Raw genomic sequence first — 57671 nt, forward strand, 5'->3', positions numbered from 1 at the left:
CTCGTTGGGCACATACCTCCTTTCTGTTGTGGTTTCTCCTCTGGCGGGGGGATGGGGGGCGGGGGAGGCGACTGCCCCCTCGTGGGGGCCCCCCCCCCCCCCCCGCCCCCCCCCCCCCCCCGGCCGGATCAATCACCCTCGCGCCGGACCCGTCCGCTCCTGCGCCTCGACCGGCGCCCTCACGCCCACGGCTCGACGACCGTCACGCCCCGGCCCGGAGCCGATCCCATGGCGGCCAGGGCGGAGGGCGCCGCGTCCAGCCCGATGGTGGAGGTCACGAGGAGATCCGGGCGGAGCACTCCGGCGCGGACCAGCTCCAGCAGGGGCGGGTAGGCGTGGGCCGCCATCCCGTGGCTGCCGAGGAGTTCGAGTTCGAGGGCGATCACACGGGCCATCGGGACCGGTGTGAGACCGGTCGGGGTGGGCAGCAGGCCGACCTGGACGTGCCGGCCGCGGCGGCGCAGGCCGTTCACCGAGGCCGCGCACGTGCCCGGCGATCCGAGGGCGTCCAGCGAGACGTGCGCGCCCCCTCCGGTCAGCTCACGGACCGCCCCCGCCGGGTCCGTGACGACGGAGGCGTCCACGCACTCCGCCGCACCGAAGCTCCGTGCCAGAGCGAGCGCCTCGGGAGACACGTCGACGGCCACGACCCGTGCGCCGGAGGCCGCCGCGATCATCACCGCCGACAGGCCCACGCCCCCGCAGCCGTGCACCGCGACCCACTCCCCCGGAGCCGCCCTCCCCTGCGCGACCACCGCCCGGAACGCCGTGGCGAACCGGCAGCCCAGCGAGGCCGCCGTCGCGAAGGACAGCTCCTCCGGCAGCGGGATCAGGTTCACGTCGGCGTGGTCGAGCGCCACGTACTGGGCGAAGGAGCCCCAGTGCGTGAACCCCGGCTGGGTCTGCCGCTCGCACACCTGCTGGTCGCCCGCCGCGCAGGCGGCACAGCCACCGCAGGCGCAGACGAAGGGGACGGTGACCCGGTCGCCGGGGCGGTGACCGCTCACCCCGGCGCCCACCGCCTCGATGACACCGGCCAGTTCGTGGCCGGGCACGTGCGGCAGCGTGATGTCCGGGTCGTGGCCCATCCAGCCGTGCCAGTCGCTCCGGCACAGCCCCGTGGCCTCGACCCGCACCACCACCCCGTGCTCCGCGGGCACCGGGTCCGCCACCTCCCGGACCTCGGCCGGCTCCCCGTACCGCTCGAACACCACTGCCCGCATCGGCTCCCGCCCTCCACTCGGAGATCACTCCCGAGGAGACGCTAGCGGCGCGCCTCCGCCGTGTCCCGGGCGGACTCGGCGTCCGGCTCCTCCGCGGCGTCCGGCTCCTCCGCGGCGTCCGGCTCCGCCCCGGACACCTTGTCCAGGGTGGACCCCCCCGCCGGGGACCGGGTGCCTGAGGCGGACTCGGTGTCCGTGACCGGCTCGGTGTCCGGGGACGGGGCCGAGGCCGTCGGTGGTTCCGACTCGCTGAGGCCGAAGCGGTCGTGGAAGCGGCGCAGCGGGCCCGGTGCCCACCAGGTGGCCCTGCCCGTCAGCCGCATCACCGCCGGGACCAGCAGGCTGCGGACGACCATCGCGTCCATCAGGACGGCCAGCGCGACCCCGAGTCCGAGCATCTTGGTGTTGGCCACCCGGGAGGTGCCGATGGCGACCATCACCACCGCGAGGATGACCGCCGCCGCGGTGATCAGCCCACCGGTGCGCTGGAGTCCGAAACGGACCGCCTCCCGGTGGTCGCCGGTGTGGTCGTACTCCTCCTTGATGCGGGAGAGGAGGAAGACGCCGTAGTCCATGGAGAGGCCGAAGGCGACGCAGAACATCAGGACCGGGAGGGTCGTCTCGATCGAGCCGGAGCTGGTGAAGTCGAGGAGGCCGGAGAGATGGCCGTCCTGGAAGACCCAGACCACGGCGCCGAACATCGCGGTCAGACTGAGCGCGTTGAGCAGGACCGCCTGGAGCGGTATCAGCACGCTGCCCGTCAGCAGGAACACCAGGAACAGCGTGACGATCGCGATGAAGCCGGCCGCCCACGGGAGCCGGTCGCCTATCGCGTTCTTGGAGTCGACCAGGACGGCCGCCGTGCCGGTCACGGAGGTCTTGAACGGAGCGTCGGCCGATCGGAGTTCGCCCACCAGCCGCTGGGCCCCCTCGTCCACGGCCTCGCCCTTCGGCAGGACCGAGAAGTAGGCGGCGTCGCCCTTCACCAGCGGGCCGTCCACGCGCAGCACCCCGGGCAGGGCGGCGATCCGCTCGCGGTACCCGGCGTACTCCGTGTCCGTGGCGCCACCCTCGGCCAGGACCTCCAGAGCGCTGCCCGGGCTGCCGGGGAAGCCGTCGCGGATGTGCTGCTGCACGATGTGCGACTCCGCGCCCGAGGGGAGCTGCCGGTCGTCGGCCGTGCCGAACTTCACGCCCAGGAAGGGCAGTCCGAGAACGATGAGGCCGGCCGTGGTGGCCACCGCGAAGAGCGGCGCCCTGCGCATGACGAGCGAGGCCGTGCGTCCCCAGAGGGCCCCGCCGGCGGCCGGGTCCGGCGTGCCGCGCCGGAACAGCCGCCTCAGGTCGAGGGAGTTCACCCGGTCGCCGAGGAGCATCAGCGCCGCGGGGAGCAGGATCAGGGCGGCGGCCGCGGCGAGCAGCACGACGGCGATGCCCGCGTAGGCGAAGGAGCGCAGGAAGTACTGCGGGAAGACGAGCATCGCGGCCAGCGACACGGCGACCGTGAGGGAGGAGAAGAGCACCGTCCGGCCCGCGGTGCGCAGGGTGATCCCGATCGCGGTGCGCGGCGGCGCGCCGCCGGCCAGTTCCTCGCGGAACCTGCGGACGATGAACAGGGCGTAGTCGATGGCGAGTCCGAGGCCGAGGGCCGTCGTGAGGTTCATCGCGAAGACCGAGACGTCCGTGACCTCGGTGAGTCCGCGCAGCACGGCGTTGGTGCCGAGGATCGCGATGATCCCGACCCCGAGCGGGAGCAGGGCCGCGACGGCGCTCCCGAAGACCATGACCAGCAGCAGGAGGGTCACCGGAAGGGCGATCATCTCGGCCCGGGTGAGGTCCTCCTTGATGGTCGTCTGCATCTCGTGGCGCACGGCGACCGGTCCGCCGACCTCGACCTCGACGGGCCCGCTCTTCCCTCGGTAGGAGGGTGCGATGCGGTCCAGGGTACGGGCCGCGGCCGTCTCGTCGCCGGTGAGCCGGGCGGCGATCAGCGCTTCGTGGCCGTCGCGGGCCTTCAGCGTGGGCGAATGAGTCTGCCAGTACGAGCCGACGCCGGTGACGCCGTGCTCGGCGGCCAGACGTGCCGTGATCCGCCGGGCCTCCGCGGCCACCGCGGGGTCGTCGACCGAGGCCTTGCCCGTGTCGAGAAGGAGCAGCAGGTTGGGCTGCGAGGCGGGGAACTCCCGCTCCAGGGCCTTGGTCGCATACGTGGACTGCGCGGTGGGGTCCTCCCAGCCGCCGCTGCCCAGCCGGTCCGCGACGCCGCTGCCGGCGACCACGGCGAGCGCGGTCAGCAAGAGGGCGACGAGCAGGGAGAGCCGTGGGCGGGCGGTCACGAACCGGGTCCAGCCGCCGAGGCGCGCGCCCTCGTCCGCACCTCCGCCCGAGCCCGTACCCCCGCGCTCGGCCCCCTGCTCGGCCCGGCTGCCGCCGGGCCCCGTCGCGGGCCCGTCGTCCGCGCCGTCGACTTCGGACATGATGCGGTGTCCCCTTCACCGTGACCCGATGACCCGCATCCGTGCAGGCATCATGGATCGCCTATTGCCATAGACTGGCAAACACGAGACGTCGCTCGCGTTTTTCAAGAATGCGAGTGCCCGCTCGCGTTTGTCAATCGTGTCCCGAGAAGCTGGGGATGACCCGTGCCCGAGAAGCAGCAGACCGAGGAGCCCCCGGAGCACCCGCAGCCGGCCGAGGAGAGGCCGCGCCGCCGCCAGGCCCGCGGGGAGCGCCGTGTCGCCCAGCTCCTGGAAGCGGCGGCCTCGGTGTTCTGCCGGTCCGGCTACACCGCGGCGAGCACCAACGCCATCGCCCGCGAGGCCGGTGTCTCGCCCGGCACGCTCTACCAGTTCTTCCCGAACAAGGAGGCCATCGCCGTCGGCCTCAGCGACCAGCTCCTCGACCACTGGGCCCGCTCGCACGGACAGGCGCTCGCCCAGGAGAACCTCGACCTCCCGCTGGACCGGATGCTCGACGCGGTCCTCGACCCGCTGATCGAGTTCAACGTCGAGAACCCGGCCTTCGCCGTCCTGATGCACGGGGCCGACACCCCGGGCGTGATCGTCGAGGAGATCGGCACCCTGCACGGCACCCTCCTCGCCCGCGTCGAGGAGATGATCGCGGCCCGCCTGCCGGACCTGCCGTCCGACGAGCGCACCCGCGCGGCGAACATGACGGTCCATCTGTTCAAGGCCGGCCTCACCCTGGTCATGTCCCACGAGGGCGCCGAGCGGGACGGCTACATCGCGGAGCTGAAGACGGTCATGCACCGCTATCTGGAGCCGCTGCTCGCGAGCGGGTCGCCCGCCGGACTCTGAGCCGCGCCGGACGGGGCGGCACCAGCGCTCCCGCCTGCGACATCCGGGACATGTGTCATAAGGTTCGGACAAATCGATCAGCGATCCGCGGCATCGATGCGTCCGCGCACCCGTGCCACGCGCGCCGGGCCGCCCCGGCGCACCGGAACGCGGGTCCCCCGTCCGAACCCACGGGCCGCCCCCGGGGGACAGAGGGATGGCCGTGACCCAGAACCAGCCGCCGGGCACACCCCGGGCCCGCATTCCCGGACCGCAGCAGCCCCCTCCGCCGTACCCCCGGATCCCCGCCGGACTCTGGAAGCGCTGCCTGGTCACCGGGGCGGCCCTCTGGACGCTGACCGCGGTCGTCACGTACGCCACCAGGGACGTCACACCGCTGCCGACGCTGATCCTGCTGGGCGGTTTCCTCGTGCCGGTCGCCTTCGTGCTCTGGGCGTACGAGCGGCACGGCCGCGACCTGGGCACGAGCACGCTCCTCGGCTGCTTCCTGGCGGGCGGCGGCCTGGGCGCGGTGGGCGCCTCGGTGACGGTGTACCAGCTCACCCGCCCCTCGACGGGAATGTTCGTGTGGGCCGGACTCGCCGAGGAGGCCGTGAAGCTCGGCGCGCTGATGTTCCTGCTGCGCCGGCACCCCCGGATCCGCGGGCCACGGGCCGGCCTGGTGCTCGGCGCGACGCTCGGGTTCGGCTTCGCGGCCCTGGAGAGCGCGGGCCACGCCTTCGAGGCGGCCCTCTCCCTGCAAGGCGTCGGCCTGCGCACGCTCCTGGAGACCGAGACCCTGCGCGGGGCGCTCACCCCGTTCGGGCACGGCCTGTGGACCGCGGTCACGGGCGCCGCCCTGCTGGCGCGGCGCCGCCCCGACGGGCGCTTCCGCCCGGGCGTCCAGGTGGCCGGCGCCTGCCTCGGCGCCTCCCTGCTGCACGCCCTGTGGGACTCGACGCACGGGATCGCGCTGTGGCTGGTGGGCCGGCTCGGCCACGCCGGAACGCTGCCGGACCGCGGCGGACTGCCGAGACCCACCGGCGGACAGGACCACCTCCTCGCCCTGCTCTCCGTGGGCGGCCTGTTCCTCGTCGCGCTCGCCGGACTGGTCTGGGCGCGCTCCCTGGCGCACCGCGACACCGCTTGGAGAAATACCCCCTAGGGGTATAGTGTGGTGAGTGTCGAGGGGAACCCTGGGTTCCCAGGGATCCCTCCCGTGCACGCACACCCCAGAACGCCTCGATGAGGAGTAACGTCATGACCGCCCAGACCGGCACCCCGGGTTCCGTCACCACCGTGTACAAGGTGAGCGGCATGAGCTGCGGCCACTGTGAAGGCTCCGTCGGCGGCGAGATCTCCGCGATCCCCGGCGTGAGCTCCGTGAAGGCCGTCGCCTCCACCGGCGAGGTCACCGTCGTCTCCGATGCCGCGCTCGACGAGGGCGCCGTCCGCGCCGCCGTCGACGAGGCGGGCTTCGAGCTCGTCGGCCTGGCCTGAGCGAGCCCCGCAGCTCTCCTTCTCCGTACCGGGCCGTGCCGACCGGCTGATACCGGCTCCGCGCGGCCCGGCCCCTTCCTGGAGCCGCACCATGACCACCGCAGCACCCGAGACGCCGATAGGCACGCCCTCGGAGATCGAACTCTCCATCGGCGGGATGACCTGCGCCTCCTGCGCGGCCCGCGTCGAGAAGAAGCTCAACCGCATGGACGGCGTCACCGCCACGGTCAACTTCGCGACCGAGAAGGCCAAGGTGTCCTACCCCGAAGGGGTACGGGTCGCCGATCTGATCGCCACCGTGGTGAAGACGGGCTACACCGCCGAGGAGCCCCCGCCGCCCGCGCCGCCCTCACCGCCCGAGCGGGAGGCCCCCGCGGCCGTCGACGATCCCGAGACGGCCGCCCTGCGCGAGCGGCTGACCGTCTCCGCGGTGCTCGCCCTGCCCGTGGTCCTCATGTCGATGATCCCGGCCCTCCAGTTCGACAACTGGCAGTGGCTCTCCCTGACGCTCGCCGCGCCGGTCGTGGTCTGGGGCGGACTGCCCTTCCACCGGGCCGCCGCGACGAACGCGCGGCACGGCGCGGCCACCATGGACACCCTGGTCTCGGTCGGCACCCTCGCCGCGTTCGGCTGGTCCCTGTGGGCGCTGTTCTTCGGCGACGCGGGCATGCCGGGCATGCGGCACGGCTTCGAGTTCACCGTCTCCCGTACGGACGGCGCCTCCACGCTCTATCTGGAGGTCGCCGCGGGAGTCATCGCGTTCATCCTGCTCGGCCGCTTCCTGGAGGCCCGCTCCAAGCGGCGCGCGGGAGCGGCGCTGCGGGCACTGCTGGAACTCGGCGCCAAGGACGTCGCCGTCCTGCGGGACGGCCGTGAGGTCCGCCTCCCCGTGGCGCTGCTGGCCGTCGGCGACCGCTTCGTCGTGCGGCCCGGCGAGAAGATCGCCACCGACGGCACCGTCGTCGAGGGCACGTCGGCCGTGGACGCGTCCATGCTGACCGGCGAGTCGGTGCCGGTGGACGTGGGCGTCGGGGACGCCGTCACCGGTGCGACCGTGAACGCGGGGGGCCGGCTCGTCGTCGAGGCCACCCGGGTCGGCGCGGACACGCAGCTCGCGCGGATGGCCCGGCTCGTCGAGGACGCGCAGAACGGCAAGGCCGAGGTGCAGCGTCTGGCCGACCGGATCTCCGGGGTCTTCGTGCCCGTCGTCCTGCTCATCGCGCTCGGCACCTTCGCGGCCTGGATCGCGGTCACCGGCGACACGGTCGCGGCCTTCACCGCCGCCGTCGCGGTGCTGATCATCGCCTGCCCGTGCGCGCTCGGCCTGGCCACCCCGACCGCCCTCATGGTCGGCACCGGCCGCGGCGCCCAGCTCGGCATCCTGATCAAGGGACCCGAGGTCCTGGAGTCCACCCGCCGTGTCGACACCGTCCTCCTGGACAAGACCGGCACGGTGACGACGGGCCGCATGGGCCTGCACGAGGTCCACGTCGCCGAGGGACGGGCCGAGGAAGACGTCCTGCGGCTCGCGGGAGCCCTGGAACACGCCTCCGAGCATCCGGTTGCCCGAGCGATCGCGACAGGCGCTCAGGAGCGCGTCGGTGACCTTCCGGCGCCGGAGCACTTCGAGAACGTGCCCGGGCGGGGCGTGCGCGGGCGGGTGGCCGGCGTCGAGGTCACCGTCGGCCGGTTCCCCGGGACACTGCCGGGAACGCTTGCGGACGCGAAGAGCGCGGCCGAGGCGGCGGGCCGTACGGCCGTCGTGGTCGCGCTGGACGGCACGGCGGCGGGCGTGCTGGCCGTCGCCGACACGGTCAAGGAGACGAGCGCCGAGGCCGTGCGCGAACTGCGGGAGCTCGGGCTCACGCCGATGCTGCTGACCGGGGACAACCGGGCGGTCGCCGAGGCCGTGGCGCGGGAGGTCGGCATCGGCCCGGACGACGTGATCGCCGAGGTGCTGCCCGAGGACAAGGTCGCCGTGGTCGCCCGGCTCCAGGGCGAGGGCCGGACCGTCGCGATGGTCGGCGACGGGGTGAACGACGCGGCGGCGCTCGCCACCGCCGATCTGGGCCTCGCGATGGGCACGGGCACGGACGCGGCGATCGAGGCGAGCGACCTGACGCTCGTGCGCGGGGATCTGCGCGCGGCCGCGGACGCCATCCGGCTGGCGCGCGCCACCCTGTCGACGATCAAGGGAAATCTGGTCTGGGCCTTCGGATACAACGTGGCCGCGCTGCCGCTCGCGGCCGCCGGTCTGCTCAATCCGATGATCGCGGGGGCCGCGATGGCCTTTTCGTCCGTTTTCGTGGTCACGAACAGCCTTCGACTGAGAGCATTCGCGTGACGACAGAGCCTGAGTCCCCCTAGAGTCCAACGAGAGCCTCACATAAGCTCTTCACAAGGCTCGCGCATCTTCCTTACGATTGGTCCGCGATTCCCATATCGGGGCTCTTGCGTATCTTCAGGACATATGCAAGAGATCCAGATCACAGTGATGTGAACGTAACCACCGAAGGGGTTCGTCAGTCTAAGTTGGCGATGTCAGAAGCGTCTTGGGGGGCGTGACTGGCATCTGGGGATGTCTTGGGGGACGTTCCCGGAAATTGCGTCGCCGGGGCACGTACTGCGGGGAGCTTTGAGCGGCCCTCCCGATCCGTACGCGTCCCGGCAGATCGCACCGCACCACCGAAGTACGGCGAGTTCCGCTCGCCCGGCTCACCGTCGGCCCCGTGCCGGCACACAGCGATTCAGGCGCTGTCCACAGACGCCCGGCCGGATCCCGTGGGGGGAATCCGCACCGGGACAAGGAAAGCGCCCTGACTGCCGGCCCGTGGGGGGACCGGTAGCAGGGCGCTTTCCGTTTTTCGCCTGGTCACAGGTTCACCGGGCCCCGCCTACGGAGCCCGGTGGTCGTGTGCGAGCCTCAGCGGGCCTCGACCGGCACGAAGTCGCGCTCGACGATGCCCGTGTAGATCTGGCGCGGGCGGCCGATGCGGGAGCCGGGCTCCTTGATCATCTCGTGCCACTGGGCGATCCAGCCCGGCAGCCGGCCGAGGGCGAACAGGACCGTGAACATCTCGGTCGGGAAGCCCATGGCGCGGTAGATCAGGCCGGTGTAGAAGTCGACGTTCGGGTAGAGGTTGCGCGAGACGAAGTAGTCGTCGGAGAGCGCGTGCTCCTCCAGCTTCAGCGCGATGTCGAGCAGCTCGTCGGACTTGCCGAGAGCGGACAGGACGTCGTGCGCCGCGGCCTTGATGATCTTCGCGCGCGGGTCGAAGGACTTGTACACCCGGTGGCCGAAGCCCATCAGGCGGACGCCGTCCTCCTTGTTCTTCACCTTGCGGATGAAGGAGTCGACGTCGCCGCCGTTGGCCTGGATGCCCTCGAGCATCTCAAGGACCGACTGGTTGGCGCCGCCGTGCAGCGGGCCCCACAGCGCGGAGATGCCGGCGGAGATCGAGGCGAACATGTTCGCCTGCGAGGAGCCGACCAGACGCACGGTGGACGTCGAACAGTTCTGCTCGTGGTCCGCGTGCAGGATGAGCAGCTTGTCGAGCGCGGAGACGACGACCGGGTCGAGCTCGTACTCCTGGGCGGGGACCGAGAAGGTCATGCGCAGGAAGTTCTCGACGTACCCGAGGTCGTTCCGCGGGTAGACGAAGGGGTGGCCGATCGACTTCTTGTACGCGTAGGCCGCGATCGTCGGAAGCTTGGCGAGCAACCGGATGGTGGAGAGGTTGCGCTGCTTCTCGTCGAACGGGTTGTGGCTGTCCTGGTAGAAGGTCGACAGCGCCGAGACGACCGACGACAGCATCGCCATCGGGTGGGCGTCGCGCGGGAAGCCGCGGTAGAAGTTCTTGACGTCCTCGTGCAGCAGGGTGTGCTGCGTGATCTCGTTCTTGAAGGTGGAGAGCTCGTCGATGTTCGGGAGCTCGCCGTTGATCAGCAGGTAGGCCACCTCAAGGAAGGTGGACCGCTCGGCGAGCTGCTCGATCGGGTAGCCGCGGTAGCGGAGGATGCCCTGCTCACCGTCGAGATAGGTGATCGCGGATTTATACGCGGCGGTGTTGCCGTACCCGCTGTCCAGCGTCACCAGACCGGTCTGGGCGCGGAGCTTGCCGATGTCGAAGCCCTTGTCGCCGACGGTGCTGTCGATCACCGGGTAGGTGTACTCGCCATCGCCGAACCGCAGTACTACAGAGTTGTCGCTCACGTCATCCCTCACCGACGTTGTGCCTCTTCTTCGAGGTGCCCTGACTGTCTCTACCATCCCCCATTTGGCCCTGGAGAGTGCACTCGGGGTCGACCATTGGGCCTATCGGCGGCACTGAGTGCCGCCAACCTGCTCATCCTGCCGCGTCCACCCCGCAACCGGAAGTGCTCTGTGACCTTCATGACTCGTTTGATCGATCATTTTTTCCGACGGGCCCCGTCGCATGCCCGAAAGGCCCCGTTCGCCGCTCCCGCGGGGCCCGTTACGCCGTGTGGGGGCGGTGGTTCACGAGCGGGTCGTCCACGAGCGGTCGTTCACGAGCCGGAGAGCCGGAAGTCCAGGGCCGTGCACCGGCGTCCCGCGGACACCGTACGCACCGCCTGGCCTATCGCCTTGCGCGAACCGACGAGAACGACCAGCTTCTTGGCACGGGTGACCGCCGTGTAGAGCAGATTGCGCTGGAGCATCATCCAGGCGCCCGTGGTCACGGGGATCACCACCGCCGGATACTCGCTGCCCTGGGAGCGGTGGATGGTCACCGCGTAGGCGTGGGCCAGTTCGTCGAGCTCGTCGAATTCGTACGGCACCTCCTCGTCCTCGTCCGTGCGCACCGTCAGCCGCTGTTCGACGGGATCGAGGGAGGTGACGACACCCACGGTGCCGTTGAAGACGCCGTTCTCCCCTTTGTCGTAGTTGTTGCGGATCTGGGTGACCTTGTCGCCGACCCGGAAGACCCGGCCGCCGATCCGCTTCTCGGCGAGGTCCGGGCGGCCGGGGGTGATGGCCTGCTGGAGCAGTCCGTTCAGGAGACCCGCGCCGGCCGGGCCGCGGTGCATGGGGGCGAGGACCTGGATGTCTCGGCGGGGGTCGAGACCGAACTTGGCCGGAATCCGACGGGCCGCCACGTCCACGGTGAGCCGCCCCGCCTCCTCGGTGTCGTCCTCGACGAAGAGGAAGAAGTCCTTCATGCCGTCGGTGACCGGATGCTGCCCGGAGTTGATCCGGTGCGCGTTGGTCACCACCCCGGACTGCTGGGCCTGGCGGAAGACCTTGGTGAGACGCACCGCGGGGACCGGGCCCCGCTCGGCGAGCAGGTCGCGCAGCACCTCGCCGGCGCCGACGCTCGGGAGCTGGTCGACGTCACCGACGAAGAGCAGATGGGCTCCCGGGGGCACCGCCTTGACCAGCTTGTTGGCGAGCAGCAGGTCGAGCATGGAGGCCTCGTCCACGACGACCAGGTCGGCGTCCAGCGGGCGGTCCTTGTCGTAGGCCGCGTCACCGCCCGGCTTGAGCTCCAGAAGCCGGTGCACGGTGGAGGCCTCGGCCCCGGTCAGCTCGGCCAGACGTTTGGCGGCGCGGCCGGTGGGTGCCGCGAGCAGCACCTTCGCCTTCTTGGCACGGGCCAGCTCCACGATCGAGCGGACCGTGAACGACTTGCCGCAGCCCGGACCTCCGGTGAGCACGGCGACCTTCTCGGTGAGCGCGAGCCGGACCGCCGCCTCCTGCTCGGGGGCCAGGTCCGCGCCCGTACGCGCCTTGAGCCAGGCCAGTGCCTTGTCCCAGGCGACGTCACGGAAGCCGGGCATCCGGTCGCGGTCGCTGCGCAGCAGGCGCAGCACCTGTGCGGAGAGGGAGAGTTCGGCGCGGTGGAAGGGGACGAGGTAGACCGCCGTCACGGGCTCGCCGCCGTCCGGGCCCGGGACCTTCTCCCGTACGACACCGGGGTCCTCGCCGTCCTCGGCGGGCGCCGCCAGTTCGGCCAGGCACTCGATGACCAGGCCGGTGTCGACCTGGAGCAGCTTCACCGCGTCCGCGATCAGCCGCTCCTCGGGGAGGTAGCAGTGGCCCTGGTCGGTGGACTGCGACAGGGCGTACTGAAGGCCCGCCTTGACGCGCTCGGGGCTGTCGTGCGGGATGCCGACGGACTGGGCGATCTTGTCGGCGGTGAGGAAGCCGATGCCCCAGACGTCGGACGCCAGGCGGTAGGGCTGGTTCTTCACGACCGAGATCGAGGCGTCGCCGTACTTCTTGTAGATGCGGACCGCGATGGAGGTGGACACCTCGACGGTCTGGAGGAAGAGCATGACCTCCTTGATCGCCTTCTGCTCCTCCCAGGCGTCGGCGATCCGCCCCGTGCGTTTGGGCCCGAGGCCGGGGACCTCGATGAGCCGCTTGGGCTCCTCCTCGATGATCCGCAGGGTGTCCAGGCCGAAGTGCTCGGTGATGCGGTCGGCGAAGACCGGCCCGATGCCCTTGACCAGGCCGGATCCGAGGTAGCGGCGGATGCCCTGGACGGTGGCCGGGAGCACCGTCGTGTAGTTCTCCACGGTGAACTGCTTGCCGTACTGCGGGTGGGAGCCCCAGCGGCCCTCCATGCGCAGGGACTCGCCGACCTGGGCGCCGAGCAGGGATCCGACGACCGTGAGCAGATCGCCGGCGCCCCGGCCGGTGTCGACCCGGGCGACCGTGTAGCCGTTCTCCTCGTTGGCGTACGTGATGCGTTCGAGCACGCCTTCCAGCGTGGCCAGTCGTCGCTCGCCCTGCTGGGCGGCCCCCGCCTGATCGGTCATGATCCGACCGTACCGCCCGTCACCGACAGCGCTCCGGCGCTGTCGAGGACTCACCCGGTCGGGGCTCGCGTCCCGGTCGCGGCTCACGGAAGACTTCGAGGGGCCCGGTCCGTCGACCGGGCCCCTCGCTTTCCCCTCCTCATCAGAACCCCCGCGATCCCCCCGGATCCCCCTCCAAAGGTCCTGATGCCACGTACGACCCACGAGGTCGCGGAAGGGTTGCACGCGCTTCCGAAGATTTTTTCTCCGGGCGGGAGACGGGTCAGCCCGCGTGCTCGACGAACCGCGCCGCCGTCTCGGCCAGCACCTCGCGCCCGTCCCTGGCCCACAGCTCCTCGTTGAAGAGCTCGACCTCGATGGGCCCGGTGTAGCCCGCGGCCTCGACCAGGCCGCGCCACATCCGGAAGTCGACCGAGCCGTCGCCGAGCTGGCCGCGGCCGTCGAGGACGCCCGCGGGCAGCGGGGTGGTCCAGTCGGCGAGCTGGAAGCCGTGGATGCGTCCGCCCGCACCCGCTCGGGCGATCTGGGCGGGGGCCGTGTCGTCCCACCAGAGGTGGTAGGTGTCGACGGTGACGCCCACCTGGTCGGCGGGGAAGCGTTCCGCGAGGTCCAGGGCCTGGGCGAGGGTGGACACCACGCAGCGGTCGGCCGCGTACATGGGGTGGAGCGGTTCGACGGCCAGACGCACCCCCCGGGAGGCGGCGTACGGGCCGAGTTCGCCGAGCGCGTCGGCGATGCGCTCCCGGGCTCCGTGCAGGTCCTTGGAACCCAGCGGCAGGCCGCCGGAGACGAGCACGAGGGTGTCGGTGCCGAGGGCCGCCGCCTCGTCGACGGCGGCCCGGTTGTCGTCCAGGGCGCGCCGCCGCTCCCCCGGGTCGATCGCCGTGAGGAAGCCGCCCCGGCACAGGGTGGTGACGGCCAGACCCGCGTCGTGGACGAGTTTCGCGGTGGCGTCGAGGCCGTACGACCGCACGGGTTCGCGCCACAGGCCGACGCCCGGGACGCCCGTCTCCAGGCAGGCGGCGACCAGTTCGGGCATCGAGAGCTGTCTGACCGTCATCTGGTTGACGGAGAAGCGGGCGAGGCTGCTCATGAGGTCACTCCGTACAGGGCGAGCAGGGTCTTCATCCGGGCCTCGGCGAGCCCCGGGTCCGGGAACAGGCCCAGTGCGTCGGCGAGTTCGTAGGCGCGGGCGAGGTGCGGCAGGGAGCGGGCCGACTGGAGGCCGCCCACCATCGCGAAGTGGTCCTGGTGGCCGACGAGATGGGCCAGCAGGACGACGCCCGTCTTGTAGAAGCGGGTCGGGGGCTGGAAGAGGTGCCGGGCCAGCTCGACCGTCGGGTCGAGGAGTTCACGGAAGCCCTTGGTGTCGCCGGTGTCCAGGACGCGCACCGCGCGGGCGGCGAGAGGGGCGAGCGGGTCGAAGACGCCGAGCAGCGCGTGGCTGAAGCCGCGTTCGTCGCCCGCGATCAGCTCGGGATAGTTGAAGTCGTCGCCGGTGTAGCAGCGGACGCCGTCGGGGAGGCGGCGGCGCAGCGCGACCTCCCGTCCGGCGTCCAGCAGAGAGACCTTGACGCCGTCCACCTTGTCCGGGTGGGCGGCGATCACCTCCAGGAACACCTCCGTCGCCGGGTCCAGGCGGTCCGAGCCCCAGTAGCCCTCGAGGGCCGGGTCGAACATGGGGCCCAGCCAGTGCAGGATCACCGGTCCTGCCGCCTGGCGCAGGAGGTGGCCGTAGACGTCGAGGTAGTCCTCGGGTCCGGTGGCGGCCGCGGCGAGGGCGCGCGAGGCCATCAGGACCGGCCGTGCGCCCGACTCCTCGACGAGGGCGAGCTGTTCCTCGTAGGCGGCCCGCACCTCGGGGAGCGTGGCCGGGCCGGTGAGCTGGTCCGTGCCGACGCCGCAGACGATCGCGCCGCCGACGGCCCCGGCCTCGGCCGAGGACCTCCGGATCAGTTCTGCCGCGCCCGCCCAGTCCAGGCCCATGCCGCGCTGGGAGGTGTCCATCGCCTCGGCGACCCCGAGGCCGTGCGCCCACAGGTGGCGCCGGAAGGCGAGGGTGGCGTCCCAGTCGACGGCGGCGGGCGCGTCGGGCGAGACGTCCGCGTACGGGTCGGCGACGACGTGCGCGGCGGCGAAGACCGTACGGGAGACGAGAGGCTCACCCGCGGGGAGAACGGGAAGGGGGTCGGTGCGCGGCTCGTAGGTACGCAACCGGCCGCCGGAGCCGGGGAGTCGGATGCTCACAGGGTGATCTCCGGTACGTCGAGGCGGCGGCCCTCGGCCGAGGACTTCAGCCCCAGTTCGGCGAGCTGGACACCGCGGGCGCCGGCCAGGAGGTCCCAGCGGTAGGGGGCGTCGGCGTAGACGTGCCGCAGGAACAGCTCCCACTGGGCCTTGAAGCCGTTGTCGAACTCGGCGTTGTCGGGGACCTCCTGCCACTGGTCGCGGAAGGAGTAGGTGGCCGGGATGTCCGGGTTCCAGACCGGTTTGGGGGTCGAACCACGGTGCTGGACGCGGCAGTTGCGCAGTCCGGCGACGGCCGAGCCGTCGGTGCCGTCGACCTGGAACTCCACCAGCTCGTCGCGGTTGACGCGCACGGTCCAGGAGGAGTTGATCTGGGCGACCGCGCCGCCCTCCAGCTCGAAGATGCCGTAGGCCGCGTCGTCGGCCGTGGCGTCGTAGGGCTTGCCCCGCTCGTCCCAGCGCTGCGGGACGTGGGTGGCGGTGAGCGCTTGGACGGAGGTGACGCGGCCGAAGAGTTCGTGCAGGACGTACTCCCAGTGCGGGAACATGTCGACGACGATGCCGCCGCCGTCCTCGGCGCGGTAGTTCCAGGAGGGCCGCTGGGCGCTCTGCCAGTCGCCCTCGAAGACCCAGTAGCCGAACTCCCCGCGCACGGACAGGATCCGGCCGAAGAAGCCGCCGTCGACGAGCCGCTTCAGCTTGAGCAGTCCGGGCAGGAAGAGCTTGTCCTGGACGACGCCGTGCCGGACGCCCGCCGCGTGCGCGAGGCGGGCCAGTTCGAGGGCTCCGTCGAACCCGGTGGCGGTCGGCTTCTCCGTGTAGATGTGCTTGCCCGCCGCGACGGCCTTCCTGAGGGCCTCCTCGCGGGCGGACGTCACCTGGGCGTCGAAGTAGAGGTCGACGGACGGGTCGGCGAGCACCGCGTCCAGGTCCGTCGTCCAGTGGTCGAGGCCGTGCCGCGCGGCGAGCGCCTCGAGCGCGTCCTCCCGGCGGCCGACGAGGACGGGTTCGGGCCACAGCACGGTGCCGTCGCCGAGGTCGAGGCCGCCCTGCTCGCGCAGGGCGAGTATCGAGCGGACGAGGTGCTGCCGGTAGCCCATGCGTCCCGTCACGCCGTTCATGGCGATCCGCACCGTCTTGCGTGTCACGTCTTTCCCTCCGTACGCCTCGGCCGCCGCGCACGCTGACTGGTGAGCGTGCCAGCAAGCGCTTTCTATGCCTGGAGAAGCTAGCCTCTGTGCAGCGGTATGGACAAGACCACCGCGAAGACGAGTTGTTCGAGGGGGCGAACAACGGGGCCCGATGGCCGTATGGTCTGCACGGACCCTGCCCACGGGAAGCGGCGCGCCCGGCCTTCGACTCCGTGTTCGACGCCGTACGACGAGACATGACCAGGCACGACGACGTACGACATGTACGACCCCGTACGAAGTGGTACGACAAGGCGCGACCGGAGGACGACGAGATGACGGTGACCCTGGCGGACGTGGCGGCCCGCGCGCAGGTCTCTCCCGCGACGGTGTCGCGCGTGCTGAACGGGAACTACCCGGTGGCCTCCTCCACGCGCGAGCGGGTGCTGCGGGCGGTGGACGAGCTGGACTACGTGCTGAACGGGCCCGCGAGTTCGCTGGCCGCGGCGACCTCCGACCTCGTCGGCATCCTGGTCAACGACATCGCCGACCCCTTCTTCGGGATCATGGCGGCGGCCATCCAGTCGGAGATCGGCGGGCCCGGGGGGCGCGCGGGCGGGGAGCGGCTCGGGGTCGTCTGCAACACCGGCGGCTCCCCGGAGCGCGAACTCACCTACCTCACGCTCCTTCAGCGCCAGCGTGCCGCCGCGGTGGTGCTCACCGGCGGGGCGATAGAGGACACCGCGCACGCGGGCGCGGTCGCCGCCAAGCTGCGCAAGCTGACCGAGGCGGGGACCCGGGTCGTGCTGTGCGGGCGGCCGCCCGCGCCGGAGGCGCCCGAGGCGATCGCGCTCACCTTCGACAACCGCGGCGGCGGCAGGCAGCTCACCGAGCACCTGATCGGTCTCGGCCACCGGCGGCTCGGCTACATCGCGGGTCCCGAGGAGCGCACGACGACCCGGCACCGGCTGGAGGGGCACCGGGCCGCGCTCGACGCCCACGGCGTCGAGGACGATCCCCGGCGGACCGTGCACGGCCGCTACGACCGCCGGTCCGGGTACGAGGCGACGCTCGAACTCCTGCGGCGTGATCCTTCGTTGACGGCTGTCGTCGCCGCCAACGACACCGTGGCGCTGGGAGCCTGTGCCGCGTTGCGGGACTCCGGGCTGCGTATCCCGCACGACGTGTCCGTCGCGGGCTTCGACGATCTGCCGTTCAGCATCGATGCCGTGCCGGCTCTCACGACCGTGCGGTTGCCGTTGTCCGGGGCGGGGGCCCGGGCCGGGCGGATCGCCATGGGGCGGGAGGAGGCGCCGCCCGGAGGGATCGCCACGGTGCGGGGCGAACTGATGGTACGAGGGTCCACCGGGGCTCCCCGGGCCTGACCTCCCTTCCCGAACTCCCCCGGGCCCCGGGGTTTCCCGAGCCCCCGGGGCGGATTGGGGAAAAGCCCTTCTTCGCCCCCTCCGCCCCTACCCTCCCCCAAGGTCTCGGCTTCGCTCGACCAGGGGGGACCCCCATCGCACCTGGGGCTCCGCCCCAGACCCCGCTCCTCAAACGCCGGAGAGGCTGAAAATTTCGCCGGCCGGGGTTGGTATGTGGAATGTGGACCGCGCACCCGCAGTCGGGATCCGGCGGGAGGGGACGGGCCGGTACATCACATGCCCGTCGCTGCCCACGGTCACCACTCACCCAACGGCGACGGGCGGATGTACCGGCGCGGCCCGGGACCCGCCCACCGGCCGGACCCGCGGCCGGAGGGTAGGCCCGAGGGTCGGACCGGTTCTATGCTCGGGGTGGCGATATCTCTGACTGGGTCAGGTATCCAGGCGGAGCAGGCCGACACCGTGTTCAGCCGACCTCGGGGGCCGATCATGACCGTCCAGGACATCCGCTCCTTCAACCGCTTCTACACGAACGTCATCGGCGCGCTCGACTACGGCCGCCACCTGTACGCGCCGTACACGCTGACCGAGTCCCGCGTCCTGTACGAACTCGCGCACACCCCACAGGCGGACGCCGCCGACCTGCGGACCGAACTCGCCCTGGACTCCGGCTACCTGAGCCGGATCCTGAACAAGTTCGAGCAGGACGGACTGGTCGAACGCACCCCGTCCGACAAGGATCCGCGGCGCCGCCGAATCACGCTCACCGCACGCGGCCGGGAAGCCGCCGCGCTGCTGGACGAACGGGCCCGCCAGACCGTGGGCACCCTGCTGGCGACCGTGCCGCCCGCCGACCGCCCCCGCCTCACGGAGGCGATGCGCACGGTACGGACCCTCCTGGGGGACGGACGGGCCACCCCCGGCCCCGAGGACGTCCTCCTGCGCGAACCGGGCCCCGGCGACCTCGGCTGGATCGTCCAGCGCAACGCGGCGCTGTACGCGGCCGAGTACGGCTGGAACGCCGACTACGAGGGCCTGGTCGCGAGGATCGTCGCCGACTTCGCCGAGGACCACGACCCCCACCTGGAACGGGTGTGGATCGCCGAGCTCGACGGCCGGCCCGTCGGCTGTGTGATGTGCGTACGGGACGACGCCCCCGGCACCGCCCGCCTCCGGCTGCTGCTGGTCGAGCCGGAGACGCGGGGCCTCGGCATCGGCGACCGTCTAGTCGGCGCCGTCACCGACTTCGCCCGCGGGGTCGGCTACCACGAGCTCGTCCTGTGGACCAACGACGTCCTGACCGCCGCCCGGCGCGTCTACCAGCGCCACGGCTTCGCCCTGGTCGCCGAGAAGCCGCACCGGTCCTTCGGCGCGGACCTGACCGGCCAGGACTGGCGGCTCGACCTGCGCGCCGGCCGGGAATGAGCCGGACCACCACACCGCGCCCGGGGCCGCGCTGTCCGGAGTGCGGACAACCCGTCCGCCCGTTGAACGAAGCCGCATCGCAGAGTTAACTCAAACACCTACCGTACGGAACCGCTCACGCAACCTGGGTGCGGGACCGTACTCCCCCAAGTAACCCGTACCCAGGGGGAGTTGGCATATATGCAAGGCACCGTGGAGGGCTTCGAGTTCGGGGCGGTGACTCCGGCGGCCTCCTATCTCGTCGCCTGTCTGGGCAGCGCCCTGGGGCTGCGCTGCGTCGTCCGGTCCCTGAACAACCGGCAGTCGTGGAAGCCGGGTTGGCTGGCCCTCGGGGCGGCGACCATCGGCTGCGGCATCTGGACCATGCACTTCGTCGCGATGGTCGGCTTCAGGATCCAGGGGATCCCGATCGACTACGACCCCCGTCTCACCTCGCTCAGCCTCGTCGTGGCCATCGTGACGGTCGGCCTCGGCGTCTTCGCCGTGGGATACCGCGGCGCCACCCCCGTCACCCTCACCGCGGCCGGGATCCTCACCGGGCTCGCCGTGGTGGCCACGCACTACATCGGCATGGCCGCGATCGAGCTGAACGGCTCCCTGGACTACGACTCGTTCATGGTGTCGGCCTCCGTGCTGCTCGCGGTCACCGCCGCCACCGCCGCGCTGTGGACGGCCGCCTCCTACCGGGGTTTCACGGCCGCCCTCGGCGCCTGCCTCCTCATGGGCGTCGCCCTGACCGGCACGCACTACACCGCCATGTCCGCCCTCGGCGTGCATCTGCGCGGCGCGACGGACGCGTCCTACGTGTCCGGGCTGTACGGCAACAGCTCACCGGCCTCGATCCTGCTCCCCATGCTCATCGGACCGGTCGTCTTCCTGATCCTGGCCGGAGTGGTCGTGATGTTCGACCCGCAGCTCGTGCTCGGCGACGGGGACTGGAGCCGGTCCTCGCAGCGCCGGCGCCGGGGCACGGTCGTCGTCCCCGAGCGCCCGGCGCACCGCCCGCAGACCGCCTCCCTGTTCGATCCCCGCGACCAGCGGGCGGGCGCCCACGACCAGCGGCCGGGCGTCCCCGACGAGCAGGGAGGTGTCCGCGACCGGCACGTGGGCGTCCCCGGACAGCGGCAGGGCCCGCGCGGTCAGCGGGTCGGCCGGCACACTAGCCCGCGCGGGCGGTGAGCGGCGCCGTCCCGTCCAGACACCACTCCAGCACCGCGGGCCAGGGCCCGTACCCCGCGTCCATGCCGAGATGCCCGGCCCCGGGCAGGATCCGGGCCGGTACGCCCAGGGGGTCGCCGTAGACCGTGTCGGCGCCCTCGGGGCAGTACGGGTCGTCGTCGCCCGCGACCAGCAGGGTGGGACAGGGGAGGGTGAAGTCCTTCTCGGTCAGGGTGAATCCGGCGATCTCGGGCAGCCCGGCGAGGACGGAGGCGGACGGCGGGGCGACGAGCAGCACCCGGTCGACGCCCGCGACGCCGGGCAGCCCGCGGGCGGCGGCCCGCAGCCACAGCACGGCCCCCAGGCTGTGGGCGACGACCACGCGCTCGGAGCCGCCCCGGGCGTCCAAGTGGCGGGCCAGCTCGGCCAGCCACACCTCCGGATCCGGGTCGTCGGCGTCCGGGAGCTGCGGATAGACGACGTGCTGCCCCAGCTCTCGGAGCCGCCCGGCGAGCCAGTGCTGCCAGTGGCCCTCCGGGCGGTGGTTCTGCCAGCCGTGCAGGATCAGGAAGGACCGCGGTTCGGGCGCCGGGGCGCCGCCCGCGAGATCGTCGTACGTGCTCATGGGCAGATCGTTTCCGATTCCCGGCTCCCGGGTCCAGGGGCCCGGTGGATCAACCGCGCCTCCGTCGCCCCCACGCCACACCCGGCACACAGGGCCGGGACTCCCCGCGCCCCGGCGAGGGCCCCGCTACCGGGCCGTCGCCCCGCCCGCCGCGGACGACGCCCCCGCCACCCGCGCGGTCAGCCGGTCGCGGCACTCGGGCCACTCGGCCGCCGTCACGGAGAAGACCGCGGAGTCGCGCAGCAGGCCTTCCTCGCCGGGCGCCCAGGAGCGGGACCAGTTGCGCAGGACCCCCTCCAGGCGGGCGCCGGTGCTCGCGATCGCCGCGCGGGAGCGGGCGTTGCGGGCGTCGGTCTTCAGGTCGACGCGTGCCACACCCCACTCCTCGAAGGCGTGCCGGAAGAGGAGGAGCTTGGACTCGGCGTTCAGGCCGGTGCCCTGGGCGGAGGCGGCGAGCCAGGTGAAGCCGACCTCGACGGCGTCCAGCCGGTCGTCCGACCGCCAGCACCGCGGCTCCCAGTACGAGGTGGCGCCGACCGCCCGTCCAGAGGCGAGGGAGATCTGCGCGTAGGGCGCCAGCCTGCCCGTCGCGGCGCGGGCGAGCTGCGCGTCGACGTAGTCCCCGACCTCGTCGGCCCGGGGCACCCAGGTGAACGCGTACGAGTCCCGGCGTTCCTCGGCCGCCTCGGCGAGGTCGGCCGCGTGCCGGTGGCCGAGCGGCTCCAGCCGTACCAGCGTGCCTTCGAGGACCGGCCCCTCCAACTGGAAACCCAACGCCCCGCGTCCCTTCGCCGATCCGGTCGTGTCCGCTGCGATTCCTACGCGGTGCGGGCGGCCCGTGTCCAGCGGTTATACGGCCTCGACGGTGCCCGCGCGGCGGGCACGTTCGGCGGCCAGCACGGTGAGATGGCTGGTGAGGGACTCCCGGGGACCGGACTTCACGAGGCCGGGGTTCCCGGTGGCGACGGCGGCGACGAACGCGTCCATCAGGGCGGCGTCGCCCCCGCCGTGGCCGCCCGCCGCGTCCATGGCGCCCGGCGCGGCGAGGTCGACGGCCTCCTCGGTCCGGGTCAGGAAGTCGTAGACGCTCAGGCTCCCGCCGTCGCCGCGCAGTTCGCCGCGGGTCCCGAAGATCCGGGTCCGGCGGTCGGCCTGTTCGGTGAAGGCGGTCATGGTGAAGGTGGCGGTGGCCCCGGAGGCGAACTCCATCGAGACCACCTGGTGGTCGACCACGTCGTTGTCGCAGGCGTACACGCACCGCCCGTACGGGCCCTCGCGCAGGGCGGTCTCCAGGGCCTCGGGGGTGTAGTCGTCGAGGAGCACGCTCAGCGGCCAGTGGTGTTCGCCGCGGGCGAGCCGGTCGCCGTACTCGCGCCGGGCGGAGTAGGGGCAGGTCTGCTCCACCGCGCAGTCGAGGCAGCGGTCGGCCGCGCCCTCGGGCCTGTTCTCGGGCCGGAAGTGGGAGAGGCGTCCGAAACTGGAGACACGGACCGGGGGTTGGCCGAGGATGTACTGCAACCAGTCGATGTCGTGGCAGGACTTGGCCATCAGCATGGACGTGGCCCGGTCCGTGCGGCCCCAGTTGCCGCGGACGAAGGAGTGGGCCTGGTGCCAGAAGCCGACGGGCTCCAGGTGCTGGACGTTGATCACGTCCCCGAGCCGGCCGGAGTCCACGATCTCCTTCACGGCGCGGGTGTACCGGGTGTAGCGCAGGACGTGTCCGACCGCGAGGATCACACCGGCCTTCTCCACCGCGTCGACGATGCGCCGGCACTCGTCCTCGGTGAGGGCCATCGGCTTCTCCAGCAGGATGTGATAGCCGAGGGCGGCGAACTCCAGGACGGGTTCGAGGTGTTCGCGGTCGAGGGTGCAGACCAGTACCGCGTCCGCGATCCGGCCGCGGGCGGCGAGCACCCGCCAGTCGTCCACGGCGGCGTCCGGTTCGAGTCCGTGGGCGGCCGCGAACCGCTCGCGCCGGGTCCGGCGGGGTTCGGCGACGGCCACCACCTCGGCCCGCCCGGGGTGGTCCAGGGCCCAGCGCGCGTGACCGGTCCCCCGGTCCCCGGCGCCGACGACGGCGAGTGTGACAACGGAGGCACCGGAGGACATCTGTTCACCGCTTCCCGGTCGGGTCTCAGGCGCTGTCGGCGCCGTCCGTCGCGAAGCTAGCCGCCCCGGATCTTCCCGACAAGACGCGGGCGCCGGTCGCCGGTCCCGCTCAGCCGTCGGTCCCGGTGGCGGCCCAGGCCCCGAACACCTCGTGGAAGGCGGGGAAGGTCTTGCGGACGCAGCCGGGGTCGTCGAAGGTCATGCCGGGGGCGCGCAGCGACGTGACCGCGAAGGCCATGACGATGCGGTGGTCGCCGTACGTCCTGATCTCGGTGGCGGCGGGGACGCCCGGGTGGATCTCGATCCAGTCGGGGCCGGTCTCCACCCGGACGCCGAGTGCCCGGAGGTTCTCCGCGCAGGCCTCCAGGCGGTCGCACTCCTTGACCCGGGTGTTGGCGACGTCCTCGATGCGGACCGGTCCCGAGGCGAAGGGCGCGATCGCGGCGAGGGTCGGCATGGTGTCGGAGATGTCCCGCATGTTGACGGTGAGGCCGCGCAGTTCGCCGGTGCCGCGCACGGTCGTGCGGTCGGGGCCGGTCTCCACGTACGCGCCCATCCGGCGCAGGACGTCCACGAAGGCGAGGTCGCCCTGGAGCGCCTGCGCGCCGAGGCCGTGGACGGTGACCTCGCGGCCGGTCAGGGCGGCCGCGGCGAAGAAGTAGCTCGCGGTGGAGGCGTCGGGTTCGACGGGGTAGGTGGTGGCCCGGTAGCCGCCGGGCGCCACCTCGAAGACGTCGCCGTCCACCGTCACCTGCGCCCCGAACGCCCGCATCATCGCGAGGGTGATGCCGACGTAGGGGGCGGAGACCAGGTCGGTGACCTCGATGCGCAGGCCGGTGCGGGTCAGCGGGCCGAGCAGGAGCAGGGCGGTGAGGTACTGGGAGGACTGGCCCGCGTCGAGGGTGACCGTGCCGCCCTCCACCCCGGAGGCCGAGATGGTCAGCGGATGGTGACCGTCCGCCTCCTCGTGCCGCAGGTCCACGCCCAGGTCCCGCAACGCCTGGGACAGGGGGCCGAGGGGGCGGCGGCGCATCTGTGCGCTGGCGTCGAAGCGGTAGGTGCCGTGTCCGGCGGCGGCCAGGGTCGGCAGGAAGCGGGCCGTGGTGGCGCCGTCCCGGCAGTACACGTCGGCCCGTTCCGCCGCCGGACCCTGCGGGCGGCCGTCGATGTGCCAGCTCTCCGGGGTCCGGCCGACGCGGTAGCCGAGCCGGCTCAGGCCCTCCGCGAAGCCCTCGGTGTCGTCCGAGCGCAGCGGGCGGACGAGGCGGGTGACCCCGTCGGCCGCCGCTGCGAGGAAGAGCGCGCGGGCGGTGATGGACTTGGAACCGGGGATGTCGACGACGGCCATGGGGTCATGCTGGCGCCCCGGCCCGTTCCGGCGCCGGAGCGTCCGCCGACTGGACCGCGCGTGGCGTCCGTGAGGTGAGCGCCACCCCGCCGACCAGCAGGGCCGCCGCCGCCCACCGCAGCGGGCCGATCGACTCGTGCAGGAAGAGGGCGGCCGAGGACATGCCGAAGACCGGGACGAGCAGGGAGAAGGGCGCGACGGTGGACGCGGGGTGCCGGTGCAGCAGCCAGCCCCAGGCGCCGAAGCCGAAGACGGTCGTGATCCAGGCGACGTAGACGACGACTCCGATGCCCTGGACGTCCAGGGCGCCGAGCGCGTCGAGGTCGCGGGAGGGGCCCTCGGTGAACAGGGACAGGCCGAGCAGCGGCAGGACGGGGACCGTGCTCACCCACACCATGAAGTTCAGCGGGTCGGGCGGGGAGGCCTTGCGGGTGAGGACGTTGGACAGTCCCCAGCAGGCCGCCGCCGCGACGACCAGGGCGAAGGCGCCGAGGGGGCCGGCCGTGCCCTCGTCGACGGCGGCCAGGCCCACTCCGGCGAGGGCCACGGCCATGCCGGCGAGCCGGACGCGGGTGGGGCGTTCGCCGAGGAAGGCGGAGGCGAAGACGGCGGTGAGGACCGCCTGGATCTGCAGCACGAGGGAGGACAGTCCGGCGGGCATCCCGGCGTCCATGCCGATGAACAGCAGTCCGAACTTCGCCACGCCGAGGACGAGTCCCACCGCCACAATCCACTTCCACGCCACCTTGGGGCGGCCCACGAAGAACACGGCGGGCAGGGCCGCCACGAGGAAGCGCAGGGCCGAGAAGAGGAGCGGCGGGAAGTGGTCGAGTCCGACCTCGATGACGGTGAAGTTCACGCCCCAGACGGCGGCGACGAGGACGGCGAGGCTGATGTGTGCGGGTCGCATGCGTCGAGCATCGGACGCAACGACCGTGTAGCACCAGCGCGAATGTCTGCATGGATGGATGAAGCAACGCTTACGTAAACTGGCGGGGAGCGACATCGCGGACCGGGAGGCCTCCATGCTCGATCTCCAGCGCCTGCGGGCCCTGCACGCCGTCTCGGTGCACGGTACGGTCGGCGCCGCCGCGGCCGCGCTCGGCTACACGCCCTCGGCCGTGTCCCAGCAGATCGCGAAGCTGGAGCGGGAGACGAGGACCGTCCTGCTGGAGCGGCGCGGACGCGGTGTCCGGCTCACCGAGCAGGCCGAACAACTCGCTTCGACCGCGCAGGAGTTGCTGGCGATCGTGGAGCGCGCGGAGACCGAACTGGAGGAACGCCGGGGGCTGCCTGCGGGGCGTCTGACGGTGGCCGCGTTCGCCTCGGCGGCTCGCGGTCTGCTGCCCGCGGTGCTGGCCGACCTGGCCGCCCGGCATCCGGCCCTGGACACCCGGCTGACGGAGATCGACCCGCATCTGTCCGTCGACCTGGTCGCCCGGGGCGCGGTCGACCTGGCCGTCGCGCACGACTGGGACATCTCCCCGCTGCCCGCCCCGCCGGGGGTGGAGCAGGCGGTGATCGGCGACGACCTGTGCGATCTGCTCGTGCCCGCCGGGCATCCCTTCGCCGGGCGGGCCTCCGTGCGGCGCGAGGACCTGGCCGGCCAGCGGTGGATCTGCCAGCCGCCGGGGCGGGTCTGCCACGACTGGCTGGTGCGCACCCTGCGCGCGGCGGGCAGCGAGCCGGACATCGTCCACCAGGCCGAGGAGAACCCGACCCTCATCGCCCTCGTCGCCGCCGGTCTCGGTGTCGCCCTCATCCCGCGCCTCGGCCGCGGTCCCCTGCCCGAGGGGGTGGTGGAGGTGTCGCTCGACCCGCTGCCGGTCCGCCGGCTGTACGCGCTGTGGCGCGCGGGGGCGGCGCGCCGGCCGGCGATCGCCGAGACGGTCCGCACCCTCCAGGCGCACTGGCCCTCGGTGGCGGACCGCGGCTGAACGGCCCCCACGTCCCGCCCGGGCCACGCACCCGGCTCCGACGACCCGCCCGTACTGCGCACACCCTTGACTGGAAGAAACTTCCCGGATAATCGTGACCCCTCGGAAGTTTCCTTCACGAGGGAAGGAGCGCTTGTGCGCGACTCCAGCACGGGAAGCACCGCAAGACCGTCCGGGCCGGCCGGACCGGACAGACCGTCAAGGCCCTCCCGGCGCACGGTTCTCGCCGCCACGGCGGGCGTCACCGCCGCGCTGGCCGCCGGCACCCCCGCCGCCCACGCGGCACAGGCCCGCCCGGGCTCCGACAAGGCCCTGCGCGCCCTGATCTCCCGTATGACACTGGAGGAGAAGGTCGGCCAGCTCTTCGTCATGCGGGTGTACGGCCATTCGGCCACCGCGCCCGACCAGGCCGACATCGACGCCAACCTCAAGGAGATCGGCGTCCGCACGGCCGCCGAGCTGATCGCCAAGTACCGCGTCGGCGGCATCATCTACTTCGCCTGGGCGCACAACACCCGCGATCCGCACCAGATCGCCGCCCTGTCGAACGGGATCCAGCGCGCCTCACTGGAACTGCCGCGCGGGCTGCCGCTGTTGATCTCGACGGACCAGGAACACGGGATAGTGGCCCGGGTGGGCAAGCCCGCGACGCTGTTCCCGGGCGCCATGGCGCTGGGCGCGGGCGGTTCGCGGTCCGACGCGCGCACGGTGGGCCGGATCAGCGGTGCCGAGCTGCGCGCGATCGGCATCAACCAGGACTACTCCCCCGACGCCGACGTGAACGTCAACCCGGCCAACCCGGTGATCGGCGTGCGCTCCTTCGGCGCCGATCCGGACGCGGTCGCGGGCCTGGTGGCGGCCGAGGTGAAGGGATACCAGAGCTCGGGGGTCGCGGCGACGGCCAAGCACTTCCCCGGTCACGGCGACACCGCAGTGGACAGCCACTTCGGCTTCCCCGTCATCACCCACAGCCGCGAACTGTGGTCGGAGCTCGACGCGGTGCCCTTCCGGGCGGCGATCCGCGCCGGCATCGACTCGATCATGACCGCGCACATCATGGTCCCCGCGCTCGACCCGGCCGGCGACCCCGCCACCCTCTCCCACCCGATCCTCACCGGCATCCTGCGCGGCGAACTCGGCTACGACGGCGTCGTGGTGACGGACTCGCTGGGCATGGAGGGCGTGCGCACGAAGTACGGCGACGACCGCGTCCCCGTCCTCGCGCTCAAGGCCGGTGTCGACCAGCTCCTCAACCCGCCGGACCTGAACGTCGCGTGGAACGCGGTGCTGAACGCCGTGCGCGGCGGTGAGCTGACCGAGGCCCGGCTCGACGAATCGATCCTGCGCATCCTGCGGCTCAAGGCGAAGCACGGGGTGCTGAGCGACCCGTACGTCCGTGACGCGGCCGTGGACCGGGTGGTCGGCGTCCCGGAGCACCTCAGGGCGGCCGACCGGATCGCCGAGCGCACCACCACCCTGCTGGTCAACGAGGAGGGGCTGCTCCCGCTGTCCCGGCTGCGCACCCCGAGGGTGCTGGTGGTGGGCGCCGATCCGGCCTCGCCGTCGCTGTCCGACGGTCCGCCCACCACCGTCATGGCCGCCGCGCTGACGGGACTGGGCTTCACGGCGACGGCCCTGTCCACGGGCACGGCCCCGTCGGCGGCCACGATCGCCAAGGCCGTCACGGCGGCGGCCGACGCGGACGCGGTGGTCGCCCTGACGTACAACCTCACGGCGACCGGGGCCCAGAAGACCCTGGTCGACCGCCTGGTCGCCACGGGTGTGCCGGTGACGGCCGTCGCGATCCGCAACCCGTACGACATCGCCCAGATCCCGGGCGTCGACGCCTGCCTGGCCTCGTACTCCTGGACCGACGTCGAAGTGCGCGCCGCCGCCCGGGTGATCGCCGGCCGGGTGGAGCCGCGCGGCGCCCTGCCGGTGCCGGTGCAACGGGCGGACGACCCGGCGCAGGTGCTGTACCCGATCGGGTACGGGCTCAGGTACTAGCGCCGCGCGGCCGTGCCCGCCCCCGTGCGCAGGGGCGGGCGCGGCCGTGTTCCGGTCACGGGCGCAGGGTCATGTCCCGTTCGGTGTCGCGGCGGTCCAGCTTCGCGTCGAACCGCGCGAGCGGCCGGGCCGCCGAGGGGTCCGCCTGGACCGTCGCGGAGGCGACGCCCGCCCAGTCGAGGATGCGGGCGGTGGCCAGCGCCTTCTCGTCGGCGACGAGCCCGGCGACGTTGGCGCCGTGGTTCAGGCCCGGGGCCGTGAAGACGTACGCGTCGCGCGCCGTGGATCCGAGACGGAACCGCTCGGCGCCCCACGGGTCGTTCTGGCCGTAGACGAACAGCATGTGGTGCGCGTTCCTGCGGACCCAGCCGTCCACGTCACGCATCGCCGACGGCCGGAACTTCATCGGGATGGAGCGCGGCACGAAGGTGCGCGGGGCCTGGTAGCCGTAGCGGACGTACTTCTTCTCGATGTACGGGAAGTGGATGGTGGGCGCGCCCAGTTGGGTGCCCGCCTGGTAGTAGTACGGGGTGTACGGCTCCAGGCCCTGGTCGGTGTAGAACGAGAACCCGGAGATGGTGTCGACGGAGTTCCAGATGTCGTCGTCGCTCGCGTGCGCGGCGTCCGCGGGGATCGTGTCGCAGTCCTTGAGCAGGCTGTACTGCCAGAAGCCCCACACGTAGTCGAGCACGACCGCCTCGTACGCCTTGTCGAGGCTGCCGACCGTGGTGAAGGTGTAGCCGTTGTCGGCGGCGTACTGGGCGTACTTCTTCTCCAGCGGCTCGCGGCGCACCAGGGCCTCGCGCTGCACGGCGTTCAGCCGGTCGCGGCACTCCTTGGTGCCGACCTGCCGGAAGAAGCGGTCGTACGCCGAGTCCTCGTCGTTCACGACGTCGTTGGGCGCGACGTAGGCGACGACGCCGTCCATGTCGCGCGGGTAGAAGCGCTCGTAGTACGTGGCGGTCATGCCGCCCTTCGAGCCGCCGGTGGAGATCCACTTCTTGTCGTAGACCGGCTTCAGCGCCTCGAAGACGCGGTGCTGGTCGCTCGCCGCCTGCCAGATGTCGAGCTTGGACCAGTCGGCCGGTTCGGGCCGGGACGGCGTGAAGTAGCGGTACTCCATGGAGACCTGGTTGCCGTCCACGATCTGGGTCGGCTCGCGCCGGCTGGGCGTGGTCGAGACGTTGTAGCCGCCGGTGTAGAAGACCGTCGGGCGCGAGGTGTCCTTGTGCAGCACGGTGATCCGCTGCTGGAACGTGCCCTTGGACGGGTGCCGGTGGTCGATGGGCTGGGTGTAGTTCAGGACGAAGAACCGGTAGCCGGTGTACGGCTTCTCCTGGACGAGGCTCATGCCCGGGATCGCGAGCAGCCGGTCCAGGATGTCCTTGGCGTCGTCCGCCGTGCTGGTTGCCGCCGTGGTGCCGTGGGCCTCGGACCGGACGGCGGTGGCCGTCCCGGCCGTGCTCAGCGTGCCGATGAGCACCGTGAGCACGAGCAGCCCTCTGAGCGCCTTGCGCATGCACCCTCCCCTGGGAATACGCGGTTGTCCGCCGGAACCTAACGGAGCAACTCCCGTGACACCAGGGGGTCTTGGGTCATACGTGCATCAGCACAGGATCCAGCCGGAGCTCACCGAGCCCGAGCCGACCGAGCCCTTGATCCGGACGCAGCGGTGACCCGCGTACAGGGTCACCGGGCCCGCGTGATGCGCGAAGTGTCCGGAGTCCACCACCGGCCGGCCGCCGCGCGCCTGCACGCTGACGGACATCCGCTTGCGCGAGCCCCGCGCCTCGGGGAAGGTCACGGCGCACACGTAGCCGCTGCGCTTGTACACCTGCACGGAGCCGGTCGTGAACGGCAGGGTGCGGACCTTGCGGCCCGAGCAGGAGGAGGAGGCCGCCTGGGCGCTGCCCGCGCTCATGAAGGCGAGCAGTCCGCCCGCGGTCAGCACGGCCAGGCCGAGCGCCAGCCGTCGCCGTATCGCACCACTGTCCACTGTCGTCCCTCCCGCAGCAATCAGCGTACTGGTGTACGGACGCAGGACGTACGGCGGATGGTTGCGTACCGCTACGAACTCACCGGCCGCGCATGCCACCTTGCGAGGTTTTTGCCTTCTTTGGATACAACGGTGCCTGTTTCTCCCGAGTCCAACTCACGGGTCCGCTTCTCGGGCCCGACTCATGAGGAAACGAAGGCGGTTCACCATGTCCGGTACCAAGTCCTCCCTCACCACCGGCCGCGCGGTCGTCGCCGCGGCCCTGCTGATCGCCGTCGGCGCCTCGGTGCCGGCCGTCGCTAGTTCCACCGCGGCACCGCCCGCCCGCAGCGGGAGCAACGGTCCCGCCTACGACCGCGTGGCCGACTTCTACGGCGCCTACATCGACGCCGTGACCGACGGGGACTCCGGCACCCTGAGCACCCGGCTGCGGTCCTTCTACCTGACCCCGGCACTGCGCACCCAGCTCACCGGCTGGGAGCACCGGCAGCACGCGGACGGGGTGCTGCGCGCCCAGGACGTGCCGAGCGCCTGGAAGGTGACGGCGGGCGACAGCGGCGCCGGGCACACCTGGTCGACGGTCCGGCTCACCTGGGGCTCCGCCGCGCACCCGACGTACACCTATCTGACGGTGCAGTCGGACCTGGCGACGAAGAAGATCTCCGGCATCAAGCCGAGGAGCTGACCGGCTCCTCGGGCTCGGGAGCGCCCACGAAGGTCCGCCACAGCGCGGCGTAGCGGCCGTCCAGGCGGAGCAGTTCCTCGTGGGTGCCGTCCTCGGCGACCCGGCCGTGGTCCATCACGACGACCCGGTCGGCGCGGGCCGCCGTCGTCAGCCGGTGGGCGACCACCAGCGTCGTACGGCGGCCCGCCAGCCGGTCGGTCGCCTGGTTGACCAGGGCCTCGGTCGCCAGGTCGAGCGCCGCCGTGGCCTCGTCGAGCAGCAGCACGTCCGGGTCGACCAGCTCGGCGCGGGCCAGCGCGATGAGCTGGCGCTGGCCGGCGGAGAGGTTGCGGCCGCGCTCGGCGACCTCGTGGAGGTAGCCGCCGTCCAGGGTGGCGATCATGTCGTGCGCCCCGACCGCGCGGGCGGCGGCCTCCACCTCGGCGTCACCGGCGCCGGGACGGCCGTAGGCGATGGCGTCGCGGACGGTCCCCTGGAAGAGGTAGGCCTCCTGGGGCACGACGCCGAGCCGGTGCCGGTAGGCGGTGATGTCCAGATCGCGCACGTCCATGCCGTCGACCGTCACCCGCCCGGACGTCGGGTCGTAGAACCGGGCGACCAGTTTCACGAGCGTCGACTTGCCCGCGCCGGTCTCGCCGACGAAGGCGACGGTCTGCCCGGCGGGGATGCGCAGGGACACCGCGCTGAGCGCCTCCTCGGCGTCGTCCGCGCCGCCGTAGGCGAAGCCGACGTCCTCGAAGGCGATCTCGCCGCGCAGCGAGGGCACGTCCAGCGGCGCGTCGGCGGACTTGGTCGAGGTCGGCTCCCGGAGCAGCTCCTGGATGCGGCCCAGCGACACGGTGGCCTGCTGGTAGCCGTCGAACACCTGCGAGAGCTGCTGCACGGGCGCGAAGAACAGGTCGATGTACAGGAGGTAGGCGACCAGCGCGCCGGTGGTGAGCGTTCCGGAGTCGATCCGGTGGGCGCCCACGATCAGCACGGCCGCCGCCGCCCCCGAGGCCAGGAGCTGGACGAAGGGGAAGTACACGGAGATCAGCCACTGGCCGCGGATGCGCGCCCTGCGGTAGCTGTCGCTGCCCTCCGCGAAGCGCCGCCCGCTCGCGCCCTCGCGCCGGAACGCCTGGAGGATCCGCAGCCCGGACACCGACTCCTGGAGATCGGCGTTCACGAGGGACACCCGCTCGCGGGCCAGTTCGTACGCCTTCACGCTCGCCCGGCGGAAGAAGAACGTGCCGACGACCAGCGGCGGCAGCGTCACGAAGACGACCAGCGCGAGCTGTACGTCGATCACGAGCAGGGCGGCCATGATGCCGAAGAAGGTGACGACGGAGACGAACGCGGTGACCAGCCCGGTCTGCAGGAACGTGGACAGGGCGTCGACGTCGGTCGTCATCCGGGTCATGATCCGGCCGGTGAGCTCGCGCTCGTAGTAGTCGAGTCCGAGGCGCTGGAGCTGCGCGAAGATCTTCAGACGCAGGCTGTACAGGACCCGCTCGCCGGTGCGGCCGGTCTTGCGGGTCTCGCCGATCTGCGCGGCCCACTGGACGAGCACGGTGATCAGCGCGAGCGCGGCGGCGGCCCAGACCGCGCCGAGCGCGAGCCGGGTGACGCCCTGGTCGATGCCGTGCCGGATCAGGATGGGCAGCAGCAGCGTCATGACCGCGTCGACGGCGACCAGGGCGAGGCTGACGAGCAGCGGGGCGCCGAAGCCGCGCAGCAGCCGGCGCAGTCCGTAGGAGTCCTCGGGCGTGACCGCGCGGACCTCGTCGACGTCCGGCACGTCGGTGGCCGGGGGCAGCGCCTCGACCTGGGCGAGCAGTCCGGGGGTGGCGGGCATGCCTTCGAGCGCGTTGTCGCGGGGCTCGCGGTCGCCGGTCCACAGGTGCGGTGTGACGCCGCGCTCGGCGTCGAACTCGGCGTCCAGCTCCTCGCGTACGGAGCTGTCCTCCCGCGGCGCGGCCGGCAGGGCGTGGCCCGGGGAGACCCCGCCCAGCTCGTCCGGGTCGGTGAGCAGCCGCCGGTAGAGCGCCGAGCGCGCCTGGAGCTCGTCGTGGGTGCCGATGTCGGCGAGCCGGCCGCCGTCCAGGACGGCGATGCGGTCGGCGAGGTTGAGGGTGGAGCGGCGGTGGGCGATCAGCAGGGTCGTGCGGCCCCGCATGACCTGGCCGAGCGCCTCGTGGATCTCGTGCTCGACCTGGGCGTCCACGGCGGAGGTGGCGTCGTCGAGGACGAGCAGCCGCGGGTCGGTGAGGATGGCGCGGGCGAGCGCGACGCGCTGGCGCTGGCCGCCGGAGAGGGTGAGGCCGTGCTCGCCGACCTTGGTGTCGTAGCCGGCGGGCAGCTCGGCGATGAAGCGGTGCGCCTGGGCGGCGCGGGCGGCGGTCTCTATCTCGTCCTGGGTGGCGTCGGGGCGGCCGTAGGCGATGTTGGCGCGCACGGTGTCGGAGAAGAGGAAGGAGTCCTCGGGGACGAGCCCGATCGCGGCGCGCAGGGACTCGGTGGTGAGCTCGCGAACGTCGTGCCCGCCGATGAGGACGGCGCCGTGCGTCACGTCGTAGAAGCGGGGCAGCAGCAGCGAGACGGTCGACTTGCCGGAGCCGGAGGAGCCGACGACGGCGAGGGTCTCGCCGGGCCGGATCTCGAAGCTCAGCCCGTCCAGGACGGGCCGGTCCGGGGTGTAGCCGAAGGACACGTCGTCGAACTCGACGGTGGCGGGCGCGTCCGCGGGCAGGGTCTTGGTGCCGTCCTTGATCGACGGCCGGGTGTCGATGAGCTCCAGCACGCGCTCGGCGCCGGCGCGGGCCTGCTGTCCGACGGTCAGCACGACGGCCAGCATCCGCACCGGTCCGACGAGCTGCGCGAGGTAGGTGGAGAACGCCACGAACGTGCCGAGCGTGATCTCGCCGCGCACGGCGAGCCAGCCGCCGAGCGCGAGCATCGCGACCTGGCCGAGGGCGGGCACGGCCTGGAGGGCCGGGGTGTACTTGGCGTTGAGGCGGATGGTCCGCAGCCGGCCCGCGAAGAGCCGCCGGCCGACCTCGCGCAGTTTGCCGGTCTCCTGATCCTCCTGGCCGAAGCCCTTCACCACGCGGACGCCGCTGACGGCGCCGTCCACGACACCGGCCACGGCGGCGGCCTGCGCCTGCGCGTACCAGGTGGCGGGGTGCAGCCGGGAGCGGCTGCGCTTGGCGACGAACCACAGGGCCGGGGCGACGGCCAGCGCGACCAGGGTGAGCGGCAGGGACAGCGCGGCCATGATCCCGAGGGAGATCAGGAAGAGCAGGACGTTCCCGATGGTCATCGGGAGCATGAACAGCAGGCCCTGGATGAGCTGGAGGTCGCTGGTCGCGCGGCCCACGACCTGTCCGGTGGACAGCTCGTCCTGACGCCGCCCGTCCAGCCGGGTGATCGTCTCGTACATGTCGGTCCGCAGGTCGTGCTGGACGTCGAGCGCGAGCCGGCCGCCGTAGTAGCGGCGGACGAAGGTGAGGGCGTAGACGAGGACGGCGGCGCCGAGCAGCGCGCCCGCCCAGGGGGCCATGCCCCGGCTGTGGTCGCCGATGACGTCGTCGATGATCACCTTGGTGATCAGCGGGACCACCGCCATCAGGGCCATGCCGCCCAGGGAGGACCCGAGTGCGAGCACCACGTCCTTCGGGTACCGCCAGGCGTACCCGGCGAGCCGCCGCGCCCATCCCCGTTCCGTCGCCACTCCGGCACCTTCCGTAGATCTCACTCCGCCGGAAGGGACCAACACCGAGCGAAGCGGATTTCATCCCTCCGCAACAATCGTCCGCCCGCCGGGCCGGTGGCCGGGCGGGCGGACGACGGAGTTCGAAAGGCAGTACGAAAGGGCGTGAGAGGTGCCGACGCGGGCTCCCCGGCCCCGGTCAGCCCGCCGGGACGGCCGGGAAGGCCTCCGTCGGCTGCGAGGTCGGCGTGAACCGCTGGGGGGCGACGCTGGTCGGCACGAGGTCCTTGTGGATGACCTTGGCGACGGCCTGGATGGTGGCGACGCCGTAGTCCATGGTGCTGCTGCCGACGGTGAGCACCGACATCATGTAGTCACGGCCGCCGCCGTTGAACGTGCCGAGGCTGTGCACCCGCCAGGCGTTCGAGGAGCGCGAGAGCCAGCCGTTCTTGACGTGCACGGCGACCGTCGAGGGCGCCCCGGCCGGCGTCCCCCAGCGCTGCGAGGAGACGACCTGACCCATGAGCTTCAGGATGTACGCGCGCGAGTTGTCGCTCAGCACCGTGTTCTTGGCGGTGACGAGCTTGAGCAGCTTCTGCTCGTCGGTGACGTTGATCTGGGTCAGACCCCAGTAGCCGCCGGTGCCGGGCGTGGTCTTCGTCATCCCGGCCGCGGTCAGGAAGCCCTTGATCTTCGTCAGACCGAGCTGGTTCCACAGCTTGGTCGTCGAGGCGTTGTCCGACTGGGTGATCATCTTGGTGGCGAGCGAGGTCTCGGTGCTCGTCAGATAGCGGTTGTGCTTCTTCGCGTCCCACAGCAGCGTGGCGAGGACGGTGACCTTCACCGTGCTGGCCGAGTCGAACGAGGTGGTGGCGCGGAGCGTGCAGGTGGTGTTGGTGGAGCGGTCGTACAGTCCGACCGCGACGGTGCCCCTGCGGTTCGCGAGCGCCGCGGTGATGTCCGTCTGCAGCTTGGCGGCCAGGCCGGCCTTGCTCGACGTACAGCTGACCGTCGGCGCCGGCGCGGCACCGGCCGGGGCCGCGGCGATCGCGATCGGCACGATCACCGCGGCACCGAGGCTCGTTGCGAGCACACGGGCAGCCCGGGATATCCGGTGAGTCATGGAGGCTTCCCATCCCCTTGAAGCGATACGGAGCGCGCCAAGGGCGCGCTCGCATCGAAGACTCACGGGGGCACCCGATAGTTGTACAGATGTTCCGGGCACGGGAGTTCGGGACCGGGGCTGAACATCTCGGATATCTCGGATAGTTCAGGGCGAAAGGTGCCTCGGGCCCGGCAGGCACTGCGGGCCCCGCAGGCACCGCACACGCCGGGGGGCACGCGCCGCAGGCGCCACCGACACCACGAGGGGCAGGCGCGGCCGAAACCGCGGGCACCCGGGCGACGCACGGCAGCCGTCCCTCCGAAGCGGCCGGGCCGGCGGGGCGTCCTGGCGTGACGGCCCGGCAACCCCCGACCGATTCGGCCGGAGGCCACCCGTTCCGTCATGTCCCGCGAAGAACAACCGAGTTGTTGAATCCCGACACAGAACCAACACGCCCCCTTAACCTCCTGAACCTCATGTCCATGTCACCCTCCCGGTTATCCGCTCCATTCAACCCGCGTAGAACGGACACCCCACGATGCCCGCCACGCAGATACGCCGCTGGAAGACCCTGGCGGTGACCACCTCCGCCGTCCTCGTCGGGATCACCCTTCCGACGATGACCGCGACCCCCGCGAGCGCCACCACGACCGCGTACGACAGCACGTACTACAAGAACGCGATCGGAAAGTCCGGCACGAGCCTGAAGTCCTCGCTGCACACCATCATCAGCAGCCAGACCAAGATCTCGTACTCCGCGGTCTGGAACGCGCTGATGGCCACCGACCAGGACCCGAACAACAGCAACAACGTGATCCTGCTGTACAGCGGTGTGTCCCGGGCCAAGTCCCTCAACGGCGGCGACGTCGGCGACTGGAACCGCGAGCACACCTGGGCCAAGTCGCACGGCGACTTCGGCGAGGTGACCGGTCCGGGCACCGACCTGCATCATCTGCGTCCGGCGGACGTCCAGGTCAACAGCATCCGCGGCAACCTGGACTTCGACAACGGCGGCAGCGCGGTCACCAACGGCGGCGGCAGCAAGGTGGACTCCGACTCCTTCGAGCCGCGCGACGCGGACAAGGGTGATGTGGCCCGCATGATCCTCTACATGGCGGTCCGCTACGAGGGCGACGACGGCTTCGCGAACCTGGAGCCCGACGAGAAGGTCAACAACGGCAGCGCCCCGTACATCGGCAAGCTCTCCGTGCTCAAGGCGTGGAACGAGGCGGACCCGCCCAGCGCCTTCGAGGAGAAGCGCAACCAGGTCATCTACGACTCCTACCAGCACAACCGCAACCCGTTCATCGACCACCCGGAGTGGGTCGAGGCGATCTGGTAGACGGGCGGTCCCGCGAGGCCCCCGGGACCCCTTCCGCGCGGAAGGGGTCCCGGGTGGCGCTCGTCCCCGGCGAGGCCGGCCCTCAGTCCAGGTGGGTCGGCGCGAACATGCGCAGCAGGGCCGGCAGGACGACCACCGAGGGGCCCGGCGTGGCCAGCGCCTTGGCCAGGTCCTCCTCCAGCGTCCCGGGAGTCGTCAGGACGCCCGGGACGCCGAAGGACTCGGCGAGGGCCACGTAGTCCGGGCGGGACAGCTCCGTCGCCGTGGCCTGGCCGAAGGCGTCGGTCATGTACTCGCGCAGGATGCCGTAGCCGCCGTCGTCGACGATCAGCCAGGTGACGTCCAGGCCGTACTGCCGGGCCGCGGCGAGTTCGGCGATCGAGTAGAGCGCACCGCCGTCGCCGGACACCGCGAGGACCGGGCGGGAGGGATCGGCCGCCGCCGCGCCGAGGGCGGCGGGGAAGCCGTAGCCGAGGCCGCCCGCGCCCTGCGCGGAGTGCATGGTGTTGCTCCCGCGCGGGTCGAAGGCCGACCACGCCCAGTACGCCAGGATCGTCATGTCCCAGAAGGACGGCGAGCCGGCCGGCAGGGCCCGGCGGACGGCCGCCAGCACGTCCTGTTCCAGGGTGAGTTCCTGGGCGGCGATGCGTTCCGCCACCCGGGCGAGGACCGTGCGCACGCGCTCGGCCGCCGACGGGTCGGGGCGCTCCTCCACCGTCTCCAGGAGCGCGGACAGCGCGAGGCGCGCGTCCGCGTGGATGCCGATCGCCGGGTGGTTGGACTCCAGCTTGCCGAGGTCGGCCTCGATCTGGATCACCCGGCCGCGGGGCTTGAACGTGTGGTAGTTCGAGGACAGTTCACCGAGACCGGACCCGACGACCAGCAGGACGTCCGCGTCCTCCAGGAAGTCGGTGGTGTGCCGGTCCTCCAGCCAGGACTGGAGCGAGAGCGGGTGGGTCCAGGGGAAGGCGCCCTTGCCGCCGAAGGTGGTGACGACCGGCGCGTCCAGCTTCTCCGCGAGCGCCCTCAGCTTGCCGGACGCGTCGGACCGGACGACACCGCCGCCCGCGATGATCGCGGGGCGGGCCGCCGAGGACAGCAAGTGGGCCGCGAGCGCGGTCAGTTCGGGGCGCGGGACGACGTCCTCGGGGGTCGCGTCCATCGCCGTGACCTGCGGCAGGTGGGTCTCCGCGAGCAGGACGTCCTGCGGGATCTCCACCCACACCGGCCCGTGCGGGGCGGTCAGCGCCGACTCCCAGGCCGCCGCGATGGCGGAGGGGATCTGCGACTGCGTACGGACCGTGTGGACGGACTTGACGACACCCCTGAACGACGCCTGCTGGTCGGGGAGTTCGTGGAGGTAGCCGTGCCGGCCGCCGCCGAGTCCCGCGGTCGGGATCTGGCTGCTGATGGCGAGGACGGGGGCCGAGGCGGCCCTGGCCTCCTGGAGCGCGGCGAGCGAGGTCAGCGCCCCGGGGCCGGTGGAGAGCAGCAGCGGGGCCGCCTCACCGGTGATCCGGCCGTAGGCGTCCGCCGCGAATCCGGCGTTGTTCTCGACGCGCAGACCGATGTAGCGGAGCGAGGAGCGGCGCAGCGCGTCGAACATGCCGAGCGCGTGCTGGCCCGGCAGTCCGAAGACGGTCGTCGCGCCGAGACCGGAGAGGGTCTCCACGACCAGGTCTCCGCCGTTGCGGCCGGGGGGCGGGTTGAGCGCGGCCTCCGTCTGCGCCGCCGTCGGACGGAGAACCAGGTCGTGGTCGTGGGTCACTTGCTCCGGGCCTCCGCGATCTGGCGGGACATGATGGTGGTCAGTTCGTACGCGGTGTGGGACGCGGCCACCGCGGTGATCTCGGCGTGGTCGTAGGCCGGGGCGACCTCGACGACGTCGGCCGAGACCAGGTTGCAGGACGACAGTCCGCGCAGGATCTCCAGGAGCTCGCGGGAGGTCATGCCGCCCGCCTCCGGGGTGCCGGTGCCGGGCGCGTGCGCCGGGTCGAGGCAGTCGATGTCGATGGAGATGTAGAGCGGGCGGTTCCCGATGCGCTGGCGGAGCTGGTCGGCGACCTCGTCGGCGCCGCGGCGGTAGATGTCCGCCGAGGTGACGATGCCGAAGCCCATCTTCTCGTCGTCGGTGAGGTCCTGCTTGCCGTACAGCGGGCCGCGGGTGCCGACGTGGGAGAGGGCCGAGGTGTCGAGGATGCCCTCCTCGACGGCGCGGCGGAACGGGGTGCCGTGGGTGTACTCGGCGCCGAAGTAGGTGTCCCAGGTGTCGAGGTGCGCGTCGAAGTGGAGCAGGGCGACCGGGCCGTGCTTCTTGGCGACCGAGCGCAGCAGGGGCAGCGCGATGGTGTGGTCGCCGCCGAGGGTCATCAGGCGGGCGCCGGTGCCGAGCAGTTCGTCGGCGGCGGCCTCCACCGTCTCCACGGCCTCGTTGATGTTGAACGGGTTCGCCGCGATGTCACCGGCGTCCGCGACCTGCGCGAGGGCGAACGGGGAGGCGTCCTGCGCCGGGTTGTAGGGCCGCAGCAGCCGGGACGCCTCGCGGATCGCGTTGCCGCCGAAGCGGGCGCCCGGCCGGTACGAGACGCCGGAGTCGAACGGCACACCGACGACGGCGACGTCGGCGGTGCCGACCTCGTCGAGGCGCGGCAGCCGGGCGAAGGTCGCGGGACCGGCGTACCGCGGGACGCGGGAGGAATCGACGGGACCGCGGGGCGTCTCGTTGCTGCTCATGGGGTTTTGCCTTCTTTCCTACGCTTCGTCGCGTATGTACAACTAAGTACAAGTAACACGACTCTACTGGTGAACCGGGACCGGCTCGGACAGGGGTTCGGCGTCACGGCCGGCGAGCCGCTCCCGCCAAGTGGCCAGTACCGCGGCGTCGGTCGCCGGGGTGGCCAGCGAGACGATCACGTAGGCGGCCAGGGAGAGGAGCAGTCCGTAGTAGACGGGCTCGTTCGCGAGGATGCCGTACGTGGCCATCAGGCCGATGACCGCGACGCCGCCGACGACGACGGAGGCGAGCGCTCCGTGGACCGTGCCGCGCTTCCACAGCAGTCCGCCGAGGATCGGGACGAGCAGACCGCCGACGAGCAGGTTGTAGGCGACGGTCAGCGCCTCGACGACGTTGTTGAGCGCGATCGCCGTGCAGATCACGGCGATGCCCATGACCAGGATGAAGGCGCGGTTGCCCTTGACCTCGTCGTGCTCCTCGCCCGCGTCGCGCTTCACGGCGCCGCGCAGCCGGGACCAGATGTCGTTGTTGGCGACGGTGGCGCAGGCGATCAGGGCGCCGGAGGAGGTGGACATCACGGCGGCGAGGGCCGCGGCGAGGACCAGTCCGCGCACGCCGACCGGGAGTTCGTCCTTGACGATGGTCGCGAAGGCGGTGTCGGCGCTGGGCAGCTTCGGGTACATGACCTTGGCGGCGGTGCCGATGACGGCGCCGGCGAGGGCGTAGACCAGGCAGTAGGTGCCGGCGACGGTGCCGCCCCACTTGGCGGTGCGGTCGTTGCGCGCGGTGAAGACGCGCTGCCAGATGTCCTGCCCGATCAGCATGCCGAACGTGTAGATCAGCACGTAGGTGAAGATCGTCTCGCCGCCGATGCCCAGCGGGTCGAAGTACTCGGTGGGCAGCTTGGCCTTCATCGCGGAGAAGCCGCCCGCCTTGACCACCGCGATGGGCAGCAGCAGGAGCAGCACGCCGATCGTCTTGACGACGAACTGCACCATGTCGGTGAGCGTGATCGACCACATGCCGCCGAGCGTCGAGTACGCGACGACGATCGAGCCGCCCAGGATGATCGCGAGCGTCCGGTTCATGTCGAAGAGGACGTCGAAGATCGTGGCGTACGCGATGGTCGAGGTGACCGCGAGCATCAGGGTGTACGCCCACATGACGACACCGGATATGAGGCCGGCCCGGCCGCCGTAGCGCAGGTCGAGCATCTCGGAGACGGTGTACACCTTGAGGCGCGCGATGCGGGCGGAGAAGAAGACGGACAGGGCCAGCAGGCCGAGGCCGATGGTGAAGACCATCCAGGCGCCCGAGAGGCCGTACTGGTAGCCGAGGCCGACGCCGCCGATGGTGGACGCGCCGCCCAGGACGATCGCGGCCATGGTGCCGGAGTACATGACGGGCCCGAGCCGTCGTCCGGCGACGAGGAAGTCGCTCTTGGACTTGGCGCGGCGCATGCCCCACCAGCCCATGGCCAGCATGCCGGCCAGATAGACGACGATCACTGTGTAGTCGACGGCCATGGGTCTCCTCCAGGTGCTCGGTGGCGTGTCGTGCGGGGGTGTGGGGGACGAGCCGGCGACTGATCACGGGGACATACGCCCGTACCCGTGACTGCCGGTCGGGACCGACCTTAGGTGGCCGGAATGCGGCTGCGAAGTGTACGTTTCATCCATTCGAACCGAACGGGATGGAGGAATCGTCCATCCCGACCCGCCGGGACGGCGCGACCGTCCGTCCCGGTCCGAACGGGATGGAGGAACCGTCCTCGTGCCGGACCCGTCGACGCCGTCCGTCCCCGCCGTGTCCGCCCCGGCCGTGCCGCCCACCCCTCCCGTACCGCTGTCGGCGCTCCTGGCCCGCGAGGACCTGGGCCTGCGCCTGATCGCCGGGCCCGCGGAGCCCGACACGGTGATCCACTGGGCGCACACCTCGGAGATGGCCGACCCCTACCCGTACCTGCTGGGCGGCGAGCTGCTGCTGACGGCGGGGGTCCACGTGCCCTCGGCGGCCGCTCCCGGCGAAGGCCCTTCCGGCGCGGACGCTCCCGGCCCGGTCGAGTACTTCGACGGCTATGTCTCCCGGATCGTCGCGGCGGGCGGCGCGGCCCTCGGGTTCGGTCTCGCGCCGGTCCACGACACGGTCCCGCCCGCCCTCGTCGCGGCCTGCGACACCCACGGGCTCCCCCTGCTGGAGGTCCCGCCCCGGACGACGTTCTCCGGGGTCGCCCGCGCGGTGTGGCAGCTCATGGCCCAGGCCCGGCTGGCCGAGCTGCGCCGGGTGACCGAGGCCCAGCAGAGCCTGGCGGCCGCCGCGGCCCGCCCCGATCCGGTCCCGGCGGTCCTGCGCCAGCTCGCCCGGCGGGTGAACGGCTGGGCGGCGCTGTACGGCCCGGAGGGCACGGAACTGGCCCACGCCGGAACCGTCCCGCCGCCCGGCCCGGTCCCGCCGCCCGGCCCTCCGAAGGCGCCCCGCCCCGGCCCGGCGGCTCCCGCCCCCTCGGGCGGCGGGGTGTCCCCCGAGGACGTGCTCGGCGAGCTCGCCGGTGTCGTGCGGCCCCGTGAGGCCCAGGGGCCCGCCCCGTCCTCGGCCACCGACACCGTGGGCGGGGTCCACCTCACGGCCTACGCCCTCGGCAGCGGCCAGGGCTTCGTCCTGGGCGTCGCCGCACCGCGCCGCGACCCCGGCGACCACACGATCGCCTCCGTCGCGTCCGTCCTGCTCTCCCTGCTCACCGGGGAGCACCAGAGCGCGAGCGCCGCCGGGCGGTCGGCGGCCCTGGTGCGGCTGCTGCTCGGGGCGGCGCCCGAGGCCGTGGCACCGCTGCTCGGCGGGGAGCGGTGGGTGGTCGTGCACGCCCGCCCCGCCGGGGACGGCCCCGCCCCGGACACCGTCGCGGCGTCCGCGCTCGCGGCCGCGCTGGGCTCCGCCCTGGTGGACGTGGACGGCGACGTCGTCCGTGTCCTGGTCCCCGGCGACCGCGCGCCCGCCGCGCAGCCGGGCTGGGTCTGCGGGGTCAGCGCTCCGGCGGGCCCGCACGGATGGGCGGGCGCCGACACCCAGGCGGCCCGCGCGCTGGCCCGCGCCCGCGCCACCCGGGCGGACCTGGTCCGGCACGGCGACCGTCCCGCGCTCGCCGACCTCGTCCCCCCGGCGGACGCCGAGGCCCACGCCCAGGCCCTCCTGGCTCCCGTCGCCGGGACTCCCGCCCTGACCGAGACCCTGCGCACCTGGCTCTCCCTGCACGGCAGTTGGGACCGCACGGCCATCGCCCTGTCCGTCCACCGCAACACTGTCCGCCAACGCATCGCCCGCTGCGCCGCGTTGCTGGACACGGACCTCGACGACCCGGACGTACGCATGGAGTTGTGGTTCGCGCTGCGGGAGGAGGGGACCCGGGGCGGCGGGAGCGGCGCGGCGGCCCGTACACACGAGTGACGCACGTCCCAGCGACCGGGACGGCCGCGCCCCGTGGCCGGGCGCACCGGCACAATGGTGCTATGCCGATACCCGGGACGCCCAGCCGCGCCGAACTCGTCGACCACCTCGTGAAGACCCGTATCGCGGGCGATGTCGCCACGCCCCGCGAGAACAACCTCTCCCACTACCGCAAGCTGGCGAACGGCGAGCGCAACTGGTGGCTCGGTCTGGAACTCGGCGACCGCTGGAGCGACGAGCAGGACGTGCTCGCGGTGATGGCGGAGCGGGTCGGCGTCAACGACGACCCCGAGCACCGCTACGGCCAGGACACCATCGACCCCGAGCTGACCGTGGACGCGCTGGAGCGTCTCGCCGGGCGGCTGCGCAAGGCGGCCGAGGACCGGCAGCGGGTGCTGTTCGCGACCGGTCACCCGGGCGGTCTGCTGGACGTGCACCGGGCCACGGCCGCCGCCCTGCGCGCGGCCGGCTGCGAGATCGTGGTGATCCCGGACGGTCTGCGGACGGACGAGGGGTACGTCATGCAGTTCGCGGACGTGGCGGTGCTGGAGCACGGCGCCACGCTGTGGCACACGCACTCGGGCGAGCCGATGCGCGCGATCCTCACCGCGCTGGAGCGGGAGGGCCGCCCCCTGCCCGACCTGGTCGTGGCCGACCACGGCTGGGCCGGCTACGCGGGTCAGCACGGCGTGGACTCCGTGGGCTACGCCGACTGCAACGACCCGGCGCTCTTCTGCGCCGAGTCGGAGGGCACGCTCCAGGTCGTGGTGCCGCTCGACGACCACGTCCTCAGCCCGCGCCACTACGACCCGATGACGGCGTACCTGCTGAACGAGGCCGGACTGGCCTGAGTCGCGGCCCCGGATCCCGCGGCGGGCGCCCCCGTTCACGGCCAGGGGTTGAGCCCCTCGGACCGGCGCTGGGCGTAGCCGGGGGTCGGGTCCAGGTACACCCTGCTCACGGCGGGGAACGCCGACCGGATCCGGTCCTCGGCCCGTTCGCAGGCCCACTCGATCTGGGCCGCGGTCGACGCGTCCCGGAAGTCGACCTTGGCGGCGACGAGCGCCTCGCGCGGCCCCTGCACGAGCGTGATGAGCTCCAGTACGGCCTCCACGTGCTCCACCCCCAGCAGCTCCGCCCTGATCCGCTCCCGCGCGGACTTCGGCAGCGGCCGTCCGATCAGCAGCTCCGCGTTGGAACGGCCCAGCACCCAGGCGACGTAGAGCAGCAGGAGACCGATGAGCAGCGAGGCGATGCCGTCCCAGACGCCCGATCCGGTGAGCTGGCCGCCGAGCAGCCCGCCCGCGGCGAAGACCAGGCCGACGAGTGCGGCCGAGTCCTCCATGACGACGGCCTTCACGGCGGTGTCCGGGGTGCGCCGGAAGTAGGTCTTGAAGGGGGCGTCGAGCCGGGCGGCCTCGCCGCGCGCCTGCCGCAGTCCCGTCCGCAGGGAGAAGCCCTCCAGGACGAAGGCGACGGCCAGCACGATGTACGAGACGAGCGGGTCGCCGAGTTCCTCACCCGCGACCAGGGTGTGGACACCGTCGTAGATGGAGAAGACGGCGCCGCCCACGAAGGTGGCGACGGCGGCGAGCAGGGCCCAGATGTAGCGCTCGGGGCCGTAGCCGAGCGGATGGTCCTCGTCCGCGGGCTTCTCACTGCGTTTGAGGGCGGTGAGCAGCAGCAGTTCCGTGACGGTGTCGGCGACGGAGTGTGCGGCCTCCGACAGCATCGCGCTGGAGCCGCTGATGACCCCCGCGACCGCCTTGGCGAGGGCGATCCCGAGGTTGGCGACCGCGGCGACGATCACCGTGAAGACGCTCTCGCCGCTGCCGGTGTCCTGCGGTGTGTCGGTCATGCCTCCACTTCTACCCGCGAAGGCCTACCGGGGGACGCGGACCACGCCCTCCTGGATCACCGAGATGGCCAGCCGGCCGTCCTGGGTGTAGATCCGGGCCTGGCCCAGGCCCCGGCCGCCCGACGCGGACGGCGACTCCTGGTCGTACAGGAGCCACTCGTCGGCCCGGAACGGGCGGTGGAACCACATGGCGTGGTCGAGCGAGGCGCCGACGACGTCGCCGGTCACCCAGCCGCCGCGCCCGTGGGCGAGCAGGATGGAGTCGAGGAGCGTCATGTCCGAGACGTACGTCGCGAGGACGACGTGCAGCAGCGGGTCGTCCGCGAGCTTGCCGTTGGTGCGGAACCACACCTGGGAGCGCGGTTCGCGGGGCTCGCCGACGGTGCCGTAGGGCGGCGCGTCGACGTAGCGCAGGTCGACGGACTCCCGGGCCTCCAGGATGCGCTCCACGACGTCGGCGTCGGTGAAGACGTCGGCGTAGAGCGGGAGCAGTTCGGCGGCCGTGGGCAGCGTCTCGGGGTCCGGGGCGGGCGGCATCGGGGCCTGGTGCTCCATGCCCTCCTCGTACGTCTGGAAGGACGCGGAGAGGTGGAAGATCGGCTGTCCGTGCTGGACGGCGACCACCCTGCGGGTGGTGAAGGAGCGGCCGTCGCGGATGCGGTCCACCGAGTACACGATGGGTGCGCCGGGGTCGCCGATCCGCAGGAAGTACGCGTGCAGGGAGTGGGCGAGCCGGTCCTCGGGGACCGTGCGCCCCGCGGCCACGAGGGCCTGCGCCGCGACCTGTCCGCCGAAGACCCTGGGGACCACGGCGGACCGGGAACGGCCGCGGAAGATGTTCTCCTCGATCCGCTCGAGATCGAGCAGATCGAGGAGATCCTGAAGTGCCTCGCTCATAAGGCAGTTGTACCGCGCAGTCTTTTCTCGGACCTTACAGGCCCATGTCCTTGGCGATGATCGTCTTCATGATCTCGCTGGTGCCGCCGTAGATGCGGTTGACGCGGTTGTCCGCGTACAGGCGGGCGATCGGGTACTCGTTCATGAAGCCGTAGCCGCCGTGGAGCTGGAGGCAGCGGTCGATGACGCGGTGCGCGACCTCGGTGCAGAACAGCTTGGCGCTGGCGGCCTCGGCCGGGGTCAGCTCCCCGGCGTCGAGGGCCTCCAGGGCGCGGTCGACGACGGCCTCGGCCGCGTCCACCTCGGACTGGCAGGCGGCCAGCTCGAACTTGGTGTTCTGGAAGTGGGCGACCGGCTTGCCGAAGACGGTGCGCTCCTGGACGTACTCCTTGGCGAACCGGACCGCGGCCTTGGCCTGCGCGTAGGCGCCGAAGGCGATGCCCCAGCGCTCGGAGGCGAGGTTGTGGCCGAGGTAGTAGAAGCCCTTGTTCTCCTCGCCGAGCAGGTCCTCGACGGGCACCTTCACGTCGACGAACGCCAGCTCGGCGGTGTCGGAGGTCTTCAGGCCGAGCTTGTCGAGCTTGCGGCCGATGGAGTAGCCCTCGGACTTGGTGTCCACGGCGAACAGCGAGATGCCGTGGCGGCGGTCCTCGGCGGTGGGCGCGGAGGTGCGGGCGCAGACGATCACGCGGTCGGCGTGAACGCCGCCGGTGATGAAGGTCTTGGCACCGTTGAGGACGTAGTGCGTGCCGTCCTCGGAGAGCTTGGCGGTGGTCTTCATGCCCGCGAGGTCGGAGCCGGTGCCCGGCTCGGTCATCGCGAGGGCCCACATCTCCTCGCCGGAGACGAACTTCGGCAGGAACCGCTTCTTCTGCTCGTCGCTGGCGAGCATCTTGATGTAGGGCAGGCCGAGCAGCACGTGCACGCCGGAGCCGCCGAAGGTGATGCCCGCGCGGGCGGTCTCCTCGTACACGATGGCTTCGAACTTGTACGAGTCGATGCCGGCGCCGTCGTACTCCTCGTCGACACGGATACCGAAGACGCCGAGCTCGGCGAGCTTGTAGTAGAAGTCGCGCGGCGCCTGACCGGCGGCGAGCCACTCGTCGTAGACCGGGACGACCTCGGCCTCGATGAAGGCGCGCAGGGTCTCCCGGAACGCCTCGTGGTCCTCGTTGAACACAGTACGGCGCACCGCCGCCACCTCCGCCTGGATACCTGGTGTTATGTCTAAGCGCTTGCTCAGATATGAGGTTACCCGCCGGTCACGAGCGCCGTCCAGGGGTCACCCCCCGAGACGCTCGTCACGCACCGGGGGCCACAGCGGCCGCTCCGAACGCCCCCCGTGCCATCCGGTGCAGCAGCTCCGCCGTGCCCGCGCGCCCGGGCAGCGCGCCGGGCCGCCCCAGGTGCGGGGTCGAGTTCAGGAGACCGAAGACCGAGTGGACCGCGGAGCGGGCGGCGGGCTCGGCCAGATCCGGGTACACCTCGCGCACCACCTCCACCCACAGCTCGACGTACTGGCGCTGGAGCTGGCGCACCATCTTGCGGTCGCTGTCCCGCAGGCGGTCCAGCTCGCGGTCGTGCAGGGTGATCAGAGGACGGTCGTCGAGCGCGAAGTCGATGTGTCCCTCGATGAGCGAGTCGAGGAGGCACTCGGCGCCGCCCTCGGCCTCGGCCACCCTGCGCCGGCCGCCCGTGAGCAGTTGCCCGCTGATCCCCACCAGCAGCTCGGCGAGCATCGCGTCCTTGCCGGCGAAGTGCCGGTAGAGACCGGGGCCGCTGATTCCGACCGCCGCTCCTATCTCGTCCACTCCCACGCCATGGAAGCCACGCTCGGCGAACAGCCGCGCGGCCTCCCTCAGGATCTGCTCACGCCGCGTGGGGGCGTCGGTTCTGGTGGCCATGAAAACAATTCTAGACATCACGGTTAGCGGTCGTTAACCTGAAGGAGTTGCGTTAACGCTCATTAACTGGTCGACCACTGGTGAGGGGACCGCAGGATGCAAGAGGCACCGGAGCTGACGAGCGCGGCCGATCCCGCGTCGGAGGCCTGGAGGGCCAACGAGGCGGCACACCGCGCGCTGGGCGAGGAGCTGCGCCGCAAGCTGGCCGCGGTGCGGCTCGGCGGCGGTGAGAAGGCACGGGCGCGGCACACCGCGCGCGGCAAGCTGCTCCCCCGCGACCGCGTGGACGCCCTGCTCGACCCCGGCTCCCCGTTCCTGGAGCTGGCGCCGCTCGCCGCCGACGGGATGTACGACGGCGCGGCCCCGGCCGCCGGTGTCATCGCCGGGATCGGCCGGGTGAGCGGGCGCGAGTGCGTGATCGTCGCCAACGACGCCACCGTCAAGGGCGGCACGTACTACCCGATGACGGTGAAGAAGCACCTGCGCGCCCAGGAGGTCGCGCTGGAGAACCGTCTGCCCTGTGTGTACCTCGTGGACTCCGGGGGCGCCTTCCTGCCCATGCAGGACGAGGTGTTCCCCGACCGCGAGCACTTCGGGCGGATCTTCTACAACCAGGCGCGGATGTCCGGCGCCGGGATCCCGCAGATCGCGGCCGTCCTCGGCTCCTGCACGGCCGGCGGCGCGTACGTGCCGGCGATGAGCGACGAGGCCGTGATCGTCCGCAACCAGGGGACGATCTTCCTGGGCGGGCCCCCGCTGGTGAAGGCGGCCACCGGTGAGGTGGTCACCGCCGAGGAGCTGGGCGGCGGCGAGGTCCACTCCCGGACCTCCGGCGTCACCGACCACCTCGCCGAGGACGACGCGCACGCGCTGCGGATCGTGCGCACCATCGTCTCCACCCTCCCCGCGCGCGGGAAGCTGCCCTGGGAGGTCACCGCGGCGGCCGAGCCCAAGGTCGACCCGTACGGGCTGTACGGCGCGGTGCCGGTCGACTCCCGCACCCCCTACGACGTACGCGAGGTCATCGCGCGCGTGGTCGACGGTTCCCGCTTCGCGGAGTTCAAGGCCGAGTTCGGGCAGACCCTGGTCACCGGCTTCGCCCGGATCCACGGCCACCCGGTGGGCATCGTCGCCAACAACGGCATCCTGTTCTCGGAGTCGGCCCAGAAGGGCGCCCACTTCATCGAGCTGTGCGACCAGCGCGGCATCCCGCTGGTGTTCCTGCAGAACATCTCCGGCTTCATGGTGGGCCGCCAGTACGAGGCGGGCGGCATCGCCAAGCACGGCGCGAAGATGGTGACGGCCGTCGCCTGCACCCGCGTGCCGAAGCTGACCGTCGTGATCGGCGGTTCGTACGGCGCGGGCAACTACTCGATGTGCGGCCGGGCCTATTCGCCGCGCTTCCTGTGGATGTGGCCGGGCGCCAAGATCTCGGTGATGGGCGGCGAGCAGGCCGCCTCGGTCCTCGCGACCGTCAAGCGCGACCAGATCGAGGCCCGCGGCGAGTCCTGGCCGGCCGCGGACGAGGAGGACTTCAAGGACCCGATCCGCCGCCAGTACGAGCAGCAGGGCAGCGCCTACTACGCGAGCGCCCGGCTCTGGGACGACGGCGTGATCGACCCGATGGAGACCCGGCAGGTCCTCGGACTCGCCTTGACCGCCTGCGCCAACGCGCCCCTGGGTGACCCCCAGTTCGGCGTCTTCCGGATGTGAGGGGACCCATGTTCGACACAGTGCTTGTGGCCAACCGGGGTGAGATCGCCGTACGCGTCATCCGCACCCTGCGCGCGCTCGGCGTGCGCTCGGTGGCCGTCTTCTCGGACGCGGACGCCGACGCCCGGCACGTCCGGGAGGCCGACACGGCGGTACGGATCGGACCGGCGCCCGCGTCGGAGAGCTATCTGTCGGTGGAGCGGCTACTGGAGGCGGCGGCCCGCACCGGCGCCCAGGCGGTGCACCCGGGGTACGGCTTCCTCGCCGAGAACGCCGCCTTCGCGCGGGCCTGCGCGGAGGCCGGACTGGTCTTCATCGGCCCGTCCGCCGAGGCGATCTCCCTGATGGGCGACAAGATCCGGGCCAAGGAGACGGTGAAGGCGGCCGGCGTCCCGGTCGTCCCCGGCTCCTCGGGCAGCGGTCTGACGGACGCGGAGCTGATCGCGGCCGCCCGCGAGATCGGCGTCCCGGTGCTGCTGAAGCCGAGCGCGGGCGGCGGCGGCAAGGGCATGCGCCTGGTCCGCGACACCGCCGTCCTGGCCGACGAGATCGCCGCCGCCCGGCGCGAGGCGCGCGCCTCCTTCGGCGACGACACGCTGCTCGTGGAGCGCTGGGTCGACCGGCCCCGGCACATCGAGATCCAGGTCCTGGCGGACGGGCACGGCAACGTCGTGCACCTGGGCGAGCGCGAGTGCTCCCTCCAGCGCCGCCACCAGAAGATCATCGAGGAGGCGCCCAGCGTGCTCCTCGACGAGGCCACGCGCGCCGCGATGGGCGAGGCGGCCGTCCAGGCGGCCCGCTCCTGCGGCTACCGGGGCGCGGGCACGGTGGAGTTCATCGTCCCCGGCGGCGACCCGTCCTCGTACTACTTCATGGAGATGAACACCCGCCTCCAGGTGGAGCACCCGGTCACCGAGCTGGTGACCGGCCTCGACCTCGTCGAGTGGCAGCTCCGGGTCGCCGCCGGCGAGCACCTGCCGTACGCGCAGGAGGACATCACCCTCACCGGACACGCGGTGGAGGCCCGGATCTGCGCCGAGGACCCGGCACGCGGGTTCCTCCCCTCCGGGGGCACCGTGCTCGCCCTGCGCGAGCCGCAGGGCGACGGGGTGCGCACCGACTCGGGCCTCACCGAGGGCACCGAGGTCGGCAGCCTCTACGACCCGATGCTCTCCAAGGTCATCGCGTACGGGCCCGACCGGCCCACGGCGCTGCGCAGGCTCCGGGCCGCCCTCGCCGAGACGGTCACGCTCGGGGTCCAGACCAACGCGGGCTTCCTGCGCCGGCTGCTGGCCCACCCGGACGTGGTGGCCGGCGACCTGGACACCGGTCTGGTCGAGCGGGAGGCCGACGGCCTGGTCCCGGACGGGGTGCCCGAGGAGGTGTACGAGGCGGCCGCGGCCGTCCGGCTCGCCGCCCTGGCCCCGTCGGGCGAGGGCTGGACCGACCCGTTCTCGGAGCCGAGCGGCTGGCGGCTCGGCGGCACCCCGAAGCCGGTCGGCTTCGCCCTGCGGGTCCTCGACCCGGTGGAGTACACCCCGCGCGGCACGCACACGGTCAGCGCCGACCGGGTCGCGGTGACGCTCGACGGCGTGCGGCACACCTTCCACCGGGCCGCCGACTGGATCGGCCGCGACGGAGACGCCTGGCACGTGCGCGACCACGACCCGGTGGCCGCGTCGCTCACCGGCGCCGCGCACGCCGGGGCCGACTCGCTGACCGCGCCCATGCCCGGCACGGTGACCGTCGTGAAGGTCGCCGTCGGCGACGAGGTGGCGGCCGGACAGAGCCTGCTCGTGGTCGAGGCGATGAAGATGGAGCACGTCATCTCCGCGCCGCACGCCGGGACGGTCAGCGAACTGGACGTCACCCCGGGCACGACGGTCGCCATGGACCAGGTCCTCGCGGTCATCACCCCCGCCGAGGAGGAGACGGCGTGAACACCTCCGAACTCGGCCTGCCGATGGCCATGCCCACCCAGGACCTGCCCGCCCGGGTACGGATCTACGAGGTCGGCGCGCGCGACGGGCTGCAGAACGAGAAGGCGACCGTGCCGACCGAGGTGAAGGCGGAGTTCATCCGGCGCCTCGCGGACGCGGGTCTGACCACGATCGAGGCGACCAGCTTCGTCCACCCGAAGTGGGTGCCCCAACTGGCCGACGCGGAACAGCTCTTCCCGCAGGTCGCCGACCTTCCGGTGGCGCTCCCGGTGCTGGTGCCGAACGAGCGCGGGCTGGAGCGGGCGCTCGCGCTCGGCGCCCGGCACGTGGCCGTCTTCGCCAGCGCGACGGAGTCCTTCGCGAAGGCCAACCTGAACCGGACGGTCGACGAGTCGCTCGCCATGTTCGAGCCGGTGGTGAACCGCGCCAAGGAGGCCAGGCTCTCCGTCCGCGGCTATGTCTCGATGTGCTTCGGCGACCCGTGGGAGGGACCCGTCCCGGTCCATCAGGTCGTCCGCGTCTGCAAGGCGCTGCGGGACATGGGCTGTGACGAGCTGAGCCTCGGCGACACGATCGGCGTGGCGACACCGGGCCATGTGCAGGCCCTGCTCGCCGAGCTGAACGAGGAGGGCGTGCCCACCAGCTCGCTCGGCGTGCACTTCCACGACACCTACGGCCAGGCGCTCTCCAACACCCTGGCCGCCCTCCAGCACGGCGTCGCGACGGTCGACGCCTCCGCGGGTGGCCTCGGCGGCTGCCCGTACGCGAAGTCGGCGACGGGCAACCTCGCCACGGAAGACCTCGTGTGGATGCTCCAGGGCCTCGGTATCGACACCGGGGTCGACCTCGGCCGCCTCACCGCCACCAGCGTGTGGATGGCCGGACAACTGGGCCGACCCAGCCCGTCCCGCACCGTAAAAGCCCTCTCCCACCAGGAGTGAACAGCATGTCCCTGGACCACCGTCTCTCCCCCGAGCTCGAAGAACTCCGCCGCACGGTGGAGGAGTTCGCGCACGACGTCGTGGCGCCGAAGATCGGCGACTTCTACGAGCGGCACGAGTTCCCGTACGAGATCGTGCGGGAGATGGGCCGCATGGGCCTGTTCGGGCTGCCGTTCCCCGAGGAGTACGGCGGCATGGGCGGCGACTACCTCGCCCTCGGCATCGCCCTGGAGGAGCTGGCCCGCGTCGACTCCTCCGTGGCCATCACCCTGGAGGCGGGCGTCTCGCTGGGCGCCATGCCCATCCACCTCTTCGGCACCGAGGAGCAGAAGCGGGAGTGGCTTCCGCGGCTGTGCTCCGGCGAGATCCTGGGCGCCTTCGGCCTGACCGAGCCGGACGGCGGCTCGGACGCGGGCGCGACCCGCACGACCGCCCGCCTCGACCCCGAGACGGACGAATGGGTCATCAACGGCAGCAAGTGCTTCATCACCAACTCGGGCACGGACATCACGGGCCTGGTGACGGTCACCGCGGTCACCGGCCGCAAGCCCGACGGCAAGCCGCTGATCTCGGCGATCATCGTGCCCTCCGGCACCCCCGGCTTCACGGTCGCCGCCCCGTACTCGAAGGTCGGCTGGAACGCCTCCGACACCCGTGAGCTGTCCTTCTCGGACGTGCGCGTCCCGGCGGCCAACCTGCTCGGCGAGGAGGGCCGCGGATACGCGCAGTTCCTGCGCATCCTGGACGAGGGCCGCATCGCCATCGCGGCGCTGGCCACGGGTCTGGCGCAGGGCTGTGTCGACGAGTCCGTCAAGTACGCCAAGGAGCGGCACGCGTTCGGACGGCCGATCGGCGCCAACCAGGCGATCCAGTTCAAGATCGCCGACATGGAGATGAAGGCGCACATGGCCCGGGTGGGCTGGCGCGACGCCGCGTCCCGTCTCGTCGCGGGCGAGCCCTTCAAGAAGGAGGCGGCGGTCGCCAAGCTGTACTCCTCCACGATCGCCGTCGACAACGCCCGTGACGCCACCCAGGTCCACGGCGGCTACGGCTTCATGAACGAGTACCCGGTCGCCCGCATGTGGCGCGACTCCAAGATCCTGGAGATCGGCGAGGGCACGAGCGAGGTCCAGCGCATGCTGATCGCCCGGGAACTGGGGCTCACGGGCTGAGACCCGCGCACCACCGGCACGACCGCGGCCACCGACGGGCACCCGCCCGCCGGTGGCCGCGTCGCGTTGCGTCGCGCGGGGTGTGTGGCCGCGCCAGGCCGGCCGTCACGGGCCGCGGCACAGGGGACAACTCGCAGACGAGCGGGGCGCGTTGTACAGGAAGCCTGTGACCGCGGCGCGTCGGACACGCCGTCAGGGGCCGTGGCGCCCAGGGCAGGTCGCCGGTCGCGGACCCGGTCGAGGTGCCCCGCCCTCTGGACACGAGCTGAGGTTAGGCTAACCTATCTTCGAACTGATCCGGCGGGTCTCCCCGCCCCATGTCGAAAGCAGCCACCTTCATGTCCAACGCCCGTGCCACTCAGCTCTCCCGTCGCGGCATCCTCGCCGCGGGCGGCGTCCTCGGCCTCGGCGCCGTCCTCGCCGCCTGCGGTGACGACGACGCCTCGAAAGACAGTGGCTCGGACGCGACCAAGGCCGCGGCGAAGGCCGGCCCCTGGACGTTCAAGGACGACCGCGGCACGACCGTGAAGCTGGACAAGACCCCGGCGAACATCGTCGCCTTCACCGGTGTCGCCGCCGCCCTGTTCGACTACGGCATCGAGGTCAAGGGCGTGTTCGGCCCGACCACGACCAAGGACGGCAAGGCCGACGTCCAGGCCGGCGACATGGACGTCAGCAAGCTGACGGTCCTCGGCAACGAGTGGGGCCAGTTCAACATCGAGAAGTACGCGGGCCTCGCCCCCGACGTGCTGATCTCCACGATGTTCGACTCCGCGGGCACCCTCTGGTACGTCCCCGAGGAGTCCAAGGACAAGATCCTCAAGCTCGCGCCGAGCGTCGGCGTCTCCGTCTACGACCGCCAGATGCCGCAGTCCCTGGAGCGCATGTACGCGCTGGCCCAGTCCCTGGGCGCCGACGTGAAGTCCGCGAAGATCGTCGAGGCGAAGAAGAAGTTCGAGGCGGCCGCCGAACGGCTGCGCAAGGCCGCCAAGGCGCGCCCGGAGATCAAGGTGCTGGCCGGTTCCGCGAGCCAGGACATCTTCTACGTCTCCGGCTCCAACCTCTCCATCGACCTGGAGTACTTCAAGGCGCTCGGCGTGAACATCGTCGAGCCCTCCGCCAAGGACCTCAAGGCGAGCGGCGGCTGGTTCGAGAACCTGAGCTGGGAGAACGTCGACAAGTACCCGGCCGACATCATCATCATGGACGACCGCAGCGCCACCATCCAGCCGGCCGACATCACCGAGGCCACCTGGAAGAAGCTGCCCGCCGTCAAGGCCGGCCAGGTCATCGCCCGGACCCCCGAGGCGATCCTGTCGTACGACAAGTGCACCCCGATCATCGAGCGCCTCGCCGAGGCCATCGAGAACGCCAAGAAGGTCGCCTGACACCCCAGCGGTGACACCCTGACGATCACTCAGGAGCACGCATGACGACGGCCGTAGCCGCCCCGTTCCGTTTCTTCACCCTCCGGGTCGTACGGACGAGGCGGCTCGGCCCGTCTCTGGTCCGGGTGACCTTCGGCGGACCCGACCTGCGGGACTTCCACTCCGACGGGCGTGACCAGTCCCTGTCGCTGTTCCTCCCGCACCCCGGCCAGATCGAGCCGGCCGTCCCGGTCGAGCTCGGCGACAACTGGTGGCAGGGCTGGCGCGAACTGCCCGACGACGTACGGGCGGTGATGCGCTCGTACACCCTGCGGGCCCTGCGCCGCGACCCCGACGAGATCGACATCGACTTCGCGCTGCACGGCCTGGAACCGGGCGCGGCCGCTCCCGCCGGACCCGCCTCGCGCTGGGCGTCCGGCGCCGCGCCCGGCGACCGGGTGGTCCTGCTGGGTCCCGCCGTGGCGGACAACCGGGCCATCCGCTTCCGGCCGCCCGCGGACGCCGACCTGGTGGTCCTGTGGGGCGACGAGACGGCCCTTCCCGCGGTCTCCGCGATCCTCGAATCGCTCCCGGCGGGAGTGCCGGTGCGGGCCTGGCTGGAGGTCCCGCACGCGGGCGACATCCAGGACCTGGCCACCCCGGCCGACGCCGAGATCACCTGGCTGGTCGGTGACGACCACTCCGCCCGGGAGCGCCCCCTGGCGCTCGACGCCCTGCGGTCGGCGCACCTCCCGCCCGCCGAGGCCCCCTACGCCTGGATCGCCGGCGAGTCCGGATGCGTGCGGGAACTGCGCCGCCACCTGGTGCGCGAGCGTGGCCTCGACCGCCGCCGGGTCACCTTCGTCGGGTACTGGCGCCAGGGCCTGACGGAGGAACAACTGCGGGAACGGGGCGAGTAGTTCAGCCCCTCCGCACGATCGGGCGCTTCACGAAGAGGCGTACGTCACGAAGAAGGAGGAAGGGCGGGGAAGCGCAAGAAACTTAGGTTAGGCTAACCTAAGTCGAACGTCGCGACCTCGCCCTTTCCCGTGTCCCGCTCGGACTGTCTCCCCGCACGGAGGACCCCCACATGCGCTCGCACCTGCTCAACGACACCACCGCGGACCGGTACCGGCGCTCCGTGACGGAAGGGGTCGAGCGGGTGGCCGCCAGACTCGCCGCCACCGACCGCCCGTTCACAGGTGTCACGGTCGACGAACTCGCCCCCCGCATCGAGGGGATCGACCTCGACAAGCCCCTGCACGACGCCACGGCCGTCCTCGACGAGCTGGAGGAGGTCTACCTGCGGGACGCGGTCTACTTCCACCACCCGCGCTACCTCGCCCACCTCAACTGCCCGGTCGTCATCCCGGCCTTGCTCGGCGAGGCCGTCCTGTCCGCCGTCAACTCCTCGCTGGACACCTGGGACCAGTCGGCCGGCGGCACCCTCATCGAGCGCAGGCTCATCGACTGGACGAACGAGCGCATCGGTCTGGGCCCGGCCGCTGACGGGGTGTTCACCAGCGGCGGCAGCCAGTCCAACCTCCAGGCCCTGCTCCTGGCCCGCGAGGAGGCCAAGGCGGAGAACCTCGCCGATCTGCGGATCTTCGCCTCCGAGGTCAGCCACTTCAGCGTCAAGAAGTCGGCCAAGCTCCTCGGCCTCGCCCCCGACGCCGTCGTCTCGGTCCCCGTCGACCACGACAAGCGGATGCAGACCGTCGCCCTCGCCCACGAGCTGGAGCGCTGCCGGCGGGACGGCCTCGTGCCCATGGCCGTCGTCGCCACCGCGGGCACCACCGACTTCGGCTCCATCGACCCGCTGCCCGAGATCGCCGAACTGTGCGCCCAGTTCGGCGCCTGGATGCACGTGGACGCGGCCTACGGCTGCGGACTGCTCACCTCGCTGAAGAACCGGGACCGCCTCGACGGCATCGAGCGCGCCGACTCCGTCACCGTGGACTACCACAAGTCCTTCTTCCAGCCCGTGAGTTCCTCGGCCGTACTGGTCCGCGACGCCGCGACCCTGCGCCACGCGACCTACCACGCGGAGTACCTCAACCCGCGCCGCATGGTCGCCGAGCGCATCCCCAACCAGGTCGACAAGTCCCTCCAGACCACCCGCCGCTTCGACGCCCTCAAGCTGTGGATGACCCTGCGCGTCATGGGCGCCGACGGCATCGGCGAACTCTTCGACGAGGTCTGCGACCTGGCGGCCGAGGGCTGGAAACTGCTCGCCGCCGACCCCCGCTTCGACGTCGTCGTACGGCCCTCGCTGTCCACCCTGGTCTTCCGGTACATCCCGGCCGCGGTCACCGACCCGGCCGAGATCGACCGCGCCAACCTGTACGCCCGCAAGGCCCTGTTCGCCTCCGGTGACGCCGTCGTCGCGGGCACCAAGGTCGGCGGACGCCACTACCTGAAGTTCACCTTGCTCAACCCCGAGACCACACAGGACGACGTCGCCGCCGTCCTCGACCTGATCGCCGGCCACGCCGAGCAGTACCTGGGAGAGTCCCTTGACCGCGCTTGCTGAATCCACGGACATGACCTACGACTTCGTGGGAATCGGGCTCGGGCCCTTCAACCTCGGCCTCGCCTGCCTCACCGAGCCGATCACCGAACTCAGCGGTGTCTTCCTGGAGTCGAAGCCCCACTTCGAGTGGCACTCCGGCATGTTCCTGGAGGGCGCGCACCTGCAGACGCCGTTCATGT

The 57671-nt window shown here is 72.0% G+C and carries 44 protein-coding genes (1 of these 44 cut by a window edge); 21 read left to right on the plus strand and 23 right to left on the minus strand.

What is annotated here, in order from left to right; genetic code table 11:
* Positions 1–179: 179 nt before the first annotated feature.
* Entirely contained in the window at positions 180–1223 is a 1044-nt protein-coding gene (locus ACZ4TO_RS13740) for a zinc-dependent alcohol dehydrogenase family protein (RefSeq protein WP_385044934.1), read from the minus strand.
* 41 nt (positions 1224–1264) lie between these two features.
* Positions 1265–3700 carry an MMPL family transporter gene (locus ACZ4TO_RS13745; RefSeq protein WP_468024231.1) on the minus strand — a complete coding sequence of 812 codons (2436 nt, stop codon included), beginning with the start codon at positions 3698–3700 and terminating at the stop codon, positions 1265–1267.
* Between the two features lie 165 nt (positions 3701–3865).
* On the opposite strand from ACZ4TO_RS13745, the gene ACZ4TO_RS13750 reads away from it, so the two are divergent.
* The 4 genes from ACZ4TO_RS13750 (at position 3866) to ACZ4TO_RS13765 (ending at position 8363) form a co-directional block, all read left to right on the plus strand.
* A complete protein-coding gene (locus tag ACZ4TO_RS13750; protein WP_468024232.1) occupies positions 3866–4540 on the plus strand; it encodes a TetR family transcriptional regulator in 675 nt (224 codons plus the stop codon).
* Positions 4541–4742: 202 nt separating this feature from the next.
* Positions 4743–5684 carry a PrsW family intramembrane metalloprotease gene (locus ACZ4TO_RS13755; RefSeq protein WP_468024373.1) on the plus strand — a complete coding sequence of 314 codons (942 nt, stop codon included), beginning with the start codon at positions 4743–4745 and terminating at the stop codon, positions 5682–5684.
* A 95-nt stretch (positions 5685–5779) separates the two neighbouring features.
* Positions 5780–6019 (plus strand): heavy-metal-associated domain-containing protein, encoded by a 240-nt coding sequence (locus tag ACZ4TO_RS13760; RefSeq protein ID WP_382789802.1) that lies wholly within the window; start codon positions 5780–5782, stop codon positions 6017–6019.
* Positions 6020–6110: 91 nt separating this feature from the next.
* Positions 6111–8363 carry a heavy metal translocating P-type ATPase gene (locus tag ACZ4TO_RS13765; RefSeq protein ID WP_385044928.1) on the plus strand — a complete coding sequence of 751 codons (2253 nt, stop codon included), beginning with the start codon at positions 6111–6113 and terminating at the stop codon, positions 8361–8363.
* Between the two features lie 579 nt (positions 8364–8942).
* Here ACZ4TO_RS13765 and ACZ4TO_RS13770 read toward each other — a convergent pair.
* The 5 genes from ACZ4TO_RS13770 to ACZ4TO_RS13790 form a co-directional block, all read right to left on the minus strand.
* Positions 8943–10232, minus strand: a complete 1290-nt coding sequence (locus tag ACZ4TO_RS13770; RefSeq protein WP_382789808.1) for a citrate synthase — start codon at positions 10230–10232, stop codon at positions 8943–8945.
* A 314-nt stretch (positions 10233–10546) separates the two neighbouring features.
* Positions 10547–12802, minus strand: coding sequence for an SF1B family DNA helicase RecD2 (gene recD2, locus ACZ4TO_RS13775; RefSeq protein ID WP_382789811.1), 2256 nt, complete (start codon positions 12800–12802; stop codon positions 10547–10549).
* 262 nt (positions 12803–13064) lie between these two features.
* The gene (locus ACZ4TO_RS13780; RefSeq protein WP_468024233.1) at positions 13065–13895 is read right to left on the minus strand and encodes a sugar phosphate isomerase/epimerase family protein; all 831 of its coding nucleotides are present in this window, start codon (positions 13893–13895) and stop codon (positions 13065–13067) included.
* A complete protein-coding gene (locus ACZ4TO_RS13785; protein ID WP_468024234.1) occupies positions 13892–15049 on the minus strand; it encodes a dihydrodipicolinate synthase family protein in 1158 nt (385 codons plus the stop codon). The genes ACZ4TO_RS13780 and ACZ4TO_RS13785 overlap by 4 nt, the downstream gene beginning before the upstream one ends.
* Positions 15046–16197, minus strand: coding sequence for a Gfo/Idh/MocA family protein (locus ACZ4TO_RS13790; RefSeq protein ID WP_382789819.1), 1152 nt, complete (start codon positions 16195–16197; stop codon positions 15046–15048). Before ACZ4TO_RS13790 ends, ACZ4TO_RS13785 begins: the two co-directional genes overlap by 4 nt.
* 317 nt (positions 16198–16514) lie before the next feature.
* Here ACZ4TO_RS13790 and ACZ4TO_RS13795 point away from each other — a divergent pair, with 317 nt between their 5' ends.
* The 3 genes from ACZ4TO_RS13795 to ACZ4TO_RS13805 all read left to right on the plus strand — a co-directional run bounded on the left by ACZ4TO_RS13795 (position 16515) and on the right by ACZ4TO_RS13805 (position 20168).
* Complete coding sequence (locus ACZ4TO_RS13795; protein ID WP_468024374.1) at positions 16515–17564, plus strand: LacI family DNA-binding transcriptional regulator; 1050 nt, start codon at positions 16515–16517, stop codon at positions 17562–17564.
* Positions 17565–18053: 489 nt separating this feature from the next.
* Positions 18054–18989 (plus strand): bifunctional helix-turn-helix transcriptional regulator/GNAT family N-acetyltransferase, encoded by a 936-nt coding sequence (locus tag ACZ4TO_RS13800; protein ID WP_468024235.1) that lies wholly within the window; start codon positions 18054–18056, stop codon positions 18987–18989.
* 180 nt (positions 18990–19169) lie between these two features.
* Positions 19170–20168 carry an MHYT domain-containing protein gene (locus tag ACZ4TO_RS13805; RefSeq protein WP_385043648.1) on the plus strand — a complete coding sequence of 333 codons (999 nt, stop codon included), beginning with the start codon at positions 19170–19172 and terminating at the stop codon, positions 20166–20168.
* Here the strand turns inward: ACZ4TO_RS13805 and ACZ4TO_RS13810 are convergent.
* The 5 genes from ACZ4TO_RS13810 to ACZ4TO_RS13830 form a co-directional block, all read right to left on the minus strand.
* Positions 20149–20772 carry an RBBP9/YdeN family alpha/beta hydrolase gene (locus tag ACZ4TO_RS13810; RefSeq protein ID WP_382789827.1) on the minus strand — a complete coding sequence of 208 codons (624 nt, stop codon included), beginning with the start codon at positions 20770–20772 and terminating at the stop codon, positions 20149–20151. The two genes, ACZ4TO_RS13805 and ACZ4TO_RS13810, sit on opposite strands and share 20 nt — an antisense overlap.
* A gap of 126 nt (positions 20773–20898) precedes the next feature.
* Positions 20899–21546, minus strand: a complete 648-nt coding sequence (locus tag ACZ4TO_RS13815) for a GNAT family N-acetyltransferase (protein WP_382789830.1) — start codon at positions 21544–21546, stop codon at positions 20899–20901.
* 75 nt (positions 21547–21621) lie between these two features.
* Positions 21622–22881, minus strand: coding sequence for a Gfo/Idh/MocA family protein (locus ACZ4TO_RS13820; RefSeq protein ID WP_468024236.1), 1260 nt, complete (start codon positions 22879–22881; stop codon positions 21622–21624).
* Between the two features lie 109 nt (positions 22882–22990).
* Entirely contained in the window at positions 22991–24229 is a 1239-nt protein-coding gene (aroA, locus tag ACZ4TO_RS13825) for a 3-phosphoshikimate 1-carboxyvinyltransferase (protein ID WP_468024237.1), read from the minus strand.
* Positions 24230–24233: 4 nt separating this feature from the next.
* The gene (locus ACZ4TO_RS13830) at positions 24234–25139 is read right to left on the minus strand and encodes an EamA family transporter (protein ID WP_468024238.1); all 906 of its coding nucleotides are present in this window, start codon (positions 25137–25139) and stop codon (positions 24234–24236) included.
* Between the two features lie 115 nt (positions 25140–25254).
* Here ACZ4TO_RS13830 and ACZ4TO_RS13835 point away from each other — a divergent pair, with 115 nt between their 5' ends.
* Together ACZ4TO_RS13835 and ACZ4TO_RS13840 are read left to right on the plus strand one after the other, a co-directional pair.
* Positions 25255–26166: a LysR family transcriptional regulator gene (locus ACZ4TO_RS13835; protein WP_382790449.1), complete on the plus strand. Its 912-nt coding sequence runs from the start codon at positions 25255–25257 to the stop codon at positions 26164–26166.
* Positions 26167–26301: 135 nt separating this feature from the next.
* Positions 26302–28173: a glycoside hydrolase family 3 protein gene (locus ACZ4TO_RS13840; protein ID WP_468024239.1), complete on the plus strand. Its 1872-nt coding sequence runs from the start codon at positions 26302–26304 to the stop codon at positions 28171–28173.
* 55 nt (positions 28174–28228) lie between these two features.
* Here the strand turns inward: ACZ4TO_RS13840 and ACZ4TO_RS13845 are convergent, their stop codons facing one another.
* Positions 28229–29692 carry a S28 family serine protease gene (locus ACZ4TO_RS13845; RefSeq protein WP_468024240.1) on the minus strand — a complete coding sequence of 488 codons (1464 nt, stop codon included), beginning with the start codon at positions 29690–29692 and terminating at the stop codon, positions 28229–28231.
* Between the two features lie 87 nt (positions 29693–29779).
* A complete protein-coding gene (locus ACZ4TO_RS13850; RefSeq protein ID WP_355775025.1) occupies positions 29780–30169 on the minus strand; it encodes a hypothetical protein in 390 nt (129 codons plus the stop codon).
* 208 nt (positions 30170–30377) lie between these two features.
* Between ACZ4TO_RS13850 and ACZ4TO_RS13855 the strand changes: the two genes are divergently transcribed.
* Complete coding sequence (locus ACZ4TO_RS13855; RefSeq protein ID WP_468024241.1) at positions 30378–30854, plus strand: hypothetical protein; 477 nt, start codon at positions 30378–30380, stop codon at positions 30852–30854.
* Here the strand turns inward: ACZ4TO_RS13855 and ACZ4TO_RS13860 are convergent.
* Both ACZ4TO_RS13860 and ACZ4TO_RS13865 read right to left on the minus strand, forming a co-directional pair.
* A complete protein-coding gene (locus ACZ4TO_RS13860; protein ID WP_468024242.1) occupies positions 30838–34566 on the minus strand; it encodes an ABC transporter ATP-binding protein in 3729 nt (1242 codons plus the stop codon). The two genes, ACZ4TO_RS13855 and ACZ4TO_RS13860, sit on opposite strands and share 17 nt — an antisense overlap.
* Before the next feature lie 178 nt (positions 34567–34744).
* The gene (locus tag ACZ4TO_RS13865; RefSeq protein WP_382789852.1) at positions 34745–35668 is read right to left on the minus strand and encodes a serine hydrolase; all 924 of its coding nucleotides are present in this window, start codon (positions 35666–35668) and stop codon (positions 34745–34747) included.
* Positions 35669–36188: 520 nt separating this feature from the next.
* Here ACZ4TO_RS13865 and ACZ4TO_RS13870 point away from each other — a divergent pair.
* The gene (locus ACZ4TO_RS13870) at positions 36189–36992 is read left to right on the plus strand and encodes an endonuclease I family protein (RefSeq protein WP_468024243.1); all 804 of its coding nucleotides are present in this window, start codon (positions 36189–36191) and stop codon (positions 36990–36992) included.
* 82 nt (positions 36993–37074) lie between these two features.
* On the opposite strand, the gene ACZ4TO_RS13875 is transcribed toward ACZ4TO_RS13870, so the two are convergent.
* The 3 genes from ACZ4TO_RS13875 to ACZ4TO_RS13885 all read right to left on the minus strand — a co-directional run bounded on the left by ACZ4TO_RS13875 (position 37075) and on the right by ACZ4TO_RS13885 (position 41252).
* Positions 37075–38760, minus strand: coding sequence for a thiamine pyrophosphate-binding protein (locus tag ACZ4TO_RS13875; protein WP_382789856.1), 1686 nt, complete (start codon positions 38758–38760; stop codon positions 37075–37077).
* Positions 38757–39725, minus strand: coding sequence for an agmatinase (speB, locus tag ACZ4TO_RS13880; protein WP_339129477.1), 969 nt, complete (start codon positions 39723–39725; stop codon positions 38757–38759). Before speB ends, ACZ4TO_RS13875 begins: the two co-directional genes overlap by 4 nt.
* Before the next feature lie 63 nt (positions 39726–39788).
* Positions 39789–41252, minus strand: coding sequence for a sodium:solute symporter family protein (locus ACZ4TO_RS13885; RefSeq protein ID WP_382789859.1), 1464 nt, complete (start codon positions 41250–41252; stop codon positions 39789–39791).
* A 280-nt stretch (positions 41253–41532) separates the two neighbouring features.
* On the opposite strand from ACZ4TO_RS13885, the gene ACZ4TO_RS13890 reads away from it, so the two are divergent.
* Both ACZ4TO_RS13890 and ACZ4TO_RS13895 read left to right on the plus strand, forming a co-directional pair.
* Complete coding sequence (locus tag ACZ4TO_RS13890) at positions 41533–43167, plus strand: PucR family transcriptional regulator (RefSeq protein ID WP_468024375.1); 1635 nt, start codon at positions 41533–41535, stop codon at positions 43165–43167.
* A 62-nt stretch (positions 43168–43229) separates the two neighbouring features.
* Positions 43230–44018, plus strand: coding sequence for a phosphatase (locus ACZ4TO_RS13895; protein WP_382789862.1), 789 nt, complete (start codon positions 43230–43232; stop codon positions 44016–44018).
* A gap of 35 nt (positions 44019–44053) precedes the next feature.
* On the opposite strand, the gene ACZ4TO_RS13900 is transcribed toward ACZ4TO_RS13895, so the two are convergent.
* From ACZ4TO_RS13900 to ACZ4TO_RS13915, 4 genes are all read right to left on the minus strand, one after another.
* Positions 44054–45025: a cation diffusion facilitator family transporter gene (locus ACZ4TO_RS13900; protein WP_468024244.1), complete on the minus strand. Its 972-nt coding sequence runs from the start codon at positions 45023–45025 to the stop codon at positions 44054–44056.
* A gap of 24 nt (positions 45026–45049) precedes the next feature.
* Positions 45050–45922, minus strand: coding sequence for an acyl-CoA thioesterase II (gene tesB / locus ACZ4TO_RS13905; RefSeq protein ID WP_382789867.1), 873 nt, complete (start codon positions 45920–45922; stop codon positions 45050–45052).
* 34 nt (positions 45923–45956) lie between these two features.
* Complete coding sequence (locus ACZ4TO_RS13910; RefSeq protein WP_351861650.1) at positions 45957–47114, minus strand: acyl-CoA dehydrogenase family protein; 1158 nt, start codon at positions 47112–47114, stop codon at positions 45957–45959.
* Between the two features lie 109 nt (positions 47115–47223).
* The gene (locus tag ACZ4TO_RS13915) at positions 47224–47826 is read right to left on the minus strand and encodes an SACE_7040 family transcriptional regulator (RefSeq protein WP_382789871.1); all 603 of its coding nucleotides are present in this window, start codon (positions 47824–47826) and stop codon (positions 47224–47226) included.
* Between the two features lie 96 nt (positions 47827–47922).
* Here ACZ4TO_RS13915 and ACZ4TO_RS13920 point away from each other — a divergent pair, with 96 nt between their 5' ends.
* From ACZ4TO_RS13920 to ACZ4TO_RS13955, 8 genes are all read left to right on the plus strand, one after another.
* Positions 47923–49539 (plus strand): carboxyl transferase domain-containing protein, encoded by a 1617-nt coding sequence (locus tag ACZ4TO_RS13920; RefSeq protein ID WP_382789874.1) that lies wholly within the window; start codon positions 47923–47925, stop codon positions 49537–49539.
* Between the two features lie 8 nt (positions 49540–49547).
* On the plus strand, positions 49548–51479 hold the full coding sequence (locus ACZ4TO_RS13925; protein ID WP_468024245.1) for an acetyl/propionyl/methylcrotonyl-CoA carboxylase subunit alpha: 1932 nt from the start codon (positions 49548–49550) through the stop codon (positions 51477–51479).
* Positions 51476–52420: a hydroxymethylglutaryl-CoA lyase gene (locus ACZ4TO_RS13930; protein ID WP_468024246.1), complete on the plus strand. Its 945-nt coding sequence runs from the start codon at positions 51476–51478 to the stop codon at positions 52418–52420. Before ACZ4TO_RS13925 ends, ACZ4TO_RS13930 begins: the two co-directional genes overlap by 4 nt.
* A gap of 11 nt (positions 52421–52431) precedes the next feature.
* Positions 52432–53592, plus strand: coding sequence for an acyl-CoA dehydrogenase family protein (locus ACZ4TO_RS13935; RefSeq protein WP_382790455.1), 1161 nt, complete (start codon positions 52432–52434; stop codon positions 53590–53592).
* Positions 53593–53930: 338 nt separating this feature from the next.
* Positions 53931–54980 carry an ABC transporter substrate-binding protein gene (locus ACZ4TO_RS13940; protein ID WP_382790458.1) on the plus strand — a complete coding sequence of 350 codons (1050 nt, stop codon included), beginning with the start codon at positions 53931–53933 and terminating at the stop codon, positions 54978–54980.
* A 41-nt stretch (positions 54981–55021) separates the two neighbouring features.
* Positions 55022–55879 carry a siderophore-interacting protein gene (locus ACZ4TO_RS13945; RefSeq protein ID WP_468024247.1) on the plus strand — a complete coding sequence of 286 codons (858 nt, stop codon included), beginning with the start codon at positions 55022–55024 and terminating at the stop codon, positions 55877–55879.
* Positions 55880–56049: 170 nt separating this feature from the next.
* Complete coding sequence (gene desA / locus ACZ4TO_RS13950) at positions 56050–57492, plus strand: lysine decarboxylase DesA (RefSeq protein ID WP_468024248.1); 1443 nt, start codon at positions 56050–56052, stop codon at positions 57490–57492.
* Positions 57493–57502: 10 nt separating this feature from the next.
* On the plus strand, positions 57503–57671 hold the beginning of the coding sequence (locus tag ACZ4TO_RS13955; protein WP_385043870.1) for a lysine N(6)-hydroxylase/L-ornithine N(5)-oxygenase family protein. 1082 nt of this gene lie beyond the right edge of the window; only the first 169 of its 1251 coding nucleotides appear in the window; it begins with the start codon at positions 57503–57505; its stop codon lies beyond the right edge, outside the window.

The sequence above is a fragment of the Streptomyces sp. NPDC028298 genome (genome assembly GCF_055565895.1).

Bases quoted from the DNA above. Each gene is read 5' to 3' on its own strand.
- ACZ4TO_RS13740 (WP_385044934.1), bottom strand. From the start codon at position 1,223: ATGCGGGCAGTGGTGTTCGAGCGGTACGGGGAGCCGGCCGAGGTCCGG.
- ACZ4TO_RS13745 (WP_468024231.1), bottom strand. From the start codon at position 3,700: ATGTCCGAAGTCGACGGCGCGGACGACGGGCCCGCGACGGGGCCCGGC.
- ACZ4TO_RS13760 (WP_382789802.1), top strand. From the start codon at position 5,780: ATGACCGCCCAGACCGGCACCCCGGGTTCCGTCACCACCGTGTACAAG.
- ACZ4TO_RS13765 (WP_385044928.1), top strand. From the start codon at position 6,111: ATGACCACCGCAGCACCCGAGACGCCGATAGGCACGCCCTCGGAGATC.
- recD2 (WP_382789811.1), bottom strand. From the start codon at position 12,802: ATGACCGATCAGGCGGGGGCCGCCCAGCAGGGCGAGCGACGACTGGCC.
- ACZ4TO_RS13780 (WP_468024233.1), bottom strand. From the start codon at position 13,895: ATGAGCAGCCTCGCCCGCTTCTCCGTCAACCAGATGACGGTCAGACAG.
- ACZ4TO_RS13795 (WP_468024374.1), top strand. From the start codon at position 16,515: ATGACGGTGACCCTGGCGGACGTGGCGGCCCGCGCGCAGGTCTCTCCC.
- ACZ4TO_RS13800 (WP_468024235.1), top strand. From the start codon at position 18,054: ATGACCGTCCAGGACATCCGCTCCTTCAACCGCTTCTACACGAACGTC.
- ACZ4TO_RS13805 (WP_385043648.1), top strand. From the start codon at position 19,170: ATGCAAGGCACCGTGGAGGGCTTCGAGTTCGGGGCGGTGACTCCGGCG.
- ACZ4TO_RS13810 (WP_382789827.1), bottom strand. From the start codon at position 20,772: ATGAGCACGTACGACGATCTCGCGGGCGGCGCCCCGGCGCCCGAACCG.
- ACZ4TO_RS13820 (WP_468024236.1), bottom strand. From the start codon at position 22,881: ATGTCCTCCGGTGCCTCCGTTGTCACACTCGCCGTCGTCGGCGCCGGG.
- aroA (WP_468024237.1), bottom strand. From the start codon at position 24,229: ATGGCCGTCGTCGACATCCCCGGTTCCAAGTCCATCACCGCCCGCGCG.
- ACZ4TO_RS13830 (WP_468024238.1), bottom strand. From the start codon at position 25,139: ATGCGACCCGCACACATCAGCCTCGCCGTCCTCGTCGCCGCCGTCTGG.
- ACZ4TO_RS13835 (WP_382790449.1), top strand. From the start codon at position 25,255: ATGCTCGATCTCCAGCGCCTGCGGGCCCTGCACGCCGTCTCGGTGCAC.
- ACZ4TO_RS13845 (WP_468024240.1), bottom strand. From the start codon at position 29,692: ATGCGCAAGGCGCTCAGAGGGCTGCTCGTGCTCACGGTGCTCATCGGC.
- ACZ4TO_RS13855 (WP_468024241.1), top strand. From the start codon at position 30,378: ATGTCCGGTACCAAGTCCTCCCTCACCACCGGCCGCGCGGTCGTCGCC.
- ACZ4TO_RS13865 (WP_382789852.1), bottom strand. From the start codon at position 35,668: ATGACTCACCGGATATCCCGGGCTGCCCGTGTGCTCGCAACGAGCCTC.
- ACZ4TO_RS13870 (WP_468024243.1), top strand. From the start codon at position 36,189: ATGCCCGCCACGCAGATACGCCGCTGGAAGACCCTGGCGGTGACCACC.
- speB (WP_339129477.1), bottom strand. From the start codon at position 39,725: ATGAGCAGCAACGAGACGCCCCGCGGTCCCGTCGATTCCTCCCGCGTC.
- ACZ4TO_RS13885 (WP_382789859.1), bottom strand. From the start codon at position 41,252: ATGGCCGTCGACTACACAGTGATCGTCGTCTATCTGGCCGGCATGCTG.
- ACZ4TO_RS13895 (WP_382789862.1), top strand. From the start codon at position 43,230: ATGCCGATACCCGGGACGCCCAGCCGCGCCGAACTCGTCGACCACCTC.
- ACZ4TO_RS13900 (WP_468024244.1), bottom strand. From the start codon at position 45,025: ATGACCGACACACCGCAGGACACCGGCAGCGGCGAGAGCGTCTTCACG.
- tesB (WP_382789867.1), bottom strand. From the start codon at position 45,922: ATGAGCGAGGCACTTCAGGATCTCCTCGATCTGCTCGATCTCGAGCGG.
- ACZ4TO_RS13915 (WP_382789871.1), bottom strand. From the start codon at position 47,826: ATGGCCACCAGAACCGACGCCCCCACGCGGCGTGAGCAGATCCTGAGG.
- ACZ4TO_RS13920 (WP_382789874.1), top strand. From the start codon at position 47,923: ATGCAAGAGGCACCGGAGCTGACGAGCGCGGCCGATCCCGCGTCGGAG.
- ACZ4TO_RS13925 (WP_468024245.1), top strand. From the start codon at position 49,548: ATGTTCGACACAGTGCTTGTGGCCAACCGGGGTGAGATCGCCGTACGC.
- ACZ4TO_RS13940 (WP_382790458.1), top strand. From the start codon at position 53,931: ATGTCCAACGCCCGTGCCACTCAGCTCTCCCGTCGCGGCATCCTCGCC.
- ACZ4TO_RS13945 (WP_468024247.1), top strand. From the start codon at position 55,022: ATGACGACGGCCGTAGCCGCCCCGTTCCGTTTCTTCACCCTCCGGGTC.
- desA (WP_468024248.1), top strand. From the start codon at position 56,050: ATGCGCTCGCACCTGCTCAACGACACCACCGCGGACCGGTACCGGCGC.